Source organism: Rhizobium aureum (genome assembly GCF_030182495.1).
In the GTDB taxonomy this organism is placed as follows: Bacteria; Pseudomonadota; Alphaproteobacteria; order Rhizobiales; family Rhizobiaceae; genus Rhizobium; species Rhizobium tropici_C.
Genome location: NZ_JAQJCI010000004.1, coordinates 502,166 through 558,827 on the forward strand (window position 1 = coordinate 502,166; position 56,662 = coordinate 558,827).

Here is a 56,662-nt window from a genome sequence, read left to right on the forward strand (position 1 = left end):
CCGGAAAGCTTGCCTTTTTCCTCGACGGGAACGTGACGGAAGCGGCGCATGGTCATCAGTTCCATCAACTCGTCGGTCGTGGTGTCTTCCTTGCAGCGATGCACTTTCGCCGTCATCATCGAGGCGATCGGCTTTTCAAGGCATTCATGGCCATGCTTGGCAACGGCATTGACGACATCCCGCTCGGTGAAGATGCCGGAAATCTTGCCGCCCGGCCCGACGACCACGATGGCGCCGATGCGATTCTCATTGAGAATCTTCGCGGCCTCGGCAACGGTCGTATTGCCGCCGGTCGTAACGACGTCGCGACCCTTGGCTTCCAGTATGGCCTTTACGGAAACTGACATTCGATCCTCCCATCTCGAAAGCATGATCAACACTTGAAGGTCCGATATGTTCCGAAATTACCCCGGAGCTCAAACCGGCGCCCTGCCCGTCGGTCGGGTCGATCTCCTCATTTCGCGACCGACGGATCGTAATGGTGCGCCTGTGTCAGTAAGAAAGCAACAGCTCATTCATCGAGTGGTAAAGCTTCCTGGGGCGCCTCGCGCGGCTGCCGGTCGAACAGCGCAAAAAGCAGGAATCCGAACAGGAAACCGCCAATATGGGCATCCCATGCCACCGGCTGCGAGCTGTCGCCGGCAAGCGTGATTCCGAAGGCGACGAGGGCGTTACCGGCAATCCACATGACGATATAGGCAACGACGGTACGGCTTCGAAGCGAGCCGAGAATGGAGAGGCGCGGATTGAGATGCGCCTCCCGCATGGAGGTCCGTCGACCGTCCATGGCGGGAAAAGCGAAGCGGCAAGCCGCCCCCATGAGCGCCGAGACGACTCCGGATGCCCCTATCAGAAGCGTCTGATCACCCCAATAGAGTGCGGCATGCATGAAGGCGGACGCCGCAGACGAAAAAATCCAGAAAATGACGTAACGCGAGGTTCCGATGCGCCGCGCCACGGGAGCTGCAAAAACCATCAGCCACAGACTATTGAAGACGATGTGCTCGACCCCGCCATGCAGCAGCGAATAGGTGACTGGCGTCCAGAGCCATTCCAGGCCTTGCTGCGACAGGGGAAAGGCGTAGCGCACCGGAATGAAGCTGAAGGTGAAATAAATCCAGTTCAGCGTATCGTCCGACCACCACGGCAGGTTCATGATCGCGAAAACGATGATCAGGATGACCAGGCTTGCCAGAATGACGGGAGGCAGATTGAAAGCAGGAGCGCGTTGACGCGGCCGCGGATCTTCCGGCTCTTGGCGCGGCAGCTGTTCATCATCCATGTCTTGCTCGGCTTTCTATGAAGGTCATCGACACATAGCGCAGCGAAAATCAAAAAAAAAGCCGCCCAACAAAGGCGGGCGGCGTATCGGGCACTTCTTCCGGAATTGACCTTGAGGCCGGCCCGGGACCCGTGAAGTTCGTGCTGAAGGTCACTTCGTGAAGTGATGAGCAATTCCTTTCATTTGCTACCGCGAAAGGCAATCGAAACCATTCGTTAACCCTAACGACCCGGTCTTGGCATGGAATTCGCAACGCCGGAGTTGGAGGCAATGAATGCCTGGGCAATTGAATTGAAATGGGACACGGACGCGAGATGCGCCAGAAGACGAGCATCGACATATTTACTTATTGGGAACAGATACGCGGCAGCGCGGATGCCCCCTTGCGCAATTTGATACAGCCCTCGGCGGTCAGCCATATTCTTCCGGAACTGTTCATCATGGAAAACACCGTGGACGACAATCCGCGTTTCCGGCTTGCGGGTACGGCGATCTGCAATCTCATGGGCCGCGAGATTCGCGGCGAAGACTTCGCGGCGCTATGGGCCGGCAGCCAGCAGGACGATCCGGTGCGCATTGCCGCCGGCGTGATGAGACATGTCATTCCAGCCGCTATCCATGCCACCGGCTATTGCATCAGCGGCCGCAGCATGACCTTCGAAATGATATTGATGCCGGTACGGTCATCCAGCGATATTTGCGACAGGCTGCTGGGGTGTCTGACGCCCACCGTTCATTCGACATGGCTCGGCAATGAGCGTCTGGAATTTCTGGCGCTTGATCGCAGCCGCCTGCTCTATGAGCGCCCGGCACGGCTCGTGGCCTCTCCTCCCCATCCCGATCCGACGGATCTTCTGCCGCTTCAGGGAAGCGCAAGCCTTGGAGATTGGATGCGTCGAAAGCTCAATCAAGCAAAGAATAGCCGCGATCGTGCCGGAATTGATCCGGGACGGGACAGAATCGGCCGTCGCCCTTGAGTTATACCTTGGAAAAGACAACCTTACTTTAAGGAGTCGCGGCTAATAGTTGAGAGAGACGCAATAGGATTCAAGACGCTTCCATGCACTCGTTCCAACCGGCCCAAGCGACGCGGCCCAACCAGTTGGCAGGCAACGCCGTCCGCGGTGAGCAACGGACCTTCCAGCGGGTTCCGATCAACATGCAGGGCCGCCTGATGCTGGCCAACTACGAGGAATTCGAGTGCCTGGTGACGGAAATGTCGCCGGGCGATCTCTATGTCACCTGCGCGGGACGTCCGCGCGCCGACGAGCGGGTCATCGCCTACATCGACCATCTTGGCCGCGTCGAAGGCAATGTCGTCGCGGTTGACGGCCGTGGTTTCAGCATGTCGATCAACGCCACCGAGCGGAAGCGCGAGAAGCTTGCCGCTCAACTGACCTGGCTTGCCAACAAGCATGAGCTTGGCCTGCCGGAAGACCGCCGTCACGACCGCCTGACGCCGCGTGATGCGCGCAGCGCACTTACCCTCGATGACGGCACGCAATATGTCTGCCGTATCATGGACCTCTCGCTTTCGGGCGCAGCCGTCGACGTCGAGATACGTCCGGCAATCGGAACGCCGGTTCGTCTCGGCAACATGCGTGGCCGCGTGGTGCGTCATTTCATGGAGGGCGTGGCGATCGAGTTCCTCTCCCTGCAGTCGCGGGAAACCTTGCGCGAATTTCTCTGATACCGTCATCTTCCTGTCACGCCGCGTCGCGAAACAGCGACGCCTGTCCTTCCTCGATCGCGTGGCGGCAAGATGCTCTACCCGGACACAACTCCCTTCGATGAAGGCCTGCTTGACGTCGGCGACGGTCAGCGGATTCATTGGAAGCTATCGGGCAATCCCGAAGGTGTTCCCGTGCTCATCCTGCACGGCGGCCCGGGATCCGGCAGTTCCGCCGGAACGAGACGCTATTTCGACCCGCAATACTACCGGATCATTCAGTTCGACCAACGCGGCTGCGGCGGCAGTCTCCCGCATGCATCGGAACCGGCGATCGATCTCTCGGCCAACACCACATGGCATTCCGTTGCCGATATCGAGCAGTTGCGGTCGAAGCTCGGTGTGGAGCGCTGGATCGTCTTCGGCAATTCCTGGGGCTGCACGCTGGCGCTGATCTATGCTGAAACCCATCCGCATCGGGTCGAAGCCTTGCTGCTTGTTGGAATAACGATGACGAGGCAGTCCGAAATAGATTGGCTTTATCGCGGACTTGGCCGTTTCTTTCCGCAGGAATGGGCGCGCTTTCGGGCTGCGGTGCCAGAAGAGGATCGCGACGGCGATCTGGTGGCCGCCTACTATACCCTTCTATACGATCCGGATCCCGCAATCTATGTAAAGGCCGCCAGGGACTGGCATGAATGGGAGGCAGCCTCGATCCTGGTCGATCCCCGTGTGACCCTGTCGCCGCGCTGGTCCGATCCGCGCTATCTGACTGCGCGAGCGCGGATCATCACTCACTATTTCCACCATCTGGCGTGGCTTGAGGACCGCCAGATCCTGCGCGATATCCGTCGGCTTGCCGGCATCCCCTGTACGATGATTCAGGGACGGCTGGATCTGGAGGCGCCTCTCGTTACTGCCTGGGAATTGTCGCAGGCCTGGCCGGAAGCGAATCTCGTGATCGTCGCGAATGCTGCCCACTCGCCTGCAGTCGCCGAAATGGCCACTGCGATCACTCGCGCAGCCGATGGGCTTCGCCGCGATACCAAGCGATGAAAATCAGAAATATTTTTAAGCCGGCTTTCTCAAAATGGGACACGTCCGACCACAAACGGCGGTTTTCACCGCCGCGAGAGAGCGTCTGCGCGATTGCCATGTTTCGTTGTGGCACGCTTTCCGCCGAAAATGGTCGCCCGACGTTAAGAAATCCGTTTCGGGAAGTCCTTTCAGCGCAGCACGATGCGGGATTTCGCCTCCCCTATCCAATACCGAAATCACTCAAATTTTAATCGAATTTTCCGCGAAGTTGAATCAAGTTTTTTGCGTGTTTTATGAAAGTTTGATCCAGATTTGAATAAACTAAGTCCTTAATTTAACTGCGTAATTTTGCGCCGGATAAAAACATGCGTGTCATTCTGATCCCAATAAAAACAGGGACAGGGACATGAACTTTCAATTTGCAATTCGCGGCTGCGCCGCATTGATATTCGCCACTCTTGGCTTCTTCGGTCTCGCTCAGGCCGCGCCCGCCAACATGACGATCACCGGCGATGCGGCTCCGCCGATCGGCCACTATGAGTTCTGCAAGGAGAATCCGCGGGAATGCGTCTATGCCGGTGGCGATGCTGGTCCGATCATCCTCAACCAGGACAACTGGAAGACGATCCTGAAGGTCAACTACACCGTCAACACGACGATCAAGCCAGTGACCGATATGGAACTCTACGGTGTCGAAGAGAAATGGGCGATCCCGACGACTGCCGGCGACTGCGAGGATTTCGCACTGCTGAAGCGCAAGCAGCTGATCGATGCCGGCTTCTCGCCCTCGGATCTGTTGATGACCGTGGTCCTGCAGCCGAATGGCGAAGGTCACGCCGTTCTGACGGTTCGCACCGATCGCGGCGATTTCGTGCTCGACAACATGCGCAACAAGGTGAAGCTCTGGTCCGAGACCGAATACACCTTTCTCAAGCGTCAATCCGCTGATGATCCGGCCCGTTGGGTCAAGATACAGGATGGCCGAGCTGTCGCAGTCGGCAGCTTGAAGTAGGCCTTCCGCACGCGATCGTCGGCGCCAATGGTCAAAGTCTGAGGCCCGGTCTCGTCCCCTGAATTCTGTCCAGACCGGTGCCTCTGAGCCGTTCCCACTGTCCCGGGGAACGGCTCTTTCTTATTGAGCGGCGCTCCTCGGAATGAACGCGGATAAATCCTGCGAATTTAGCCGCATCGTTAGCATGGCTGACGACCTATAATTAACCGCCGATTAACCATCATGGCGCCAATCATCGTTTCCAACGAGACTCAGCCAGTCAGTCGCCGCCCGATTTGGTCACAGGCGACGGCGGCCGGAGCGGAAGGAAACGAAGGCAACAGCATGGCTCCTCCTCTGTCATCCGTGTCAATGATTGAAGAAAGGCCGCTGGTTTCAAGCGGTTTCGTCTATCGGCTCACGGCCGGTGTTGCCGTCCTGGCTGCTCTTACCGTTGCCATCTCCGTCGGTGGTCACTGGCTTGGTGAGAAAATATCCTTGGCCGGACATACGACCGATGCCAAGCCCATCTCGGTTACGATCGGCGACGATACCCTGCATTTGGCTGCGAACACGATCCGCTTCCCGAGCGAGCGCGTGGATGGCACCTCCGAGCGCGTCGACCTTTATCTGACCTGGCCGCAAATGCAGGGTTATAGCGAAGCGGATCGGCTGCGCTTCGATGATATCTCCCAGTCGTCGTCGCTGATCTTCCTGCAGGTCAGCCAGAGCACGATGTCTCGTGACATGTCGGGCAGGCTGGAGCCGATCTATTCGCAATTGATGGATGGTACCGCCTATGCCGGTCCCTTCGGTCTCATCGCACATCGGCTGCGCGCGGATGCCGGCTATAATGGCGAAGTGCTTCTGACCGCGCCGCGTCCCGGTGATACCGATTATGTCGTGCGCTGCCTCCTTCCCGCCTCCCCGGCGCTGGCAACGAGCGGAGACTGCCAGCGGGATGTCAAGCTGGGCAAGGATTTGAGCGTTCTTTATCGCTTTTCCAGCAATCAGCTTGGGGATTGGCGCGCCATGGACGCCGCCGTCCAGAATTTCATCAGAGCACGCCTTGTCGATAAGGCCGACCCCACGACAACAGCCGCAGCCGGCCGCTAAAATGGCGCAAAAACTTGAAACCAACTGTTCATCATAAACCGATTGGTAACGCTAAGCTCCTACTGTCGAACGCAACGGGCGTTCATGGAGGCGGCGACCGGATCATCGAGAATGTAAATGCAAGCAGAGAGTAATTTAGTGTCCAGATCAATTCTTTCCGTTTCGTCGTCTCAAACCGGTAAGATTCTGGCGAGAGCGCTTCTTGGCTTTTCGATCGTGACGGCCACGGTCACCGTGACAGTCGAGGCGAATGCCGCCGGCACGAAATATGCCGGCATCGTCATTGATGCGAATACCGGCAATGTTCTTTACAGCGAAAACGCCGATACGCTCCACTATCCCGCTTCCTTGACTAAGATGATGACCGTCTACCTGACCTTCGAGGCGCTGGAGGCCGGACGCATCACTCTCGATACTCCCGTTGTCTTTTCCAGGAATGCCGCCGCCCAGGCGCCGACGAAGCTTGGGATTGGTCCGGGCCGTTCGGTGACCGTTCGCGAGGCCATCCTCGGCATCGTCACCAAATCCGCCAATGACGCCGCCATGGCGCTTGGCGAAATGCTCGGCGGTTCGGAGGAAGGCTTTGCGCGGCTGATGAACGACAAAGCGCGCGCTCTTGGCATGACACGTACGACCTACCGCAATCCGAACGGCCTGCCCAATACCGCGCAGATGACGACAGCGCGTGATCAGGCCCGCCTTGGCGTGGCTCTGCGCGAACATTTTCCACAATATTACGGCTTCTTCTCCGAAACGAGCTTCCGTCTCGGCAACCGTGTCATTAACGGCCACAACCGTTTGATCGGCTCCGTGCGGGGTGTCGACGGTATCAAGACCGGCTACACCCGTGCGGCTGGCTATAATCTTGCAACCTCGGTGAAGATCGATGGGCGCTCTATCGTGGGCGTCGTCCTGGGTGGCGCCTCGACGCCGGCGCGCGACAATCAGATGCGCAAGCTGATCGCTGAATACCTGCCTCTCGCATCGACGAAACATATTCCTTCGAACGTTATCGCGCAGGCGCCGACCGCGGCTCCCAATGTTCAGGCTGCCAGCGCGCGCATGGCTGACATCAGCCGTGCGAAAATCAAGAACGACGAGACGGCCGAAATCACCGACGCGCATCCCTCCAGCGCGGCCGCCTTCGCAGCGGTGACGCCTCAATCCAGCAACCCGTTGCTATCGGCGAAACCCGTTCAGCGCCCCGCTTCCGAGGAAGTCGTTTCCGTGGCCGCCTCGGACGACGGCGATGAGGACGAAATCGACACCGTGACGACTGCATCGACGACCAAGGCCGATACGAAGCTGGTTAAGCTGCAGCGGGCCGAGAAGTCCGAGAAAGTCGCAAAGACAGCCAAAGCCGAGCGCGAGCCGACTGGCTGGGTCGTTCAGATCGGCGTTTCCTCGAGCAAGAGCGGCGCAAGCGAGCTACTCGATACGGCGAAGAGCAAAGGTGGCAAGGCGCTTCGCGCGGCCAAGCCTTACGCCGTCGCCTTCGATGGTGGCTATCGCGCCCGCTTCGGCGGTTTCGAAGATCAGAGTGCGGCGCTCAATGCCTGTAAAGCGCTCAAGCGTGCCGGCGTGAAGTGCTGGGCAAGCATGGAATAGGAGTGCGGACGCGATTTTCGCGCCGCATGATTTGCAGATTGGCCGGGCTTTGTGTCTCGCCCGGCTTTCCGGTCCCGAATGTCAAAACGGGCCGGCCCTGAGTTGGTAACGTGTACGGGGTTTTGAAATGGCAATGAACGAGAACTTTCCCGGTTTCTCGCTCGATAGCGGGGGCAAGATGAAACAGAAGAGCTTTGCTCTTCATCCGCTGCATGAAGCGGCGATGCGACTGGCGGACCTCGGTCTCAGCCGCTCGCGCTCGCGCAACAAGACGAAAGATCTGATCGGCATCCTGCTCTGCCACGGCGCGCGCGCCTGGCGCTATTCGCAGCCGGAAGCGCATATTCATCTGCACATCACCGCGCCAACGGGTCGTGCGCCGATCATGATGCGGCTGCGCTAAGCAGCCGCCTGGCCTACAGCAATCCGAGTTCAGAGAGCTCCCGCCGAAGATCGGCGGGCAGTTCAGCCGCAGCCCCGAGACTGTCTAGATCGCGCGGGACGTCCTCTTGCGGCAGATAACGCCAGCCCTGAAACGGACGCCGAGGCTGGCCGGTGGTTTCGATGACGCTCGGATCGAGGATGAGCCGGCAGCGATGAATGCCGTCCGCGTCGGTGAAGGTCTCGATCCCGAGAAGCTTCTGTCTTGCCTGCACCTGTCCCTTGATCACCCAATAGAGCGAGCCGCCATCCAGCAGTTCCTCGATCCGTTTCGGCACCATGCGTGTCGTATGGGTCGTATGCGGCTCCAGGCCGGCGGCAATGGCGTTCATCGCCCGCTCGGATACCCACTCGCGCAAATCCTCGATCGAATCCGCGCCGACGCACAATTTGATGAGATGCAAAGCCATGGTGCCGTTGAAGTCCTTTTGGTCGGCAGCGTCAAGCTTTTAGATGCAGGCGTCCACACTCAGCATTCCACGACATTCACAGCAAGGCCTCCGGTCGAGGTTTCTTTGTATTTTTCGCTCATGTCGTAGCCGGTCTGGCGCATGGTCTCGATGCAGGCGTCAAGCGGCACGAAATGCTGGCCGTCGCCTTTGATCGCGAGCGAGGCAGCCGTGACCGCCTTGACCGCGCCGAGGGCGTTCCGCTCGATGCAGGGCACCTGTACCAGTCCGGCGATCGGATCGCAGGTCATGCCGAGGTGATGCTCCAGCGCGATCTCGGCTGCATTCTCGATCTGCTCCGGCGTTGCTCCCATGACGGCGGCAAGTCCCGCAGCAGCCATGGCCGCCGCCGAGCCCACCTCGCCCTGACAGCCGACCTCGGCGCCGGAAATCGAGGCATTATGCTTGATGATGCCGCCGACGGCGGCTGCGGTCAGCAGGTAATTGCGAATGCCTTCCTGATCCCAGTCCTCGTGGAAATGCTGATAGTAGCGGATGGTTGCCGGGATGACGCCGGCCGCACCGTTGGTCGGCGCCGTCACCACGCGTCCGCCGGCCGCATTCTCTTCGTTGACCGCCATGGCGTAGACGCTCAGCCAGTCATTGGCGAGCAGCGGGTTGATGCGGTTGCTGCGCCATTCTTCCTGCAGCTTGTCATGAATGGCGCGCGCACGGCGGCGCACCTTCAGGCCGCCGGGCATGATGCCGTCGACCTTGAGGCCGCGATCGATACAGCTGCTCATGGCCGCCCATATGCGGTCGAGACCGGCATCCAGCTCCTCGGCGCTCATGCGCGTCTCTTCGTTGGCGCGCTTCATCTGCGCGATCGAGAGGCCGGAGCGCTCGGACATTTCGAGCATCTGCTTGGCGGTGGCAAAGGGGAAGGGAATGCGCTCGCCCGCGGCGGGTGGCTTCTTCTTGTCTGCGCGCATCTGTTCCAGTTCAGTGTCCGTGACGACGAAGCCGCCGCCTACGGAGTAGTAAATGCGCTTGAGGAGAAGGCGGTCGTCCTTGTCGAAGGCAGAGAAGCTCATGCCGTTGGCATGACCGGGAAGCGGCACCTTCTTGTCGAAGATCAGATCGGTCTTGGGCTGGAATTCATAAGCTGGGTGGCCCGGCGGCGTGATGCGCCCGCTGCGCTCGACCTCGTCGATGATGCCATCCATATGATCGGGATCGACACTGTCAGGTTTCTCGCCCATGAGGCCGAGAATGACTGCCCTGCCCGTGCCATGGCCGATACCCGTATGGGCTAGCGAACCATGCAGGCTCACCTTGATCGAGGCGATATGCACATTCGAGGACGGGCGGGGCCATTCGTTCGAAAGCACGAGGTCGAGGAAGCGATTCGCGGCCGACATCGGTCCCATCGTATGCGAGCTGGACGGTCCCACACCGATCTTGAACACATCGAAAACTGAAAGAAACATGGACCTTTTGTGCCTCCAGGCAAATCGTTTTCCGTCAAAGCTACGCTATCGGGGCAAGCTTGCACGGCGATTGGCCGACATCGGATTTCATGGCAGCGACATTACATATAGGCATTCGGGGAAGCAAACAGAAGGCCATTGCGCACCGCTCGGGCTGCGCTACAGTCGACATCGGATTGATCTGGAGAATCTGCCTTTATGACGACTGCCGACTATGTCGCCCTCGCCCTGTTCATCTTTCTCTGGGTCGCGCTGAACTGGATCACCAGCAGCGCCAGCTTCTTCAATCGCACCAGCCTGACATTAGCGATGAACGAGCGCCGACGCGATTGGATCTATAATTCATTGCGCCGTGATCTGAAAATGATCGACACCCAGATTCTCTCGGGCCTGCAAAACGGCACGGGCTTCTTTGCCTCCACCTCGATTTTTGCGATCGGCAGCTGCTTTGCACTGCTCGGCGCCACCGAAAAGATCAATGCCTTCTTTTCGGATATGCCGTTCATACTCAATGGTGGCAGGGCAGCCTTTGAAATCAAGGTAGCCGGACTTGGCTGCCTCTTCGGCTATGCCTTCTTCAAATTCGGCTGGGCCTATCGTCTGTTCAACTATTGCACCATTCTTTTCGGCTCCCTGCCGATGCGCGAGGATGCCATCCTCGATCCACTGGCTGCCGAACGCGCAGCCGAGCGCGTGGTGCGCATGAACATCATTGCCGCGCGCAACTTTAATGCCGGCCTGCGGGCAATCTTTCTCTCCATCGGCTATCTCGGCTGGTTCCTCAGCCCCTATGTCTTCATGGGCACAACCATTTTCATCATCATCGTGCTGATTCGCCGGCAGTTTTTTTCCGATGCCCGTCTGGCCATCATGGATATCGATATGCCATGACAAAGCCGCGCCGGGTCGAACCGGTGCGCAACATCTAAATTCATGCCCGGAAGGACTTCTCAATGGCCGCCATTGCCGAGAGCGCGGACACCCCTCGCAAGACGCCTCGCATCGGCATTCTGGATACGGCGCGCGGCCTCGCCCTTCTGGCCATGGCAAGCTATCATTGCACTTGGGATTTCGAGTTCTTCGGCTATCTCGATTCCGGCACGGCTGAAACGGGCTGGCTGAAGCTTTATGCCCGCGCCATCGCCAGCACCTTCCTCTTTCTGGCGGGCTTCAGCCTTGTGCTTGCCAATACGCCGGAGATTCGCTGGCGCTCCTATTGGCGACGGATGGGCATGATTGTCGCTGCAGCCGCGGCGATTTCGCTCGTCACCTTCATCGGCATGCGTGACGAATGGATATTCTTTGGCATCCTGCACAGCATCGCGGCGGCAAGTCTCGTCGGCCTGCTGTTCCTGCGGCTGCCGGCCTTCGCCACCCTTCTCATCGCGGCTCTACTGACGGTCGGCATCGTCATCGACAATGTCATCGCACCCTTATCGCTGCATTCGAGCTTTTTCGATGCGCCGTGGCTCTGGTGGGTCGGGCTCTCCGAAAATCTTCGGCGCTCGAACGACTATGTGCCGCTCTTTCCATGGCTGACGCCATTCCTGTTCGGTCTCGGCATGGCGCAATTGGCAATATCGTTCGGCTGGCTCGAGCATCTGGCGAAATTCGGCCCCGGCCGCAATCTGATCGCCCGCGCCGGCCGCCACAGCCTCATCTTCTATCTGGTCCACCAGCCCGTCCTGTTCAGCCTCGTCTATCTCCTGTCACTGGTCGTGCCGGCGCCGCCACAGGATCCGGCTGTCGGCTACATCAGGCAATGCGTCGCCTCTTGCACGCGGTCAGGCACGGAAACCATGTGCCGCAGCTTCTGCCAATGCACGCTCGACAAGTTGCAGGCCCAGGATCTCTTCAAGCCATTGCAATCCGGAGCGATCAAAGCAGATAGCGATGAACGCGTAAGCCGAATCGCGATACAATGCACGGATGAAGCGCAATGACAGGGTTATTCCATGAATGCCTATCGTTCGAAGTCGCTGAATTTTCCGTGGCCGCCGCTGCTCTATAGCCTTGCCGTCATTGCAGCGCTTTGCCTTCAACGGTGGTATCCGTTGCCCTTGCCCTTCATCTGGGCGCTCATCTCATGGGTCGTCGGCGCCCTTCTCACTGCCTTTGCGGTGACGCTGAATGTCTGGGCCGTCAAGACGCTGGTGGAAAGACGAACCACTGTCCTGACGCAACGGTGCAGCGCGCATCTCGTCACCACAGGCCCATTTCGCTTCACCCGCAACCCGACCTATCTCGGTTATACCTTGCTGACGACGGGGCTGGGCATGATGATCGGTAATTTATGGTTTGTGGCGATGGCGGCCGTGGCAGCCGCTTTGACGACATTGCTCGTTATCCGCTGCGAAGAGATGCATCTCCTCTCGCGCTTCGGCTGCGAATTCGAATTTTACTGCAAACGCACGCGTCGCTGGCTATAGGGCGCTTGGCGGTGAGCCCGCGCTCAAGTCCCGACGCCGATTTCGGCAAGGCGTCCGAGACAGGCTTCCTCGACATTGTCGAGTTCGCTCAGCGTATCATCGATATCCTTGCGCTTCTGGCGCAGTTCGTCGCGCTTTTCATCGACACGTTTCATCAGCAGCTTCAGCTGACCGATCTCGCCCGGCGGTTCCTTGTAGACCTGAATGATCTCGCGGATTTCGGCGATGGTGAAACCGATGCGGCGGCCGCGGAGGATTTCGGCAATGAGGCGCCGGTCGGCGGGCCGGAACAGGCGCGTGCGCCCCTTGCGCTCGGGATGAATAAGGCCCTCGTCCTCATAGAACCTCAAGGTTCGAGTCGAAACCCCGAATTCCCGTGTAAGCTCTGTTATGCTATAATATCCGTCGACCAAGAATCCGCCCCTATCTGCTGGCCATCATAATATTGACTTTTACGTAATAGTCAATTTTCACTGGTTTATCGCGTCTAAACCTGCCCCAAATGCAGCATAATACGTCAACTCTCAAAGCCAGGGAGGACAAAATGCCGGCTAAAATCGATAACCGCGAGGTACAGAATTAGCGGGCCTCCCCACAGACTTCGGCCCGACTCGGTATGCGGCAGTTCGAAAAGCCTCAACGTGACGATCGCGTCCTCGCGCCAGCAAACTGCGTACCGCTCGGAAGGCTCAAGCTTGTTCCACCCTCTCTTACAACTGCTTAAAATCGCTGTAAAACAATGCGATAATGGAGCAAGTTCCTAAAGACTGTGGAACTGGCGGAACGGTGGCACTGCCGCCATCTTCCCTTTATCCTGATCGTCTATCCATGTCTTTCCATCCGAGAGAGTATCGTGCCCACCCGCTCCATCATCCGTTTTCCCGATCCGCTGCTGCGGACCGCCTGCACCCCGGTGACCGTCTTCGACGATAATCTGCGGATGCTCGTCGAAGACCTGCTGGATACGATGCGCGCCGCTCCCGGCGTCGGCATCACCGGCCCGCATATCGGAGTCCTCAGCCGAGTCGTGGTGATAGAACTCAGCCGTGAGGATGGCGTGCGCACCTATATCAATCCGGAGATTCTTTGGTTCTCGGAAGAGACCATGCGACAAACGGAAGGCAGCGTTTCCATGCCGGGAGCGACCGAAGAGGTCGTCAGGCCCAAATCGATCCGCTTCCGCTATCAGGATGTCTCAGGTGAGCTGCATGAAGCGGAAGCGAATGATTTTCTCGCCATCTGCATTCAGCACGAAATCGACCAGTTGGACGGAATCTTCTGGCTTCAACGACTTTCCAAGCTCAAGCGCGATCGCCTCGTGAAGAAATGGGAAAAAACGCAGAACTGAAGGTGCAAAACGAAACGGGCGCCAAGACCGCGCCCGTTCCGCAATTGGCTGGATCCGCAATCAGCCCTTGAGCTTGGAGTTGCAGAGGCTGTAATAGCCGCCGCCCTTCTGGATCCACTTCAGGCCGCCGAGCGAATTGCTGGCCTTGGCTGCGTTATATGCGTCAACGCAGGTATGGAAGCGGCCTTTGCCTGGCGTCTCGGTGGCATATTTGGCGTCAACCTTTGCCGGGAAGGTTACGCCGGCCGGAGCAGCCGTCGTCGGCTTTGCCGGTTCGCTTGCCGGCGGCTTCGTCGCATCGGGCTCGCTGGCATCGACCTTGGCTGCTGCGGTTGTCTTCGCTGTCTTGGACGGCGTGGTAGCTGCCGGTGCGGTGGTTGCCGGTGCCGTCGTGGTGGCGCTGGCATCGGCACTGCACTGCGTCGCACGGAAGTCATTCCACTTTTGGCCGTTCAAGGTACCAGCGCTCTTGGCCGCCTGGTACTTGGCGCTGCACTCTTTCATGGTTAGCGCAGAAGCCGAAGAAGCGAGGCCCATCGAACCTACAACTGCAAGCGACGCAAAAGACATCAACAGGATGGCACGACTAGTCATTGGCATTTCCTCCGCTCTATGACGAATGTCGAAACTATTAATCGTATCGTCCCTATCGATTGTCAATCGACGCGCGATTTCCGGGGCGACGAGAAGCACCATATGCGGACGAACATGAACGCAAACTGTACAAAAATAGCCATCAAAAAGAGAGACTTGGCAGGACCGGCAATCGCGGATGGTCTTAGATGAGCGTACCGGCTTCATCCGGAAGTGGATAAGGCGACGATGTCGATATGGCATCATAGCGCCCGTTAACTCACGGGATAACAATGTGCTCGGGCTGCAATTGCATTGGGCGTGAAATTGCTGGCCCGCGACGGCCGATACCCGCTATAGATGGATGCAATTGCTGACGCGATACACTTATCGCGAGATCCGGGCCTTGAAGTGCGGGCATATCGCCCTAATCTTTTCCTGGCAGTTCCCCTCTCTATGCCCTGGATGCTCTCCCTTCCAGGGCATTTTTCTTGGCAGGCGTGCCATGCGGCGAGCTCCGTCAGGCAAAATGATTTAAGTAAAATGATTCGCCTTGGCTCCGGATTGAGCGTAGGTTGCGCTATCGTCGGCTACCGAACCCGTAGGCGCCGGCGGCTGAGAGTTGCTGATGCGGCACTCTCGCCTGCAGAGGTCAAGGAGTTCTCGCATGACCTCGCATGACAATCGAGACAATATACTCAGCGATCAGCAACTGCATGATCTTCTCAAGGCGCAAGATGAGATGGATCATCCGGAGAAGGCGAAGCTTGGCACGCCGGATGAGTTTGTCGTGTCTGCCGAAGAAAGTGCCCAGGAGTCTTGCTTGTGAGGGCGGCGGGCGATCGGGCAGGATGTTGATCCTGCCCCGCTTCAGCGTTGAAATCGGAATAATGTCTTGGGTCGCGAGAAGGCGCGTGGGAAAGCGATCTTACGTTTCGTTGACCGTCTGCCCGAAGACCTGCTCGAAGGCATCGCGAAGGCGGATATCGACATCGGTCATCATGACCGGCAGGCCGAGATCGACGAGGCTGGTGACGCCGTGAGCGGAAATCCCGCAGGGAATGATGCCGGTGAAATGGCCGAGATCGGGATCGACGTTCAGCGAAAGGCCGTGAAACGTCACCCATTTGCGCACGCGGATGCCGAGAGCCGCGATCTTGTCTTCCGCCATGGTGCCGTCAGGTAGCACTGGCTTTTCCGGCCGCCGGACCCATACTCCGACCCGATCTTCGCGCCGCTCGCCGCGCACATTCATCGAATCGAGCGTACGAATGATGACCTCTTCAAGCGCACCGACGAAGGCGCGGATATCCTGCCGCCGACACTTCAGGTCCAGCATGACATAGGCCACGCGCTGGCCCGGGCCATGATAGGTATATTCCCCGCCGCGTCCGGTCGCGAATACCGGAAATCGATCCGGCTCGATAAGATCGGCCGCATCGGCGCTCGTGCCCGCGGTATAGAGCGGCGGATGCTCCACCAGCCAGACAAGTTCAGCTGCCCGCCCTTCGGCAATGGCGGCGACTTCCGCCTCCATCGCGGCGACGGCCTCTTCATAAGGTACGAGACCATCGCTGATCCGCCAGCGAACGGGCGGCGTACCGTGGACAGGGAACATCTGGTGAGAAAGTTCGGTGCGAAGCATATGGCAGTCCTTTGCGTGCCGCCGGCCGCCCGTGTGGAAATCCACCGCTGCCTGCGAGTTGTCCACATATGGCGCCAATCGAGCGGAAATTCAAACATCTAAGGCGTTTCCATCGCATCGGGACGAGCGCGATCGGAGGAGCTGTGAAGGAATTTAAAAAAACTGACATATCGCTCTTGTGCCCCCCGAATGCTTTTGCTACATGCAGCCGCGCCGGAGCAATCCGGCCTACCACGATGCGGTCGTGGCGGAATTGGTAGACGCGCAGCGTTGAGGTCGCTGTGGGGCAACCCGTGGAAGTTCGAGTCTTCTCGACCGCACCAAAAGAACCCGGCTTCGGCTGGGTTTTTTGTTTTCAATCCCTATCGGTTATAGATTCGATGTGAACTACAGCGAACTGTCACGGTTCAATGCGCAACATCCTTGCTGAGATTGCGCAGCCGGATCTGGTGATCGAGTCGCTCGAGCTGGCGAGAGGTCGCCTCGATCAGCTTGCCCATTTCCTGATAGGCAGTTCGCAGTCGCGAAAGCTCGTTTCGGATAGCCTCCAGTGCCCGTTGGTCGCTATCCTCTCCGGGACCATCGCCCGCCCCGGTCATCAACCAGGCCGGAGAAACATCGAAAAGAGCCGACATCTTCGCCAGAGCGGAGGGATTTGGTTCGGCGCGATCGGATTCCCAGGCAAGCATCGTCTCTTCGCTGACACCAAGCTGGCTTGCCAATGTTTGGAGGCTGATGCCGGCGGCATCGCGGGCCATGGACAGGCGGCCACCCAGAGTGTCGTCGCCCTCATCCGAAAAAACGGTCGTCTCTTGTTCGGGTTTGAACATCGGTGCGATCCTTTTCTTGGGCGCGCCGGTGAATTTTTGTGCGGCGCATTGATGTTTTAGCCGTTTCCAAAGGCAGAGATAGGTCTAAGGGCGTCATTCCACCATTGCGATCTGTCCCAAATGGAAAAGTGTGACGTTTTGCGATGACTGTTTTCGCTTATTGCCACCAGCGTCCGATCGCGCCTTGATTGCATGTCCCTCCTGTGTTTGATGATCATGCATGACCGTCGCTCTCGCCGCTCCCTCACAACAAAATCCACTCCGAGGCATGACGATCATGGCAAGCGCCATGATCCTGCTGCCGACGATGGATGCGATCGCCAAATACATGGCGAGCTTCGAAGGCATGTCGCCAGGCCAGGTGACTTTCTATCGCTTCTTCTTTCAGGTCGTCTGCATACTGCCGCTGCTGATGACGACAACCGGGCGATCGGCATTCTCGGCAAGGCGACCCTGGATGAATCTGCTGCGTGGCGCGCTGCATGGTGCTGCCAGCCTGCTCTTCTTCGCAGCGGTCAAATACATGCCGCTCGCCGATGTCTTCGCGATCTATTTCGTCGAACCGTTCATGCTGACGGCCCTTTCAGCGCTGTTTCTGGGCGATAGGGTCGGCTGGAGGCGGTGGCTGGCGATCGTCATCGGCTTCGTCGGCGCGATGATCGTCATTCAGCCGAGCTTCGAGATCTTTGGATTAAAGGCATTGCTGCCTGTGGCCTGCGCCTTCCTCTTTGCGCTCTATCTGTTCATGAACCGCGCTGTCGGCGAGGCGGATTCGCCGTTGACGATGCAGGTCATGGCCGGCGTCGGCGGCACGCTGTTCATGTCGGCCACCTTGCTTGCGGGAGCATCCGCCGGCGTCGCAGATTTCGAGCCCTCCCTGCCCGCTTCCACGCTCGGGCTCGTCCTTTTGCTGATTCTGGGCTCGATATCAGGCTACGCGCATATGCTGGTCGTCAGAGCCTTCCGGCTGGCACCGCTCTCGCTGCTTGCCCCTTTTCAATATTTCGAGATCATTTCCGCCACTGTTCTCGGTTACGCGATCTTCGGCGACTTTCCAAATCTTTCCAAATGGATCGGTATATCGATCATTGTCGGCTCCGGCCTGTTCATCATCTGGCGGGAGCGCGTTCAGTCGCGATCGGAAAAAACCGCGTGAGCGCCGATATCTTCGCATGGACCGACGGTGCAATTTATGGCTAAAACACTGACTGAATAGAGTATTTGGGCGGAGATTGCATGTTCAAGAAGATCCTGATCGCCAATCGCGGCGAGATCGCCTGCCGCGTGATCAAGACTGCGCGCCGGATGGGTATCCTGACGGTCGCCGTCTACTCCGATGCGGATCGGGACGCATTGCATGTCGAAATGGCCGACGAGGCTGTCCACATCGGTCCGGCGCCTGCAGCAGAAAGCTATCTCGTCGCCGAGAAGATCATCGCCGCGTGCAAGGAAACCGGCGCCGAAGCCGTTCATCCGGGTTACGGCTTCCTCTCCGAGCGCGCTTCCTTCTGCGCGGCGCTGGAGAAGGAAGGCATCGTTTTCATCGGCCCGAAGCCGAAGGCGATCGAAGCCATGGGCGACAAGATCAAATCGAAGAAATTCGCCAATGCCGCCAAGGTCTCCACCGTTCCGGGCCATCTCGGCATCATCGATGACGCCGATCATGCCGAAAGGATCGCTGGCGAGATCGGCTATCCGGTCATGATCAAGGCATCCGCCGGCGGCGGCGGCAAGGGCATGCGCATCGCCTGGAGCAAGGACGAGGTGCGCGACGGTTTCGAGCGCGCCCGTTCGGAGGCGAAAAGCTCCTTCGGCGACGACCGCGTCTTCATCGAGAAATTCGTGGTCGATCCCAGGCACATTGAGATCCAGGTGTTGGCCGATGCTCACGGAAATGTCGTCTACCTTGGCGAGCGCGAATGCTCCATCCAGCGCCGGAACCAGAAGGTCGTGGAAGAGGCGCCCTCGCCGTTCCTGGACGAAGCAACGCGCAAGGCCATGGGCGAACAGTCTGTGGCGCTGGCCAAGGCTGTCGATTACCAAAGCGCCGGCACGGTCGAGTTCATCGTCGATCGCGACAGGAACTTCTATTTCCTCGAAATGAATACCCGCCTGCAGGTCGAGCATCCGGTGACAGAGCTGGTGACCGGCGTCGATCTCGTCGAGCAGATGATCCGCGTCGCCGCCGGCGAAAAACTGCCGTTCAAGCAATCGGATATCAAGCTTCACGGCTGGGCGATCGAAAGCCGCTTGTATGCGGAGGATCCCTATCGCAACTTCCTGCCCTCGATCGGCCGACTGACACGCTATCGTCCGCCGCGCGAGGGTAAGACGGAGACATCGGTCGTGCGCAACGATACCGGCGTCTTCGAAGGCGCCGAAATCTCCATGTATTACGATCCGATGATCGCCAAGCTCTGCACCTGGGCTCCAACGAGGCTGGAGGCGATCGAAGCGATGGGGGAAGCCCTGGATGGCTTTGTCGTCGATGGCATCGAGCACAATATGCCGTTCCTCTCCGCATTGATGAAACACCCGCGCTGGCGCGAAGGCCGCCTCTCCACGGGCTTCATTGCCGAGGAATATCCCGACGGCTTCGCGCCGGTGACGCCGGATGAGGAGCAAACCGCTTTGCTGTCGGCAACCGCCCTTTCCTGCAGCCTGATCGAATCCAATCGCCGTGAACGCCATGGCGACCGGCTGCGTCCAGCCGCCGCGCCGCTGCGGGAGAGCTGGGTCGTCAAGCTCGGTGCCGATTATCTGCCCGTGGCATTGCTTGAAGGCGTGGTGACCATTCCCTTCGAGATGGACATGCAGATCGGCGCCCAAACCGTAACTGTCGCAACCGACTGGCGTCCCGGCGATTCCGTATGGGCCGGCACCGTCGGCGGCCGCAAGCTGACAGCCCAGATCCGCACCGTGCTCAATGGTCTGCGCATCGATTGGCAGGGTATCTCTGTCCGGACCAGGGTGTTCACGCCGCGTCAGGCCGAACTCGACAAACTTATGCCCGTCAAATTGCCGCCGGATACCTCAAAGCTGCTGCTCTGCCCCATGCCCGGCCTGGTCGTCGCGATTGCCGTCGCCGAGGGACAGGAGGTCAAAGCGGGCGAAACGCTGGCCATCGTGGAAGCGATGAAGATGGAAAATGTGCTGCGCGCCGAACGCGATCTGGTCATCGGCAAGATCAACGCCAAGCCGGGCGAAAGCCTCGCCGTTGACGCGGTGATCATGGAATTCGCCTGATCGAGAAGCTTCGCCATCGCGGCCATATGAAAAAGCTTGCATGGCGATTGCTCGGCCAAAACATGATAATTGCGACGCTAAGTGTCTGATTTTGGCTTGAGCCGCCCCGTGCGCCCATGCCAATGTCGCGCGGACCAAATCATAGCAGGAAGGGATGAGATCATGGACGTAAGAGCAGCGGTCGCGGTTGCGGCAGGCAAGCCGCTTGAGGTGATGACGGTTCAGCTGGAGGGGCCGAGAGCCGGCGAAGTGCTGATCGAGGTCAAGGCGACCGGCATCTGCCACACCGATGATTTCACGCTCTCGGGCGCCGATCCGGAAGGGCTGTTCCCGGCGATCCTCGGCCATGAAGGTGCCGGCATCGTCGTCGATGTCGGTCCGGGGGTAACCTCGGTGAAGAAAGGCGATCACGTCATTCCGCTCTATACGCCCGAATGCCGCGAATGCCCGTCGTGTCTCAGCCGCAAGACCAACCTGTGCACCGCGATCCGTGCGACTCAGGGCCAGGGCCTCATGCCCGACGGCACCTCGCGCTTCTCGATCGGCAAGGACAAGATCCACCACTATATGGGCTGCTCCACCTTCGCCAATTACACCGTGCTGCCGGAGATCGCCGTCGCCAAGGTCAATTCCGACGCCCCCTTCGACAAGATCTGCTATATCGGCTGCGGTGTCACCACAGGCATCGGTGCCGTCGTCAACACCGCCAAGGTGGAGATGGGGGCAACCGCCATCGTCTTCGGTCTCGGCGGCATCGGGCTCAACGTCATCCAGGGCTTGCGGCTTGCCGGCGCCGGCATGATCATCGGCGTCGATCTCAACAATGACAAGAAGGCCTGGGGCGAGCGCTTCGGCATGACGCATTTCGTCAATCCGAAGGAGGTCGGCGACGACATCGTGCCTTATCTCGTCAATATGACGAAGCGCGGGGCCGACCAGATCGGCGGCGCCGACTATACCTTCGACTGCACCGGCAACACCAAGGTGATGCGTCAGGCGCTGGAAGCAAGCCATCGCGGCTGGGGCAAGTCCGTGGTCATCGGCGTTGCCGGCGCCGGCCAGGAGATCTCCACGCGTCCGTTCCAGCTGGTGACGGGCCGCTCGTGGATGGGCACGGCCTTCGGCGGGGCACGCGGCCGCACCGATGTGCCGAAGATCGTCGACTGGTACATGGAAGGCAAGATCGAGATCGATCCGATGATCACCCACACCATGCCGCTCGAAGACATCAACAAGGGTTTCGAGCTCATGCATTCGGGTGAAAGCATCCGCAGCGTCGTGCTCTACTGAGGCACAAAGCCACTCGACTGGGCGTATGCGGCGCATGAGAAAAGCGCCGCATAGAGTTGAAAAGATTTGATATCATGATTTATGTCGACGCCGACGCGTGCCCGGTCAAGCCGGAGATCCTGAAGGTTGCCGAACGCCACGGCATGGAGGTGACCTTTGTCGCCAATTCGGGATTGCGGCCATCGCGGGACCCGATGGTGCACAACGTCATCGTCTCCAATGCCTTCGATGCCGCCGACAACTGGATCGCGGAGCGTGCCGGTGCCGGCGATATCGTCGTCACGGCGGATGTACCGCTTGCTGGTCGCTGCGTCGCGACCGGAGCGCTCGTGACGGGACCGACCGGTCGCATCTTCGACAAGACCAATATCGGCATGGCAACGGCGATGCGCGACCTTGGCGCGCATCTTCGCGAAACCGGTGAGAGCAAGGGCTACAACGCCGCCTTCTCTCCGCGCGACCGCTCCGCCTTCCTCGAAACCTTCGACCGGCTCTGCCGGCGTGCTAGAGCATGATCCCAAAAAGTGCGCAGCGGTTTTTGGACAAGATCATGCAAAATCAAAAACATTTGAGCGCGATGGCGATTCGAAGAAAAGCCATCACGCTCTAAAACTCACCAGACGCCTGGAGGCCAGCCGTGAATATCATTTCCCAGAACACCGCTTTCGGCGGCATGCAAGGCGTTTTTTCGCATGAGTCCGAAGCCTGCAAATGCGAGATGACCTTCGCCGTTTTCGTGCCGCCACAGGCAATCAAGGAGCCTCGCCCGGTTCTCTGGTATCTCTCCGGCCTCACCTGCACCCATGCCAATGTCATGGAAAAGGGAGAATATCGCCGCATGGCCGCCGAGCTCGGCCTCATCATCGTCTGCCCGGACACCAGCCCGCGCGGCAATGACGTGCCTGATGAACTGACCAATTGGCAGATGGGCAAAGGTGCGGGCTTCTATCTCGATGCGACCGAGATGCCCTGGGCCGAAAACTATCAGATGTACACCTACATCACCGAAGAACTGCCCGCCCTCATCGCCAAGCAATTCCGGGCCGACATGAGCCGCCAGGGCATCTTCGGCCATTCCATGGGTGGCCACGGCGCCATGACGATCGCCCTGAAGAACCCGGAGCGCTTCAAGAGCTGCTCGGCTTTCGCTCCGATCGTCCAGCCGTCGACGGCCGATTGGTCCGCACCTGCGCTGGAGAAATATTTGGGGAGCGACAAGGCCGGATGGCGCCGCTATGACGCCTGCGCCCTCGTCGAAGACGGCGCTCGCTTCCCCGAATTTCTGATCGATCAGGGCAAGGCCGACAGCTTCCTCGAAAATGGCCTGCGCCCCTGGCTGTTCGAGGAGGCAATCAAGAAAACCGGCATCGGCCTGACGCTGCGCATGCATGAGCGCTACGATCATTCCTATTACTTCATCTCGACCTTTATGGATGATCACCTGAAGTGGCATGCCGAACGCCTGACGAGATGATGTGGCATGGCTGCCATGCGGTTCATGCCTTGAAAAGCGCCTTCGGCAAAGGCATATACGCATTGCGCAGACGACTGCGGCGGCCGGGAAGATGACCGGCCGTAGACCCCCGCGGGGACGGCCTCGCTCTTAACAAGGAGCGTAAAATGGCTTGGTTCCTGCTTCTCCTCGCAGGCTTGTTCGAAATCGGCTGGGCGGTCGGGCTCAAATATACCGACGGATTCACCCGACCGATGCCGACGGTCCTCACCGTCGCATCCATGATCATCAGCATCGTGCTGCTTGGATTGGCGGTGAAAACCCTGCCGATGGGCACGGCTTATGCGGTCTGGACCGGTATCGGCACCGTCGGCACAGTTCTGCTCGGCATATGGCTACTCGGCGATCCCGCGACATCCGTCCGACTGCTCTGCATCGGCCTGATCGTGGCCGGCATTGCAGGCTTGAAGCTTGCTGCCTGAGATATCGTTATCGGCGCTGGCGATTGTCCAGCGCCCATTTCCCAGGGCCTGCAAATACCAGAAACAGGAAGATGAAGCAGAACAGCACCGCGCCATCGCCGTCATTGTTGGCCGGAAAGAAATTGATCTGCATATGCACCATGAAATAGGCGATCGCCATTTCACCGCTGAGGAGAAAGGCGACTGGTCGAGTGAATAGGCCGAGCAGAATGAGGATGCCGCCCACGAACTCGATGATCGCCGCAACGAAAAACAGCGTCGTGATGGCGTAAGGCGCCGGCGGAAAGCCGAAGAGCTTCTGCGTGCCATGTTCGATGAACAACAGGGCAGCCACGATTCGCAGGATTGCGAGAGCTGTAGGCTGGTAGGGCGACAAGCGCTCAGAAAGTGACATGAAGATCTCCGTTCAAAGGGGAATGCGAAGGAGATCCTGTCGAAAGTGCTCTCGCTCCGCTGACAACGGAATTAACACGCGAGAGCCATATTTATTCGCCAGGCCCGGCGATAGCCAGGCCTGGCGAATAGCGGATTACTTCTTGTTGTTATCCAGCGCCAGCAGGCCCGGGCCTGCAAAGATCAGGAACAGGAAGACGAAGCAGTAGAGGATCGCTGCATCCCCGCCGTTGTTGGCCGGAAAGAAATTCTTCGGATAATGCGCCATGAAATAGGCGACCGCCATATTGCCGCAGAGAATGAACGCGACCGGACGGGTAAAGAAGCCGACGATCGTCGCCAATCCGCCAACGATTTCGATGATGCCCTGAACCAGAAGCAGGGTCGGCAGCGGGCTTGGAAATTGGCCGCCGGTCGGAAAGCCAACGAGCTTCTGCAGACCATGTTCGATGAACAACAGGCCAGTCATGACACGCAGCACGGTAAGAGCATAGGGCTGATATTGATTCAGCCGATCGGAAAGCGCCATTTTGAACTCCAGTTTCAATTCCCTGCAGGAAGCAATAGAGCGACCTGCTCAGAACGTGAAAACACGGCTTCTGACGCCCAATCAATTTTCCGTGTGAAATCCGTGACTTGTTGTCACAATCTCACAAAGGGATGTTGTCATGTTTCTTCCAGGGATTGGTCAGGTCCTTGTTGCGCAGCATTCTAAGACCCTGTGCCAGCCGCCGCCGCGTCGAACGCGGCATGATCACCTCGTCGATATAGCCCCGTTCGGCCGCGACGAAAGGCGACAGGAAGCGATCCTCATACATCTTCGTATGCGCCGCGATCTTTTCCGGATCGGCAATATCCTTGCGGAAGATGATTTCGACGGCGCCCTTGGCGCCCATAACGGCGATCTGCGCCGTCGGCCAGGCATAATTGAGGTCGCCGCGCAGATGCTTCGAAGCCATCACGTCATAGGCACCGCCGAAGGCCTTGCGGGTAATGACGGTCAGCTTCGGCACGGTCGCTTCTGCATAGGCGAAGAGCAGCTTGGCGCCATGCTTGATCAGCCCGCCATATTCCTGTGCCGTTCCCGGCAGGAAGCCGGGCACATCGACAAAGGTAACGATCGGAATATTGAAGCAGTCGCAGAAGCGTACGAAACGCGCTGCTTTTCGCGATGCGTCGCTGTCGAGAACGCCGGCAAGCACCATCGGCTGATTGGCGACGAAGCCGACCGTGGCACCCTCGATGCGGCCGAAACCGCAGACGATGTTCTTGGCGAAGCTTTCCTGTATCTCGAAGAAATCGGCCTCGTCCGCCACCTTCAGGATCAGTTCCTTGATGTCGTAGGGCTTGTTGGCATTGGCCGGGATCAGCGTGTCGAGCGAGTTGTCCGGCTCCGTCACGGACTGATAGCACTCGATCTCGGGCACACCAGCCGTATTCGATTGCGGCAGGAAATCGATGAGCCGGCGCACTTGCAGCAGCGTATCGACATCATTGTCGTAGGCCGCATCTGCGATCGAGGATTTCGTCGTGTGCACCGAGGCGCCACCAAGCTGCTCGGAGGTAACGGTCTCGTTGGTGACGGTCTTCACCACATCCGGCCCGGTGACGAACATGTAGGAGGTGTCGCGAACCATGAAGATGAAATCCGTCATGGCGGGGGAATAAACGTCGCCGCCGGCGCATGGCCCCATGATGACGGAGATCTGCGGAATGACGCCGGAGGCCAGCACATTGCGCTGGAACACCTCGGCGTAGCCGCCGAGCGCGGCAACACCCTCCTGGATGCGGGCGCCGCCGGCATCGTAGATGCCGATGATCGGCGCCCGGTTCTTCAGCGCCATATCCTGCACCTTGGTGATCTTTTCCGCATGCGCTTCCGAAAGAGATCCACCGAAGACCGTGAAATCTTTGGCAAAAATGAAAACGGTACGCCCGTTGACGGTGCCCCATCCCGTCACGACGCCGTCGCCGGCGATCTTGCTCTTGTCCATGCCGAAATCGGTCGAGCGATGTTCGACGAACATGTCGAATTCCTCGAAGGAGCCCTCATCGAGAAAAATATCGATGCGCTCGCGCGCCGTCAGCTTGCCGCGCGCGTGCTGGGCGTCGATGCGCACCTGCCCGCCTCCGAGCCTCGCAACCTCGCGACGACGTTCCAGTTCCTGCAGGATTTCCTTCATGCGGCTCTCTCTCCTTCACCGCTTGGGATTAGCACGGCGCAAACACCGTTTGAAGCTGCCGGGTCAATCCGCCAGCCGCGGCGTGGTCAGGGAAAAGATGGAACGGACGCGCGCCGCGATATCTTCCGCCATCAGCTCATCCGCCGTGGCGGGATCGGGGGCTGTGGTTTTAGTCTCGAAAGATGCCATGGCGACCACTGCGCCGCCATCTAGCGCCGCCGCGTCGATGTTGACCTTGACGCTGTTGCGGTCGCGGTTGAAGCCGCGCGCCCTGCGGACATCGGTCAGCCGCACGGTGATTGCGACCTGTGGCAAGGGTTGACTGTAGGTCGTTGCAGCGATCGCCGCATTCACACGATCATTGACGGCGGTGACCAGCGCCGGCGATACCGGCGGCAGAGCCTGATCGGCGACGACGCTCGCACTGCGCACGGCATAGGTTGGAGGTGGAGGGTCGACGGACCAGCTAGAGCAGGCTGCCAGTACCAAACATCCTACGAGCGCCGAAACGGCACCCGACCTCAACCACGACATGATATCCGTCCAGACCTACGAACTTTTAAGATACGAAGATCGATATAAAGGACTGGAAATCAACAATGTTCAACTGCGAAGCGCTGAAAAAACATCGGTCGCGGCCTGAAATTCCTCAAAACGTTGTGCACGACGGAGCTCGGCCTCCTCGTCGCTGCCCCAATGCTCGATCGTCCAGTCCTCATCCAGATGGGCAAGCGACCAGACGTCGGTAAGCGGCAGGAAACCTTCGGCAAAGGCCAGCGCCAGGATCGCAGAACCGGTAAGCGTCGTAATCGTGTGGAGGCTGGCAAGTTCCATCGGTGTGTCGTACTTACGCAAGGCAGCCGAGAAGGCAGCGATGGCTTCACCGGGCTGTTCCTGGTGCATGACGCCTTCAGCCAGGATGAAGCGGGCGCCGAGGTCGCGCGCTGCCCATTCGACTACCGGGTTCCAGCGCTCCGACTGCCGCTCGACGAGGCGCTCCGGAGCGTCGGCGCGGTAGCAGAGCAGATCGCTGCCGGAGAAGCGGACGATTTCGTCGAATACCGCCCGGCTCTCCGTCGCAACGCCATCAATGGCGGTATTGACGAGGCGCGTCACAGGCATGGTCGCGGGATCGATGACATCAACCTGATGCGCCCATTCGACGGCCACCAGTCTGGCAAGCGCTTCCGTCGGCAGAGCCAGGGAATGCCGCGCCGGCGTCTTCACCACCTTGCCGTCGAGGGCAATGGCGTGGCCGCCCTCGTCCGCGCTGATCGTCACGTCCTTGTAGAAGCGTTTTGGCAAGGGCTTCTTCATCTGGATCTGCGCGCGGCGGATCGGATCGGGATGGCTGAGACCTTCGGAAAGATCGTTCAACAGGTCGCGCATGGCGTCACCTCAGAGAATATGGCTCAACAGATCGTTCGGATGGTGGGCGATGGCATCGGCGCCGGCCGCCAGCAACTCCTCGACGGAAGCATAGCCCCAGGCCACGCCGATGGCGGTCGCGCCCGCCGCCTTCGCCATCTGCATGTCGTAGATGGCGTCGCCGATCACGATCGTATCATGCGGATCCATGCCAGTTTCGTCGCAGCATTCCGTCACCATCGCCGGATGCGGCTTCGACGGGCAATCGTCCGCAGTGCGGGAGACGATAAAATAGGGCGTGAAATCGTTGACCTCAAGGATATGGGTCAAGCCGCGGCGGGATTTACCCGTCACCGCGCCGATCAGCAGTTCATCGCGGGCCGCAAGCGTCTCGATCAGTGGCTTGATGCCGTCGAAGAGCGGCGTCTGCATGTCCGCCTCATCCCGTACATCGGGAAAGATCGACTTGTAATGCGTCGTCATGGCAATCGCTTCGTCGTCGACATGCGGCTTGCCCTGCAGACGGGCAATGGCAATATCCAGCGTCAGGCCGATGATCGATTTGGTCGCCGAAACATCGGGGCGCTTATAGCCAAAGGCGACAAAGGTTCGCGCCATGACTTCGTGGATCAGCCGCGCGCTGTCGACCAGAGTGCCGTCGCAATCGAAAAGGACCAGCCTCATTCGTCGTCCGGCTCCTCTGCCGATTCCATATCGAAGCCGAGAAGGTTCCAGGTCTGCACCATGTGCGGTGGCAAAGGCGCGGTGACGCGCAGGCGTCCGCCGCTCGGATGCGGGATATCGATATGGCGCGCATGCAGATGCAGGCGCTTCTGCACACCACCGGGAAAATCCCAGTTCGGATCGTCATCGAAATATTTGGGGTCGCCGATGATCGGATGCCCCATATGCAGCGCATGGACACGCAACTGGTGAGTACGGCCCGTATAGGGCTCCATTTCCAGCCAGGCGAGGCTCTGCGCCGCGGTCTCGATCACGCGATAGTAGGAGATGGCGTGATCGGCGCCCTCCTCTCCATGCTTGGCGATGCGCATGCGGTCGCCATCCGGCGTCGCTTCCTTCACCAGCCAGGTGGAAATCTTGTCCTCGTGCTTGCGCGGCACACCCTTGACCAGCGACCAATAGGTCTTCTTGGTATCGCGCTCGCGGAAGGCTGCCGTAAGCTTCTGCGCGGCACCGCGGGTGCGGGCAACGACGAGTACGCCCGATGTGTCGCGGTCGAGACGGTGCACCAGGCGTGGCTTCTCGCCCTTCTTGCTCGTCCATGCCTCGAGCATCTTGTCGATATGACGGGTCAGACCGGAGCCGCCCTGCACCGCAAGGCCGGCCGGCTTGTTCAGCACATAGACCTTGTCGTCTTCATGCAGCAGCATGCGCGCAAGAAGCTCGGCATCACCGGAGTGTTTGAGGTCATTGCCAGCGATCGGACCGTTCTTCAGTCCCTTTGCATCAACATCGAGCGGCGGCACGCGCACCATCTGCCCCGGCTGCACGCGGGCATCCGTCTTGACTCGGCCACCATCGACGCGCACCTGTCCGGAACGCATCAGCTTCTGCAATTGTCCGAAGCCGAGCCCCGGAAAATGCACCTTGAACCAGCGGTCGAGGCGCATGCCGGCCTCGTCAGGCTCGACCTTAATATGCTCAATCCCGGCCATTCTTCTTCTTTCAAGTACCTCGGCATGTCCCGGAAAAGCGGCAAGGCGCATTGGGCGGGTCATGCAAATTCAAACAACGGGACGCTCAGCCCCGCGGCCGGAGATTTCCTAGCCTTTTGACGTGGCTTTAGAGCATTTCGAGGAAAAGTGGAAACCCGGAATTATACGGCAGGATAATTTTCTGGCTCAATTTCCCTTGGCCGAGACGACGGGCAGATTGATGTCGACCATGCCCGCCTTGTCGAACATCAGCATCACGGGCACCGTGCCGCCTTGCTTGAAGGGCGCCTTCACCTGCTTGAACATCATGTGCATCGTATTGGGTGCAAGCGTCACCGTCGCGCCGGCGGGAATGGCGATGCCGCCTTTTATCTCGCGCATCTTCATGATCTCGCCTTCCATCTTCATCTCATGCAACTCCACCTTGCCGGCGGATGATGAGGTCACGGAGGTGAGCTTGTCGTCGGTCTTGCCGGTATTGTGAATTGTAATATAGCCACCGCCGACCGGTTGGCCGGGAAGCATGGCGCGAACATAGCCGCCGCTGATGTCGAGGTCGCCCAGCTTGGCGGTTGCGGAGGCGGAAGGGGCCGCACCCGCATCCATGTGCATTCCGGGCATGGATTTCATCGCACCGCTGTCCTGCGCCATCGCTCCGCTAAGGGATAGCGAAAACGCCCCTATCGAAATCAGCAATGCGGCGGCGTGGTTGCGGTTCATTGTCATCTCCTGCCCGGTTCCTCAATCGACCGGAAGGGATAGCCTCTCCGATGGCAGTTGCAAAGGCCCGTAATCACTAGGGAACGCAGGATTGATCCGCGCGACAAAAATTTGTTCAGCGGCGACATTTGCCCCTTGCCATCTTGGGCCGGGACCGGATAATGGCTCTCAACCCTGTTGGGAGAATCCGGTGCAAGCCGGTGCCGAAGGAGCAACCGCCCCGGAAACTCTCAGGCCAAAGGACCAGCAAGGGGCAGACGGAACTCTGGAGAGAAGCGCGCAAGCGTTCGCCGAAGGGATAACAATCTCAGGCAAACAGACAGAGGGGGCTCAACGCAAGGCGCAGTCGCGCCGAAAGTGTGAGCTCTGCGCTTCGAGATAAGCGCAAAACCCGGAGGCGTCATTTGGACGAGACCGCTGCCCTCAAAACAACACCCCTTCACGCCCTCCATTTGTCGCTTGGTGCCCGCATGGTGCCGTTCGCGGGCTACGATATGCCGGTGCAATATGCGCCGGGCGTGCTGAAGGAACATCTTTGGACTCGATCTTCCGCCGGCCTGTTCGACGTGTCGCATATGGGTCAGGTGACAATCCGCGCCCACTCCGGCAAATATGAGGATGCAGCGCTTGCGCTGGAAAGCCTGGTGCCGGTCGATATTCTCGGCCTCGCCGAAAATCGCCAGCGCTATGGCTTCTTCACCGACGACAAGGGCGGCATCCTCGACGATCTGATGATCACCCATATGGACGACTATCTTTTCGTCGTCGTCAACGCTGCCTGTAAAGAGCAAGATTTCAAGCATCTTCAAGATCATATCGGCGATAGCTGCGAAGTTACATTACTCGATCGCGCCCTCATCGCCCTGCAGGGACCACGCGCCGTCGACGTGCTTGCCGAGCTTTGGGCCGACATCGCCTATATGAAGTTCATGGATGTGCGCCATTGTCGCCTCCACGACGTCTCCTGCCTCGTATCGCGCTCCGGCTATAGCGGCGAAGACGGTTTCGAAATCTCCGTTCCCGCCGATAAGGCCGAGGATATCGCCAAGCGGCTGCTGGAGCATCCGGACGTCCAGCCGATCGGCCTTGGCGCCCGTGATTCACTGCGCCTTGAGGCTGGTCTCTGCCTCTACGGCAACGACATCGACCAGACGACGACGCCGATCGAAGGCGCGCTGGAATGGGCGGTCCAGAAGGCTCGCAAGACCGGCGGCGCCCGCACCGGCGGCTTTCCTGGCGCAACCCGCATCCTCGGCGAACTCGATCACGGCACATCGCGCCGCCGCGTCGGCCTGAAACCGGAGGGCAAGGCGCCGGTGCGCGGCCACGCCAAACTCTATGCCGATGCCGAAGGCAAGAGCGAGATCGGCGAAGTCACCTCGGGCGGTTTCGGTCCGAGCGTCGAAGCTCCGGTTGCCATGGGTTACCTACCGACCGAATTCACCGCTCCCGGCACCACCGTCTACGCTGAAGTCCGCGGCAAATATCTGCCCGTCGTCGTCAGCACCCTGCCTTTCATCAAACCAACCTATAAACGTTGAACGTCTTTTCCAGAGAGGATTATCCATGCTGAAATTCACCGAAGAACATGAGTGGCTGAAGGTCGAAGGCGATGTCGCAATCGTGGGCATTACGGCCCATGCCGCTGAACAGCTAGGCGATCTCGTTTTCGTTGAATTGCCCGAGGTCGGCGCCAGTTTCTCGAAGGGAGCCGACGCGGCAACCGTCGAATCCGTTAAGGCGGCTTCCGAAGTCTATTGTCCGCTCGACGGAGAGATCACCGAAATCAACGAAGCCATTACTGCCGATCCGGCCCTCGTCAACTCCGATCCGATGGGTGCCGGCTGGTTCTTCAAGCTGAAGCTGAAGAACGTCGGTGATCTCGATGGTCTTCTTGATGAATCCGGTTACAAGGAGCTGATCGGATAATGACGACGCCGACTGAGTTCACCTTCACAGATTACCAGCCATACGATTTCGCCAATCGCCGTCATATCGGCCCATCTCCGTCGGAGATGGCCGATATGCTCAAGGTGATCGGCTATAAGAGCCTTGACGGCCTGATCGACGCGACGCTACCGCCGGTAATCCGCCAGAAGGCGCCGCTCGCCTGGGGCGCTCCGATGACGGAGCGCGAGGCGCTCGACCGCCTGCGTGAGACCGCCAACAAGAACAAGGTTCTCGTTTCGCTCATCGGCCAGGGCTATTACGGCACGATCACGCCGCCGGTCATCCAGCGCAACATCCTGGAAAATCCGGCCTGGTACACGGCCTATACACCCTATCAGCCCGAGATCAGCCAGGGCCGCCTAGAGGCTCTGCTGAACTACCAGACGATGATCAGCGATCTCACCGGTCTCGATGTCGCCAATGCGTCTCTGCTCGATGAAGCGACGGCTGCGGCCGAAGGCATGGCGATGGCCGAGCGCGTCGCCAAGTCGAAGGCAAAGGCCTTCTTCGTCGATGCCGGCTGTCATCCCCAGACCATTGCGCTGATCAGGACCCGCGCCGAGCCGCTCGGCTGGACCGTCATCGTCGGCAATCCCTTCACCGATCTCGATCCGGTCGATGTCTTCGGTGCGATCTTCCAGTATCCAGGCACGCACGGTCACATCAACGATTTCAGCGGCTTGATCGCCCGCCTGCACCAGACCGGTGCAATCGCCATCATGGCGACGGATCTCCTGGCATTGACCCTGCTGAAATCCCCGGGTGAAATGGGTGCGGATATCGCTATCGGTTCCTCGCAGCGCTTCGGCGTTCCGGTTGGCTATGGCGGCCCGCATGCCGCGTTTATGGCCGTCAAGGACGACTACAAGCGCTCCATGCCGGGCCGTCTCGTCGGGGTTTCCATCGATGCACGCGGCAATCGCGCCTATCGCCTGTCGCTGCAGACCCGCGAACAGCATATCCGCCGCGAAAAGGCGACGTCCAACATCTGCACCGCCCAGGTGCTGCTCGCCGTGATGGCCTCCATGTATGCAGTCTTCCACGGTCCTCAGGGCTTGAAGGCCATCGCGCAACAGGTCCACCAGAAGGCCGTGCTGATGGCCAAGGGCCTGGAAAAGCTTGGCTATACCGTCGAGCCGGAGACCTTTTTCGATACGATCACCGTCGAGGTCGGTCACATGCAGGCTCTCGTCCTGCGCGCAGCCGTCGCCGAAGGCGTCAACCTGCGCAAGGTCGGCGAAACCAAGATCGGCATCAGCCTTGACGAGCGTACGCGCCCGGCGACGGTCGAAGCCGTCTGGCGCGCTTTCGGTGGCGATTTCCGCATCGCAGATTTCGAGCCGTCCTATCGCCTGCCGAAGACGCTGCTGCGCACCAGCGAATACCTCTCGCATCCGATCTTCCACATGAACCGTGCCGAAAGCGAGATGACGCGCTACATCCGCCGTCTTTCGGACCGCGATCTGGCGCTCGACCGCTCGATGATTCCGCTCGGCTCCTGCACCATGAAGCTGAACGCGACGGCGGAAATGCTGCCGATCACCTGGCCGGAATTCTCGGATATCCATCCGTTCGTCCCGGCCGATCAGGCACTTGGCTACCGCGAAATGATCGACGATCTGACGGACAAGCTCTGCGCGGTGACCGGTTACGACGCTTTCTCCATGCAGCCGAATTCCGGCGCGCAGGGCGAATATGCGGGCCTGCTGACCATCCGCAACTATCACATTGCCAATGGTCAGGGTCACCGCGACATCTGCCTCATTCCGACCTCCGCCCACGGCACCAACCCCGCCTCGGCACAGATGGCTGGCATGAAGGTCGTGGTCGTCAAGGTCAGCGATGACGGCGACATCGACATGGCCGATTTCCGCGCCAAGACCGAGCAATATGCCGACAACCTCTCCTGCTGCATGATCACCTATCCTTCGACGCATGGCGTCTTCGAGGAGACGGTGAAGGAGATCTGCGATCTCGTGCACAAGCATGGCGGTCAGGTCTATCTCGATGGCGCCAACATGAACGCTATGGTCGGCCTCTCACGTCCCGGCGATATCGGTTCTGATGTCAGCCACCTGAACCTGCATAAGACCTTCTGCATCCCGCACGGCGGCGGCGGTCCCGGCATGGGCCCGATCGGCGTCAAGGCCCATCTGGCGCCTCACCTGCCCGGCCATCCGGAAACGGACGGCCGCAGCGGTGCGGTCTCGGCAGCAGCCTTCGGTTCGGCCTCGATCCTGCCGATCTCCTGGAGCTATTGCCTGATGATGGGCGGCGAAGGCCTGACGCAGGCAACGAAGGTGGCGATCCTCAACGCCAACTACATCGCTGCCCGTCTCAAGGGTGCCTATGACGTGCTCTACAAGTCCAAGGACGGACGCGTGGCGCATGAATGCATCATCGACACCCGCCCGCTGGCCGCAAGCGCCGGTGTGACGGTCGACGATGTCGCCAAGCGCCTCATCGATTGCGGCTTCCATGCCCCTACCATGAGCTGGCCGGTTGCCGGCACGCTGATGATCGAGCCGACCGAATCGGAAACCAAGGCTGAGCTCGATCGCTTCTGCGAGGCGATGCTGGCAATCCGCGAGGAAGCCCGCGCCATCGAAGACGGCCGGATGGACAAGACCAACAATCCACTGAAGAACGCACCGCACACGGTGGAAGACCTGGTCGGCGAGTGGGATCGCCCCTATTCGCGCGAACAGGCCTGCTTCCCGCCCGGTGCCTTCCGCGTCGACAAATACTGGTCGCCGGTCAATCGCATCGACAATGTCTATGGCGATCGCAACCTGATCTGCACCTGCCCGCCGCTGGAATCCTACGCCGAGGCCGCAGAATAGTATTTTTACAAAAAAGCGAAGCGGTTCAGTCGCTTCGCTGGAAACAGACATAAATCTATTGCGAAACTTGTCTATGAAAACGCCGCGTGTCCGAAAGGATGCGCGGCGTTTTTGATGACGTCACAGTGGGGTCTTGGAAATCAGATTTATGCCGGAACGATTCGACGTGGACAATCCCGACAGCTACATCGCCGCCGCCTTCGAAACCGACGATCCGGCCTCGATCGCCAAGGCGTTGGGTGAAGTGGCGCGCACGCGCAACATGAGCAAGCTTGCCAAGGATGTCGGCATGAACCGCTCGGCACTCTATCGCGCGCTCAGTGGCGACGGGAATCCGGAATTCGCAACGATCCTGAAGGTCGTCAGGGCACTCGGCCTTAAATTGACGCCGGTACCGGCCGCAAACTACGAATATCGACAACGCTCATGAGCTGAATTTCGACCCGTCGCGGAAATCATCTATTTTTCGTCGTTTGGAAGCCGCCAGGTGAGGGCCGATGTCCTCCCCTAATGAGGCATTCTTGCCATTAACGTCAAAATTGTATTGACTACCAGTGTTATTCGCCAACTGTCCTATGGATGGGAATATAGGAAATCAGGTGCTCAGAAATTACCTCCTTCATCTCGTTCCGGCTTTTTGTATCCCTGCAGGCTTATACCTTTTAGACAATAGCCTTCCATTGACTAATCTTTTTAAGGTTGGCTTGCTATTTCCGGCCCTACTGCTTGCGCTGAAGAGGTTACAGTTTTATTTCCCACCAGAAAACATAAAGGACCGCTCAATCGGCGGGACAGTTGAATACTCCATCCTGAATGGAATGGTCTACGCTACCTTCATGGTTGAATTTACAGGTCTCACACAGCCGTGGCTACAGCCAACAATCGTCGCGACATTGCGCACATTCATGATTGGCACCGCAGCCGTGACCGTATCCACTATAATTGTAAATCTAAACCAGCAGAAAAAGTTGCGTGATCTGAGCCGCGATGCATGACATTGGGCAGGATTTCGCCCGCAGTAGCTGCGAAACCGAACCCTGCCGCAAAAATACTGGATGGCGCTGATAAATTCATCACAGACTGCATGTTCACCGGAACGGCGATGTCAAAGCACGAAACGCATTGCGGGTGAATTATGGAGGAGCCAGCGTTAAGCGGGTTGCGCTGCCTGTCGCTGAGCCGCAAGGGCCGCAAGATCGGCGGGCTTCAGCTCGACGGATTCGCCGCAGCCGCAAGCCGATGTCTGATTGGGATTGGTGAAGATGAAGCCGGAACGCAGCGTCGTGGTCTCGAAGCCCATTTCCGTGCCGAGCAAATAGAGGACGGCCGACGGCTCGACCCAGACCTTTGCGCCATCGCGCTCGATCAGGTCGTCTTTGGGGTTCGGCTCGGTCACCAGGTCGATGGTATATTCCATGCCGGCACACCCGCCCTTTTTGATGCCGACGCGAACGCCCTTGGCATCGGGGCCGGAATTGCCGACGATCGCCTTGACGCGGGCTGCTGCCGCATCCGTCATGCTCATGATTGCGAAGCCCATGGGCTCATTCTCCTCTGGCATCGGCCCGAAAAGTGGTCCGGTTTTCGGACCAGCCGATGCCTACTTAAATGCAACCGGGGTCAAGATCCGGCGCTTCGAGTCTTAATGTAAAGCCGGCGGCTTAAAGCTTCAATACCAGCCGACGGCCACCTGTGCCTCTTCCGACATGCGATCCGGCGTCCATGGCGGGTCGAAGGTCATGCTGACGTCGACACCGGAAACACCTTCCACGGCGCCGACGGCATTTTCGACCCAGCCCGGCATTTCGCCGGCGACCGGGCAACCCGGTGCTGTCAGCGTCATGACGATCTTCACCATGCGGTCGTCTTCGATATCGATCTTGTAGACCAGACCAAGCTCGAAGATATCGGCGGGAATTTCCGGATCATAAACCGTCTTCAACGCGGAGATGATGTCGTCGCTGAGGCGCGCCAGCTCATCTGCGGGAATGCTGGAATGCACGATCCCTTCGCGTGCGTCGATCTTCTGTTCGCTTTCGTCGAGTGACATCGCTTGCCTCCTCAGGCAAAGAATTTCCGTGCATATTCCAGTGCGTCGGCCAGAGCATCCACCTCCGCGCGCGTATTGTACATGCCGAACGATGCACGGCATGTGGAGGTGACGCCGAAGCGTTTCAAGAGCGGTTGGGCGCAATGCGTGCCGGCACGAACGGCAACACCCTGCCGGTCGATCACCATCGAAACGTCGTGGGAGTGAATTCCCGCCAGCTCGAAGGAGAAGATGCCGCCCTTGCCTGGCGCCGTACCGATGACACGCAGCGAATTGATATCCCGCAGCCGTTCCGCCGCATAGGTGGCCAGATCGGCTTCGTGGCGCGCAATCGCTTCCCGGCCTATGCTGTCCATGTAATCGAGCGCATAACCAAGGCCGATCGCCTGCACGATCGGCGGCGTTCCCGCTTCGAAGCGATGCGGCGGATCGTTGTAGGTGACGTTTTCCTCGGTGACATCGAAAATCATCTCGCCGCCGCCCTGGAACGGCCGCATCTCGGCAAGCCGCTCCTTCTTGCCGTAGAGAACGCCGATACCCGAGGGGCCGTAAAGCTTGTGACCGGTCATGACATACCAGTCGCAATCGATATCCTGCACATCGACAGGCATATGCACAGCACCCTGCGAGCCGTCGATCAGAACCGGAATGCCACGCTCATGCGCAATGCGGCAGACTTCCTTCACGGGAACGACGGTTCCGAGCGCGTTCGACATATGGGTGATGGCGACGAGCTTGGTGCGCTCCGTCAGGCTCTTCTCGAAATCCTCGATATGGAACGCGCCCTCGTCGTCGACTGGCACCCACACGAGTTTGGCACCCTGCCGTTCCCGGATGAAATGCCAGGGAACGATGTTGGAGTGATGCTCCATGATGGAGACGACGATCTCGTCACCCTCGCCGATCTTCGGCATGCCCCAACCGTAGGCGATCGTGTTGATCGCCTCGGTCGAGTTCTTGGTAAAGACGATATCGTCGACCGACGGCGCATTCAGGAAGCGGCGCACCTTTTCGCGAGCCGCTTCATAGGCTTCCGTGGCAGCGTTGGACAGGAAATGCAGGCCGCGATGCACATTCGCATATTCGTTGGAATAGGCGTGAGAGATGGCATCGATGACGACCTGCGGCTTCTGCGCGGAAGCGCCATTGTCGAGATAGACGAGCGGCTTGCCATGCACCGTCTTCGCCAGGATCGGAAAATCCCGGCGAATGGCTTCGACGTCATAGGCTGTTGCCGGCACGATCTTGTCCACGAGCTTTGCCTCCAATCAGGCGTGCTTTTCCAGCCAGGCTGAGATAACGCCTTCCAGCGCCTCGACCAGGGCTTCGTCTTCCAGTTCCTCGACGATCTCGGCCACGAAGGCATTGACCAGCATGGCCCGCGCCTTGTTCCGCGGAATGCCGCGAGCCATCAGGTAGTAGAGATGGTTCTCGTCGATGTCGGCAACCGTTGCACCATGGCCGCACTGGACGTCGTCGGCGAAGATTTCGAGCTCCGGCTTGACGGAGAATTCAGCGTCGTCCGACATCAGCAACGTGTTGCATGCCATGCGTGCGTCGGTCTTCTGTGCATCGGGCGCAACCCGGATCATGCCCTGGAACACGCCGCGAGCGCGGTCGAACACCACGTTACGGACGATCTCGGTCGACGCAGTATGCGGAACGTCATGGCCAAGCACCAGCGTCACGTCCGTATGGGTGTCGCCGCCCAGCAGGTTGATGCCGCGCAGCGTCAGATCGGAACCCTCGCCCGTCACCTTCACATGCAGCTCCTGCCGCACCAGCTTGCCGCCGGCATTGATGACGAAGAGCTTCAGCTTCGCATCGGCGCCGAGATCGACGCGGATCTGACCGAGATGCGTATCCTCGGATCCCTGCTCCTGCAGGATGATCCAGATCACTTCCGCACCCTTACCGATCTTGATTTCACTCACCGACGAGACGAGAGCGGCAGCACCTTCGACAGCCTGGTGGCGTTCGATGACCGTCGCCTTCACGCCGGCCCCGAAGGAAACCGGCAAGCGGCTGTGGATCTGCCCGCCGGCGTGTACGAACTGCACCTCCAGCGGCGCTTCGAGTTCGGTGCCATCGGGAACGTCGATGACATAGCCATCGCGCACGAAGCTCGCATTGATGCGCCCGATGGCGTCATCCTTGCCGAGTGCTTCGAGCCCGGCGGCTGCCGTGCCATTGATCAGGCTGTCGGCGTAGCGTCCGACCGCCAGATTCTTGACGGAAGCCTTTTCGTTCGCCTTGCCCTGGAGGACCGCAAGAACCGGAGATCCCTCGACCGTCGGCGGCAGCGCCTCCACAAGACCCTTGCCGATGTCGCTGGGAACCAGGCGCAGCAGGTTCTTGAAATCGGTATAGTGCCAGGCTTCGACGCGGCGCGTCGGCAGGCCTGCCGTCTTCAGCTCGTCCAGCAGGCGGTCGCGGACGGCGAAAACCTCGCCATCACCAGGCAGATCGCCCATCTGGTCGTTATACGCCTCGATCAGCGCCGTTTCGGCTGATGTCAGGCGGTTCGTCGTCTGAATGTTCATCGACGTGTCCTTTCCGCCTCGATCAGGCTGCAGCTCCGATGATGTCGGCATAGCCGTTGGCTTCGAGCTCATGCGCCAGCGTCTTGTCGCCGGACTTGATCACCTGGCCCTTGTAGAGGACGTGGACGGTGTCCGGAACGATATAGTCGAGCAGGCGCTGGTAGTGGGTGATGACGATCACGGCGCGATCCGGGGAACGCAGCGCGTTGACGCCGTCGGCGACGATCTTCAGCGCGTCGATGTCGAGGCCGGAATCGGTTTCGTCGAGCACGCAAAGCTGCGGCTCCAGGAGCGCCATCTGCAGGATTTCGGCGCGCTTCTTTTCACCGCCGGAAAAGCCGACGTTCAGCGGGCGCTTCAGCATGTCCATGTTGATCTGCAGCTTGGCAGCGGCATCCTTGACGCGACGCAGGAAATCCGGCGTCGTCAGCTCGTCTTCGCCACGCGCCTTGCGCTGTTCGTTGAGCGCCACCTTCAGGAACTGCATGGTGGCAACGCCGGGGATTTCGACCGGATACTGGAACGCCAGGAAGATGCCCTTGGCGGCGCGCTCGGCGGCGTCGAGCTCCAGAATGCTCTCGCCGTTATAGAGGATGTCGCCCTCGGTGACTTCATAGTCCTCACGGCCGGCGAGAATGTAGGAGAGCGTCGACTTGCCGGAGCCGTTCGGGCCCATGATGGCAGCGACTTCGCCGGCCTTTACGGTCAGGTTCAGGCCACGGATGATCTCGGTGCCGTCTTCGGCGATACGGGCGTGCAGGTTCTTGATTTCAAGCATTTTAGTATCCTATCGCAGGAATGAGTGTGCGGCGCGCGTGGCGCGCCAAAGCTAGTTCTGGTTCGTGTGCGTCAGCCGACGCTGCCTTCGAGCGAGATGCCGATCAGCTTCTGCGCTTCGACGGCGAATTCCATCGGCAGCTCCTGCAGCACTTCCTTGACGAAGCCGTTGACGATCAGCGCAATCGCCGCTTCCTCCGGAATGCCGCGCTGCAGGCAGTAGAACAGCTGGTCTTCGGAAATCTTCGAGGTCGTGGCTTCATGCTCGAACTGCGCGGACGAATTCTTCGCCTCGATGTACGGCACCGTATGCGCGCCGCACTTGTCGCCGATCAAAAGCGAGTCGCACTGCGTGAAGTTGCGGGCGTTGGTCGCGCGGCGATGCGCCGAGACCTGGCCGCGATAGGTATTCTGCGAGACACCGGCCGCGATACCCTTCGAGATGATGCGGCTCGACGTGTTCTTGCCGAGATGGATCATCTTGGTGCCACTGTCGACCTGCTGATGGCCGTTCGAAACCGCGATGGAATAGAACTCACCACGGCTGTCATCGCCGCGCAGGATGCAGGACGGATACTTCCAGGTGATGGCAGAGCCGGTCTCGACCTGTGTCCAGGAAATCTTGGAGCGGTGGCCGCGGCAATCGCCACGCTTGGTGACGAAGTTGTAGATGCCGCCCTTGCCGTGCTTGTCGCCCGGATACCAGTTCTGGACGGTCGAATACTTGATCTCGGCGTCATCGAGCGCAACCAGCTCGACGACAGCGGCGTGCAGCTGGTTTTCATCGCGCTGCGGCGCCGTGCAGCCTTCCAGATAGGAGACATAGGCACCTTCTTCGGCGATGATCAGCGTGCGCTCGAACTGGCCGGTATTCTTTTCGTTGATGCGGAAGTAGGTCGACAGTTCCATCGGGCAACGAACGCCCTTCGGCACGAAGACGAACGAACCGTCGGTGAAGACGGCCGAATTCAACGTCGCATAGAAATTGTCCGTCGTCGGCACCACGGAGCCGAGGTACTTGCGCACCAGCTCGGGATATTCGCGGATGGCTTCCGAGATCGACATGAAGATCACGCCGGCCTTCTTCAGCTCTTCCTTGAAGGTCGTGACGACCGAAACGGAATCGAACACCGCGTCGACGGCGATCTTCGGCTTCTCGACGCCGGCGAGAATTTCCTGCTCGCGCAGCGGAATGCCGAGCTTCTCGTAGGTCTTCAGAAGCTCCGGATCAACGTCGTCGAGCGACTTCGGACCGGCGAATTTCTTCGGCGCGGCATAATAGTGAATATCGTTGAAGTCGATCTTCGGATAGTCGACGCGCGCCCATGTGGGCTCTTCAAGCGTCAGCCAGCGGCGATAGGCCTCGAGGCGCCATTCCAGCATCCAATCCGGCTCCTGCTTCTTGGCGGAGATGAAGCGGATAATGTCTTCGGAGAGGCCCTTGGGAGCCTTTTCCACCTCGATCGTGGTCTCAAAACCATACTTATACTGGTCCACGTCAATCAGGCGAACCTGATCGACCGTTTCCTGGACTGCAGGCATTTCGTTCTCCAATCTCGCCGGATCCAAGGTCCGGCAGCTTGTCAACGTTGCGGCAGACTTATGTCTACCCCCTATGTAGTCGGCCAAAAGGGACTTTTCACCCCGATTGGCAAGCGGAAATTTCGGTTTCCGCAAAATTGTGGCCGTCAGGCCGCCGCACCCGCCAGCTTGCGCCTTGCCGCGATGCGGGAAAACGCGGCGATTGCGCGATCAATCTCCGCTTCGGTCGTGGTTGGACCCAGCGAAATGCGCAACGCTCCAAGCTTGGGATCGCATCCCATCGCCACGAGCACATGGCTCTCGCCGACCTTGCCGGACGAGCAGGCGGACCCGGCAGAAATCGCCACCCCTTCCAGGTCGAAAGCGATCTGGCCGGTTTCGGATTTCAGTCCCGGCAGCGTGAAAAAGCTGGTGTTCGGAACGCGCGCACCCTGCTCGCCATGAATAATGACATCCGGTGCGCTCTGCCGCATGCCTTCTTCCAGCCGGTCGCGTAGTCTGGCAATTGCGACATTCCGTTCTTCTAGCCTGTCGAACGCGGCAGCGGCAGCCGCACCGAAGCCAATGATGGCAAGCGTGTTTTCCGTACCCGAGCGATGGCCCTTTTCCTGGCCGCCGCCATGGATCAACGGTTTCGGCATCAGCACCTCGCCACGCGAGACGAGCGCGCCGGCACCCTTGGGACCGCCAATCTTGTGCGAGGAGACGATCAGGAAATCCGCACCGATCGCATCGATATCGAGCGGAACGCGGCCGGCGGCCTGAACTGCGTCGACCACGAAGAGCCCGCCCGCCGCCTGAACAAGCTTCGCGGCTTCAATCACAGGCTGGAGAATACCGGTCTCGTTATTGGCAAACATGATGGCGACCATCGGTAAGCCGGCCGTTTTGTCATGCGCCGACAGCAACGCTTCCAGTGCGGCAAGATCGACCGTGCCTTCCGGCGTTACCGGTATTTCGCTGACATTATCTCTGGCAAACCGCCCGCCTTCGCGCACGGCCGGATGTTCGACGGCCGATATATAAAGATGGCTGACGGCAAGCGGCGTCCGGCCCATGCGAAATTCCGGCGTCAACACCATATTGGCCGCCTCGGTGGCGCCGCTGGTGAAAACGATGTGCGCGGGTTCCGCGCCCGTCAGGCTTGCCACTTGCCTCCGGGCGGCCTCGACAGCGGCCCGCGCTGCCCTACCTTCGCCGTGAACGGAATTGGGGTTGCCTTGAATATCCATTGCACGCAACATCGCATCGCGCGCCGCCGGATGAAGCGGCGCGGTAGCATTCCAGTCGAGATAGAGGCGTGTTGCCGCCATAATCTTCTTCCTGCGCGACTTTGCTTTACTGCGGCCGGCTCATTTTCCTTGAAATTTCAGCCGGGCATGCCTTATGACACGTTCCACAAACCGTTGCACAGACAACAGGCGGAACACCGCATCAAGTTTCGAATTGTTCTAAACTGCGTTCTAGAAAAGATGAGCGCATTCGTCAAGTCAACTTGCTGCGTGCCGTTGGATTTGGACGCAGAAAAAGAAGAGCCGGAGTATCAATGCCCGAAGTAATTTTCAACGGCCCCGCAGGCCGCCTTGAAGGCCGCTATCAGCCCTCCAAGGAAAAAAGCGCCCCGATCGCCATTATTCTCCATCCGCATCCCCAGTTCGGCGGCACGATGAATAATCAGGTGGTCTACCAGCTCTTCTATATGTTCCAGAAGCGCGGTTTCACCACACTCCGCTTCAATTTCCGCGGCATCGGCCGCAGCCAGGGTGAATTCGATCACGGCGCCGGCGAGCTTTCCGATGCGGCATCGGCACTCGACTGGGTCCAGAGCCTCCATCCCGATTCGAAGAGCTGCTGGGTTGCCGGCTATTCCTTCGGCGCCTGGATCGGCATGCAGCTGCTGATGCGCCGCCCCGAGATCGAAGGTTTCATGTCGATCGCGCCGCAGCCGAATATATACGATTTCTCCTTCCTTGCTCCCTGCCCGTCATCCGGCCTGATCATCAACGGCGATGCGGACAAGGTTGCTCCGGAAAAGGATGTCAACGGCCTTGTCGAGAAGCTGAAGACGCAGAAGGGCATCCTGATCACGCACAAGGTCGTGCCGGGCGCCAACCACTTCTTCAACGGCCAGGTCGAAACGCTGCTCAGCGAATGCGAGGATTATCTCGACCGCCGCCTGAATGGCGAACTGGTGCCGGAACCGGCCGCCAAACGCATTCGCTAAGAAGCGGTACCCGTCTCAGAGCGTTTCCGCGTTTCTTTGAAACACGGAAACGCTCAATTTTACCGTTTACGCATTCCGGTCGAAAATCGTTGCAAACTTTTCCCGGAACTCCTCCTAGCGCGACATCCTGAAGCAAAGGCCTGAAGTGCCGCTGACAACGATCGGCGCTTCGTACTGCATTCCGATTTTCTGGAGAACTCGCTGCGAAGCAGCGTTTTCCGGATGCGTGAATGCGATGAACCGATCGGTAAAGCCGCGGCGGAAAAACCACTGCGCGAGCGCGCCGGCGATTTCGGTGGCATAGCCATTGCCCCACGCGTCCTGCCGAAGCGAATAGCCGAGTTCGAACTCGCCTCGCCCTCTCTCCTGGAAGCGCGAAAATCCGGCACGGCCGATAAAGCGTCCATCCTCGCGCCGCAGCAGCTTGTATTTGGTCGTGCCATCTCGCGCATGTTCATCGAACCAGCTTTTCAGCCGTTCCTCGGCCTTCTCCAGCGTCCAAGGAGCCGCACCCGAGAGATAGCGCGTCGTGTCGATCGTCGAATGCAATTGCCGAATCACTTCGGCATCACCCTTGTCCCACATCGTCAGAACGAGGCGCGGGGTTTCGAGTATGATGGTGTCACTCATCTGCCTGCCTATTTTCGTGATGGATCTGCAGCCTGCTGGGTGTATGGCAGCGCCGATTGACGACCGGCCGGTCAGTGCTAACCGCTCGGGCCGATTTCAACAAGCCGATCAAGTGACAATATCGCGTGCGAAGGCCCGCCGAAGCGAGCCTTGAAATTATCGCTTGATATCATCGGTCAGTGACATGCCGGCAGGCCAGGAGCGCCGCACTTCTTCTTTTCCGGAGACTTCTGCGGCGGAAGCGGTCTTTTAACCTGTTGCACGACCTTCGCCTGCGGTTGGGGCCTCGGCTGAGCCTGCGGCTTCGGCGCTGGCGCCCTCGCCTGCGCCACGACATGCGGCAAGGGTCTGGGCTGCGCAGGAGTCGGATTGGCTCGCCTGGGCGGGGCGGCGGCCACATGAGGTTGACTGCTGATCCGAGGTTGGTTGTTGGAGATGGCCTTGGGCTTCGCCGGAGTTCGGGCGGCAACAGCGGGAGCGTGGGCACTGGGCTTCGGTGCAACTGCAACCGTTTTCGGTTTGCCACTCGGCGCTGTTTGCTGTGCCGGGGTCTTGGCAATCTGGTTTTGCTCCTTGGCACCGGGAAGTGCATGAGCATTGGCGTTCGGTGCAGCCTGAGGCTGTTGAGCCTGTTTCGTCTGCGCTCCGCCCGGATTGGCCAGCTTGCCCGTGGTTGGCAAAGGCTGACCATTTGCGCCGGGAAGCGCGTGTACATTGATATTTGTGCCTTGCTGAGCAGGTTGCGTGGCGACAGCCGGATTATGCGATGCATTCGGTGCGACTTGTGGCGATTGCCCCTGCTTCGTCTGAGCGGCTCCCGGCAGTGCATGAGCTGCAGCATTTCCGGCTTGCGGCTGGGCCGAAGGTGCGGCCGCCGGAGCCGTTCCGGGCGCCGCCTTGACCGCTGCGGCCGGATTCTGCTTTTGCAGAATCGCCGCCTTCTTCTGCACTGATGGCGGCAGGGCGACATGCAGCGCCACGGCGCCTGCTCCGGCAATGACGGCTGCGCCGCCAAGCTTCTGGCCCGTCGTCAGCCCGGGTGCTGCAGGCGCAGCGCCATTTTCATTGACGACAGTATTGTTATTGATGACCGTCGTGTTGTTCACGACCGTATTGTGGATGTTGTTGAAGATGATGTTGTTTTCGGGCGGTGCGATATCGCGCGGCGGTTCGACCCATCGAGGGACCGGAACGAAGACTGGCGCCGGCAATACATAGAGATTGACCGAAGGCTGCGGCGGTGCCAGCACGACGAAATCCTGTGGCGGCGGCGCGAGGAAAACGAGGGGCGGCGGCGGTGCATAGCCGAAGTCGGCATCATCGAAATAAAGCACTGGCCGCTCGACATAGACCACCTCCGGCGGCGGTGGTGGCGGCACGTCATATTCGATGACGGTGAAGGACGGCGGCGGCTCAAGCGCTGCCTCGAAATGTTCGAGACTGCGGCGGGCATCCCACACATGGGGACCGCGCGGATAACGCCTGAGATAGGACCAATAGGCCTCCGGCGTATCGGCAATCCAGGTCTCGCGCCAGGTGATAGCCTCGCGGCGGGCAGCGACAATGGCGCGCACGCGCCTTGCCATGGAGTCGTTGGGATAGGCTGCCAGAAAATCCTCATAGCCCTGTAGCGTGTCGCGATCGAGCGCGGCGAAATAGGCATCCCGCTCGTCGAAATCGCGGATCGCCTTCGTGCGGATTGCCGCGTTATCGTAGCTCACCACCTGGGTGGCCGGCGCATCGGGACCGCGATCGAAGAAGGTAAGGGCATTTCTGAATTTGGAGGCATCCCAGGAGATCTGCGCGCCCTTGGTCAGATCGCTGACGCGCAGGCGCGTGCGATCGAATACGTCGTCAAGGGGCAGACCGCCGACGCGGATCATCTCCGCCAGCGCATGCGCGTAGGAACCATAGGGACCGGCCTCCTGCGGCGCCACCGTGCCGGGCGCTGCATTGAAGGCGATCAGCTGGTTGGCGTCTGGATCGACCAAGGCCAGACCGCCGGCCAGCGGCTGGCTGGACTGCACGAATGGATTGGCCCTCGCCGCATCCAGCACGACGATGCTGCCGCGATTGTTGATCGCGGCCAGCGACTTCGTGAAGTCGCTCACGCGGATCGCCTGAACGGGGACATCCGTAGCATTGGTGATCTGTGCATCGACAGGAACGAAATAATTGTCGCCCTCATATTGCACACCATAGCCCGCCAGATACACGAAGACGACGGTGTTGGGGCCTGATGCGTTGGCTTTCGTCAGAAAGTCGCGCATGGCGTCGCGCAGCCCGTTCTGGTCGAGGTCGCGCGCGCCGATCACATCGAAGCCCGCGGCCTGCAGCGTCTGCGCGATCAGGCCGGCATCATTGGCCGGCGTCGGAAGCGCGCCAGCCTTGTAGACGGCATTACCCACGACGAAGGCTATTCTCTTTTCGGGAGAACCCTGCGCTTCGGCCGGACTCGTAGCAGCGATACCGGCCAAAACCAACATCATGGCAAGAAATGCCCAGATCGTCCTTTGAGATGACAATCCCATCATCGAGAGCAGAGGTGACATACCGGCTTCTTTCGCGAAACATGTGACGCACACGGGATGAATGGGAAATGGCTAGGATTGGATTTGGGCGGATACGCGGCATATTCCCGGCGGCATGGCGGCGATGTCGCGGTCTATTCACGTTCAGACGCGCTCGGTTACAAATCCCGCCTCAATCGAAACTTGCCACCCGCGACACCAAAATGATGACGTGCCGGCAAATCGGTGCTAAACGCGCCTCCGCAATATTCAACAACAGCGACTTCGCCGCATCCTTCATCGATGCGGCTTCGAGAGACCAAGATCATGGCTGAGTTCAAATCCGATTTCCTGCGCACCCTGCACGAGCGCGGCTTCATTCATCAGATTTCCGATGAAGCCGGCCTCGATGACCTTTTCGCCAAGGAAACCGTGACGGCCTATATCGGCTTCGATCCGACTGCATCAAGCTTGCATGCGGGTTCGCTGATCCAGATCATGATGCTGCACTGGCTGCAGGCGACCGGCCATCGACCCATTTCGCTGATGGGCGGCGGTACCGGCATGGTCGGTGATCCCTCGTTCAAGGACGAAGCCCGCCAGCTGATGACGATCGACACGATCGAGAGCAACATCGCCTCGATCAAGCGCTGCTTCTCGAACTACCTCACCTATGGTGAAGGCCCGAAGGACGCGTTGATGATCAATAACGCCGAATGGCTGCGCTCGCTCAACTACCTGGAATTCCTGCGCGATGTTGGCCGCCACTTCTCGGTCAACCGCATGCTGTCCTTCGACAGCGTCAAGACGCGCCTGGATCGCGAGCAGTCGCTGTCGTTCCTCGAATTCAACTACATGATCCTGCAGGCCTACGACTTCGTCGAGTTGGCCAAGCGTTACGATTGCCGCCTGCAGATGGGCGGTTCGGACCAGTGGGGCAATATCGTCAACGGCATCGACCTCGGTCACCGCATGGGGACGAAACAGCTCTTCGCCTTGACCTCGCCGCTGCTGACGACGGCGTCCGGCGCCAAGATGGGCAAGTCCGCCACCGGCGCGGTCTGGCTGAATGCCGACCTGCTTTCGGCCTACGACTTCTGGCAGTACTGGCGCAACACCGAGGATGCCGATGTCTCGCGCTTCCTGAAGCTCTACACGACGCTGCCGATGGATGAGATCGCACGGCTTTCGGCCCTGGCCGGCTCCGAGATCAATGAAGTCAAGAAGATCCTCGCGACTGAAGTGACCGCGATCCTGCATGGCCGCGCGGCAGCCGAACAGGCCGCCGAAACGGCCCGCAAGACCTTCGAGGAAGGCGGCCTGTCCGAAAACCTGCCATCGATCGACGTTCCGGCGTCCGAACTCGAAGCCGGCATCGGGCTTCTCTCGCTGATCGTGCGCGCCGGCCTTGCCGCTTCCAACGGCGAGGCTCGCCGTCATGTTCAGGGCGGCGCGGTTCGTATCAACGATGAAGCCATCAGCGACGAACGCAAGATCATTGGCAGCGGCGAAGTGACGGCCGACGGCGTCATCAAGCTGTCGCTCGGCAAGAAGAAGCACATCCTGATCCGCCCGGCTGCCTAAACCGCGGAACAGTCTGAGAATGAATAAAGCCGGCGTCCCCTCGCCGGCTTTATGGTTTCTGCATGAAAGAAAGCCGCGGTCGCCCTGCAGCACATTCGTCAATATTCAAATATCTGCCTGAAGACACCCGGCGCGATGATCGACAACGGGTTGATCTGGAGGTTCGATTTTTCCAGCGTGCCGGTCAGCCTGAAGGTGATGCCGATGAGGCCACGGTCGCTGCCGTTGCCGAGGATGAAGCCGACGATCGGAACCTCTGCGAACAGCCGGTTCAGGCCGTAGGCAGGCATGAAGGTTCCGGTCATGTCCATCTTGCCGCTGGCATCCTTCAGCGTTCCCTGGAACGTCGCGCCGAGCTGCACGCCGCGCACCACGCCGTTTTCGACCGATAGCGTGCCGTCACGCATGACAAGCCGCGCAAAGCCCCGCTCGAAGCTCTGCGAACGCGTATCGATATTCTGCTTCACCGCCGCATTCAGGCTCTTTCCGTTCTTGCCGCTCGGGGTCGAGACGATGGTGGACAGCTTCTTTTCATCGATGATCGCGAAGTTGCGGATATCGAGCGAACCATCCCAATCATCTCGGCCGGTCGACCGCAGCGATAGGTTGAGGAGCCCCCCCTGCAGGTGCTTGTAGAGATCGGTGAAGCGCGCGACTGCGCCGGCGTCGCCGCTCGTGATGCGAATCACACCATTATTGCCTTTGCTCATCTGGGTGACGAGCGCCTCGCCGCTACGCGTCACGCCGGAAAAATCCGCTGCCGTCGTCTTGCCGCCGGCGATCGAGTAGACGCCCTTGACGTTGCCCACGGTCTCGTCGTTGAAACCGATGACCTTGTCGATATTGGCGCGAACGGTCGCGCTCGCCGAAGCATCGCTATCCGAATTTTGCTGGCCACCTGAGGTCGACGACTTCAGACGCGCCAGGATCGGACGTATGTCGGCGGAGTTGCCCGATATGGCGACATCGTAACTGCCGCTTTTGCTCCGCTTCAGGGAAAGCGCAAAATCGTCGAGCGCGGAAAGCTTGACGCTGTCGAAACTCGCGGATGTCAGAGTCCCCTTGCTGATCAGCAGATCGCCGCTGACGCCGAAGCCGTCGCCCTTGAGCGTGAAATTCTTGAGCGTCGTCTGATTGTCGGGGCCGGATGCCTCGAACTGCGCGACCGCTCCAATACCGCTGCCCTTCGACCAGCCGACCCAGGGCACCGTCAGTGCCGCCTTGCCGAGATCGACCTTGACGCCCTGGCGATCCTCGTCGAGGCGCGTCAACTCCACCTTGACGGGTCCATCGATTATATCGCGAAGGCCGGGCAGAACTGCATTGCGCTGCGCATCCGTCAGCGTGGCCGTAATCACACGCGTTCGCTTTACCGGCGATTTGCTGTCGGTCGGCTCGACCATGTCGATCTCTGCGGGAATGCCATCGATCTGGGCTTCGGCCTGCAGATGAACCGATTGCGGATCGGCTGAAATCTCACCCGTCAGATTGTCGATCTTGCGATTGTTCATCGGCTTCAGCAGATCGACATTGTCAAGCTCGAGCTTCGCCTGCCAGTCCGGCGGAGGCGGCTGCTGATCCCTGATCAATCCGATCCTGGCATCGACCTTGGCGACGATCTTGCCGTTGAAATCCTCCGGCTTGAACTCGGTCCGCTGCAGCACCTCGAGCGGCTTATAGGTCAGGAGCTCGCCTATGGCGTCACCGGAGCCCGATATCGTCAGGTCGAGATCGGCCATCAACGGCTTGTCGTATGTCGCCGGGATCGAGAAGCTGCTGTCGTTTAGAGTGATCGTCCGACCAGTGGCGAAATAGGAGGTTGCCGTCGCGATATTGACGGCCATGTTCGGCCCGGTCAAATCGAAATGGGCCTTGGTGTCTCGCAACGGCGGGATGTCACCCGGGACGTTCATGCGCGCGCCGGCGATGTCGAAGGCGATATGCAGCTCGTTCTTGCCGAGCTGCAGCTTGCCGTTTTGTGAAGCTTCCCTCAGCCTTCCGGCAGGAATAAAGACGGATATGACGGCATTGGTCACCGAGCCACCAAAGAGATTGGCCTCGACCCACGTCCTTGGTTTCGAGGCCATCCAGAAAGGCCAAAGCTGCTTGACGACGGTCGTATCCAGTTTGTCGGCACGGCCGCCGAAGCTGATTTCCGGCGAGCTGTCACCGAGCTTCACGTGCAGGGAACCGAACAGCGCGCCTTGCGGTGTCGATATACCGAGGTTTTCGAGCTGGAGTTCCTTGGTCTCGGAAAGAAAGTGCCCGGTGGCGCGACCATCGAAGCTGACCGGTTTTTCCCCGGAGATCGATGATGCGGCAACGCCATCCTTAATGACGAAATCGATGCCGAAACCCTTGCCCGCATTGGCATTGACACGATCGAGATCGATGACCGCACCGGAGAACGGCACCATGGTGCCGACGAATTGCACCTTCGAAGGCGCAATCTCCAGCGTCTGATGATCGAAATTATAAGCGAGGTTGATGTTGCCCTGTGTCAGGTCCTGGACGTCGCGGTCCATATAGAGGGTGCCGGGCTGCACGTCGATCGAGGCTTCCAGCTTCGGATCGATGCCGGCATCGCCCTTGACGGCGGACAGTGTCACATCGGCGAAACTGATGACGCCCTGCCGCGGCGCGCCGTTCGCATCATAGGCCATGGTCAATGGCTTGAGATCGAGATTGGAGATCTTCGCCGTCAGCGAAGAACTGTGGCCGGGCTGCTGCTGCGTCGCCTTCACATCCAGTGTCGCCACCGACCCGTTGACGGCAACCTCGCCAAAGAGATGCAACGCGTTCGGCTCGGCGCGTTCGAAGGTAAGATTGTCGACCACGAGAGAGATCGGATCGCCTTCCTGGCGCGCCAGCTTCATCGAGAATCCGGAAATGCGCACAGAATTCGTGCCGCCGCGCTGCACGAAATGCTCCAGGAAATCGAGATTGTCGAAGGCAGCGTTCAGCGCCTGCGGCAGCGCATCGACCCGCAGCTTCGTCAGATCGACGGGATCCCCTTGGGGCAGAAGCGACGTATCGAGCGCGATGCCCTCCGCCGCCACGCTTGCAACTTCCACCCGGCCATCAAGCAAAGCCAGCGGATCGAGCTCCATGTTGACGGCAGACATGGTCGACAGATGCTTGCCGCTTTCCTGATCGACGACGTTCACGTCATGGGCTTCGAGCGTCAGCCGCAGGCCGGATGTAAATCGGATCACGGTTGCGCCGACTTCGGCCTTGTAGCGAGGACCAATGGCATGATCGAGCGCCGTCTGCGCCTTCTGCGACAGCGGCGCGTCGAAAATACCGCCCTCAATGGTCGCGACGACGGCTCCAAGGATGATGGCGAGAAATGCAAAGAAAACCAGTGTGATACGGCAAACATGCCAGATATGCGAGCGACGACGGCGAACGCGCTCCGGCACGTGCACGATCAGCGGATCTTCGGCCTGGGCGGACGGCAGATTGTCGAGCGGCACGAGATCCTTTTTGCGGAATGTTATCTTTTCGCCTCGGATCACTCCTGCGCGTGCCTTTCGCTCTCTACAATTTTGTTGGTGACGCTGCGTCCCATTGGACGGCACACGTGGGCAGTATATATGGCTTCCCTCAAGTGTCATCTAAAAAACCGGCAAAAGAAAGGTTTTCCCGTGGCGGAAGTTTTTCCAGTTCAACTCGGCATCGGCGACAAGGCACCGGCTTTCGATCTCCCGCGCGATGGCGGCGGCAGAATTCGTCTTGCCGATTTTAACGGGAAACCGCTGGTGGTCTATTTCTACCCCAAGGACGACACCACCGCCTGCACGACGGAATCAATTTCCTTCACGGCGCTCGCGGCCGATTTCGCCAAGGCGGGCGTTGCCCTCCTCGGCGTGTCTCCAGACCCGGTCAAGAGCCACGACAAATTCGTCAAGAAGCACGCGCTCTCCGTGCCGCTCGCCTCAGACGAGGAAAAGACCATGGCGACGGCCTACGGCGTCTGGCGGGAGAAGAGCATGTATGGCCGCACCTATATGGGCGTCGTACGCTCCACCTTCCTCATCGGTGCCGATGGTCGCATCGCCAGAATATGGGACAAGGTCAAGGTGGCGGGGCACGCCGAGGCCGTTCTTGCCGCCGCCACGGAACTCTGACGGCATGACCGATACCACCGAGATGATCACATCGCTTCGCGGCGGTGCCATCGCCGCCATCCGTTCGGCCGATCTCGATCGTAAGACCGAACTTGCCCAGGAATCGGCGCGACGCTGGTTTGCCCGGACCCTGTCGCTGCGTTCGCCGCTCGATCCGCCGCTCGCCGATCGCCCCGGCCGCCCCGACAAGCCGGATCTGGTGCCGCCAAAACACATGGAGAAGCGTTCCCTGCATACGCTCAAGGGCCGCATCGCACTCCTGCACGCCATCGCCCATATCGAGCTGAACGCCGTCGACCTGGCACTGGATATCGTCGCACGCTTCGCGACGGGGCCGGTTCCGAATTCGTTCTTCGACGGCTGGATGCAAGTTGCCTTCGAGGAAGCCAAGCATTTCCGCATGGTGCGGGCGCGGCTACGCGAACTGGGTGCCGATTATGGCGATCTTCCAGCCCATGACGGCCTGTGGCAGGCAGCTCATGCGACCCGCACCGATCTGACCGCCCGCCTCGCCGTCGTGCCGTTGATTCTCGAAGCCAGGGGGTTGGACGTGACGCCGGCGCTGCAGGCGAAGATGCGCGAAACCGGCGACCTGGAGAGCGCTGCCATCCTTGACGTCATCTATAATGATGAAAAAGGCCACGTCGCCGTCGGTGCCAAATGGTTCCGATTCCTGTGCGCACGGGAGAAGCGTGATCCAGCCCGAACCTTCCAGGAATTGGTGCGCGCCAACTTCCGCGGCTCCCTCAAAGCGCCATTCAATGACATTGCAAGGGCGGAAGCGGGACTGACTCCCTCCTTCTATCGCTCGTTAACCTCTACGAACAGCGCATAATCCACTCACATTAAAGGCTTTTTCCGGTATCTAACGATGCGCCGGAAAGTATTCATTAACCATAATGCCGTGTACTTCCAGACAATGCCACAAGGCATCGATTGGGAGATTCTCGGTGACAGCAAAGCCTCAGCATCGGGTTTTCGGCAAGCAACGGCGACACCACACCATTATTCTCGCCAGCGGCGATACGGTGCGCCATATGACCGTGCGTCCATGGATGGCCGCCATTGCCGTCTGCCTAGTCGGGATATTTTCAATCGGCTATCTGCTTGCGACCTCTTATCTCGTGCTGCGCGACGATCTGATCGGCGCGACGATGGCCCGCCAGGCGCGCATGCAATATGACTATGAAGACCGCATCGCCGCACTGCGCGCCCAGGTCGACCGCGTCACGTCCCGCCAGCTCCTCGACCAGCAGGTCGTGGAAGAAAAGGTCGACAAGCTGATCGAACAGCAGCAGCAGTTGTCGTCCCGCAACGGCAAACTCGGCACCTTGCTCGACAGGGCCGAAAGCTCCGGCCTGACCGACAAGAGCCAGCATCCGGAGGCAAATGCCACCGTTCCCGGCAACGAGCATGCCCGACTGACCGCGCCGAAGGCGATCGAGACACTTCTTCTGGGGGACAAGCCGGCCGATGCGACGCCCGATAACTCCACCCTCGCATATGTCCCCGCGCCGGAAACGGTCGCCGATCGCGCCGATCGTGTCTTCTCGAAAGTAACGTTGTCGCTGAAGCATGTCGAACAGGATCAACTGATCCGTATCCGTAACCTCACGGCCGATGCCTCCGAGACAGCGAGCGAAATCCAGGCGATCATGCACAATGTCGGAATCAAGGTTCCGAACGAGGTCGTGGCCGCGAAGGGCGAGGATGCGGACAACGGCGTGGGCGGGCCTTACGTGCCGCCCGAAAATGTAGATCAGTTCGAGCGGTCGATGGCGAACCTCGATACGGCATTGACGCATCTGGAAACCGTGCGAGGCACGGCCGAAAGCCTGCCCTTCCGAAATCCGGCAGCGGGCAAGCTCGTCACCAGTCCCTTCGGCAATCGCAAGGATCCATTCTTCGGCACGCTGGCGCTCCACACCGGCACGGATTTCCATTTCAGCCCCGGCGAAAAGATCAAGGCCACCGCCCCCGGCAAGGTGGTTTCGGCAGGCTGGACCGGCGGCTACGGCAACATGGTGGAGATCGACCACGGCGACGGCATCTCCACGCGCTATGGCCATATGGAGCAGGTGCTCGTCAAGGTCGGCGACAAGGTCGGTGCAGGCGCCGTCGTGGGTCTTGCCGGCAGCACCGGACGTTCGACGGGAACCCATCTGCATTATGAAGTTCGCGAGAACGGGCATCCGGTAGACCCGATGTATTTCATCAATGCCGGCACGAAACTCGCAAGTTACATTAGCGGCCTGGGCGCAATTTAGCTGCCGGAATTGTGACAAACGCGCAACAAAGATGGCACTAATCCAAAAATTGCGTTATGAATGAACTTCAGGTCCGTTGAAGCGCCTGCTTTCCTTGACTTCACGGGTATTTGGTTCTATGTCGCGCTGCGTTGCGGCACGTTCCTGCGTGTCGACTCACAGTGTTCGACTGAACCAGGACGGAATTAGATTTCCCTTTGACAACATTTGCTGACCTTGGCCTGAGCCAAAAAGTCCTTTCCGCGGTGACTGACGCGGGCTACACCACACCGACTCCGATCCAGGCCGGTGCCATCCCGTTTGCGCTTCAGCGCCGCGACATTTGCGGCATTGCCCAGACCGGAACCGGCAAGACGGCCTCTTTCGTGCTGCCGATGCTGACGCTGCTCGAGAAGGGCCGCGCTCGTGCCCGCATGCCGCGCACGCTGATCCTCGAGCCGACCCGCGAGTTGGCGGCCCAGGTCGCCGAAAACTTCGAGAAGTACGGCAAGAACCATCGCCTCAATATCGCACTGCTGATCGGCGGCGTCTCCTTCGAAGAGCAGGATCGCAAGCTTGAGCGTGGCGCCGATGTGCTGATCTGCACTCCTGGCCGCCTGCTCGACCATTTCGAACGCGGCAAGCTTCTGATGAGCGGCGTCGAAATCTTCGTCATCGACGAAGCCGACCGCATGCTCGACATGGGCTTCATTCCGGATATCGAGCGCATCGCCAAGCTCATTCCCTTCACGCGCCAGACGCTGTTTTTCTCGGCCACGATGCCAGCGGAAATCCAGAAGCTGGCCGATCGCTTCCTGCAGAATCCGGAACGCGTCGAAGTCGCCAAGCCGGCATCGACGGCCAAGACCGTGACGCAGCGTTTCGTTGCCTCGCATGGCAAGGACTACGAGAAGCGCGCCACGCTGCGCGACCTCATTCGCGCCCAGACGGATCTCAAGAACGCGATCATCTTCTGCAATCGCAAGAAGGACGTCTCCGACCTCTTCCGTTCGCTGGACCGCCATGGTTTCTCGGCCGGCGCACTGCACGGTGACATGGACCAGCGCTCGCGCATGACCATGCTGCAGAATTTCAAAGACGGAAACCTGCAGCTGCTCGTCGCCTCCGACGTTGCTGCTCGCGGTCTCGACATCCCCGATGTCAGCCACGTCTTCAATTTCGATGTTCCGATCCATTCGGAAGACTATGTTCACCGCATCGGCCGCACCGGTCGCGCCGGCCGTTCCGGCGCCGCTTTCACCATCGTGACGAAGCGCGACACCAAGCACGTCGACGCCATCGAGAAGCTGATCGGTGAAGATGTTCAGTGGCTGAACGGCGATCTTTCGGCTCTGCCACCCGCAGACGAGAGCAGCGACGACAACCGTTCGTCCCGCCGTCGCGACCAGAAGGGTAAGGGCCGCGACCGGGATCGTAGCCGTGGAGGCCGCAATGCCTCGAGTCATAAATCTGATATCGACGTCGAGGATAATGACGTCGTAGCGATCGAAGCAGCACCAGCAAAGGCCGAAAGCGTGAAGAACGAGCGCAAGTCTGAGAACAACAATAACAGGTCCCATAACGGTTCTCGCAACAGCCACCGGCCCTTCCCTGCTGCCAATGACGATCATCGCGAGCGCCGCAACCGCTATCGCGATCAGGATGACGGCCCGACGCCGGTCGGCTTCGGCGACGATATCCCGGCTTTCATGCTCATCGTGGCAAACGCCAAGGGCTGATAATCTTCACCTGCCGCCGATCCGAACCACTGCGCCGGAAAGTCGCGGCAAATCTCGGAAGTCCGGCATGGGCAAGCCTGGCATCGATTTCCCAGGACTAGGAACCGGTCTCGCAATCTTGCGGGACGGCAAGCTTTTGCTATATCGGCGCCTCAAGGCACCGGAAGCCGGATGCTGGAGCATCGTCGGCGGCAAGGTCGATCACATGGAGCCGGCCGCCAAGGCAGCCAT

At 59.6% G+C, this 56,662-nt stretch carries 56 protein-coding genes, 1 tRNA gene and 1 riboswitch (2 of these 58 cut by a window edge); of the genes, 31 read left to right on the forward strand and 26 right to left on the reverse strand.

Going from position 1 to position 56,662, the window contains the following annotated elements; translation table 11 throughout:
- Together PH552_RS13780 and PH552_RS13785 are read right to left on the reverse strand one after the other, a co-directional pair.
- Nucleotides 1–347 carry the 5' portion of a CBS domain-containing protein gene (locus tag PH552_RS13780; RefSeq protein ID WP_112343114.1) on the reverse strand. The gene continues 88 nt to the left of window position 1, outside the view, so 347 of the gene's 435 nt are visible here — the first part of the coding sequence; it begins with the start codon at nt 345–347; its stop codon lies beyond the left edge, outside the window.
- Between the two features lie 164 nt (nt 348–511).
- Nucleotides 512–1,282 carry a rhomboid family intramembrane serine protease gene (locus PH552_RS13785; RefSeq protein ID WP_112343115.1) on the reverse strand — a complete coding sequence of 257 codons (771 nt, stop codon included), beginning with the start codon at nt 1,280–1,282 and terminating at the stop codon, nt 512–514.
- A gap of 314 nt (nt 1,283–1,596) precedes the next feature.
- On the opposite strand from PH552_RS13785, the gene PH552_RS13790 reads away from it, so the two are divergent.
- The 7 genes from PH552_RS13790 to PH552_RS13820 all read left to right on the forward strand — a co-directional run bounded on the left by PH552_RS13790 (nt 1,597) and on the right by PH552_RS13820 (nt 8,107).
- On the forward strand, nt 1,597–2,259 hold the full coding sequence (locus PH552_RS13790) for a PAS domain-containing protein (protein ID WP_245430396.1): 663 nt from the start codon (nt 1,597–1,599) through the stop codon (nt 2,257–2,259).
- 83 nt (nt 2,260–2,342) lie between these two features.
- A complete protein-coding gene (locus PH552_RS13795) occupies nt 2,343–2,972 on the forward strand; it encodes a PilZ domain-containing protein (RefSeq protein ID WP_112343117.1) in 630 nt (209 codons plus the stop codon).
- 72 nt (nt 2,973–3,044) lie between these two features.
- On the forward strand, nt 3,045–4,007 hold the full coding sequence (gene pip, locus PH552_RS13800; protein WP_112343118.1) for a prolyl aminopeptidase: 963 nt from the start codon (nt 3,045–3,047) through the stop codon (nt 4,005–4,007).
- A 388-nt stretch (nt 4,008–4,395) separates the two neighbouring features.
- The gene (locus PH552_RS13805; protein WP_112343119.1) at nt 4,396–5,001 is read left to right on the forward strand and encodes a transglutaminase-like cysteine peptidase; all 606 of its coding nucleotides are present in this window, start codon (nt 4,396–4,398) and stop codon (nt 4,999–5,001) included.
- Between the two features lie 351 nt (nt 5,002–5,352).
- On the forward strand, nt 5,353–6,096 hold the full coding sequence (locus PH552_RS13810; protein ID WP_246698471.1) for a hypothetical protein: 744 nt from the start codon (nt 5,353–5,355) through the stop codon (nt 6,094–6,096).
- Nucleotides 6,097–6,213: 117 nt separating this feature from the next.
- Complete coding sequence (locus PH552_RS13815) at nt 6,214–7,704, forward strand: D-alanyl-D-alanine carboxypeptidase (RefSeq protein ID WP_112343120.1); 1,491 nt, start codon at nt 6,214–6,216, stop codon at nt 7,702–7,704.
- A 127-nt stretch (nt 7,705–7,831) separates the two neighbouring features.
- Nucleotides 7,832–8,107, forward strand: coding sequence for a hypothetical protein (locus PH552_RS13820; RefSeq protein WP_075856917.1), 276 nt, complete (start codon nt 7,832–7,834; stop codon nt 8,105–8,107).
- 13 nt (nt 8,108–8,120) lie between these two features.
- Here PH552_RS13820 and PH552_RS13825 read toward each other — a convergent pair whose 3' ends face one another.
- Both PH552_RS13825 and PH552_RS13830 read right to left on the reverse strand, forming a co-directional pair.
- A complete protein-coding gene (locus tag PH552_RS13825) occupies nt 8,121–8,555 on the reverse strand; it encodes a DUF1489 family protein (RefSeq protein WP_112343121.1) in 435 nt (144 codons plus the stop codon).
- A 59-nt stretch (nt 8,556–8,614) separates the two neighbouring features.
- Complete coding sequence (locus PH552_RS13830) at nt 8,615–10,024, reverse strand: L-serine ammonia-lyase (RefSeq protein ID WP_112343122.1); 1,410 nt, start codon at nt 10,022–10,024, stop codon at nt 8,615–8,617.
- Between the two features lie 198 nt (nt 10,025–10,222).
- On the opposite strand from PH552_RS13830, the gene PH552_RS13835 reads away from it, so the two are divergent.
- The 3 genes from PH552_RS13835 (at nt 10,223) to PH552_RS13845 (ending at nt 12,453) form a co-directional block, all read left to right on the forward strand.
- A complete protein-coding gene (locus PH552_RS13835; RefSeq protein WP_112343123.1) occupies nt 10,223–10,915 on the forward strand; it encodes a DUF599 domain-containing protein in 693 nt (230 codons plus the stop codon).
- Between the two features lie 62 nt (nt 10,916–10,977).
- Nucleotides 10,978–11,967: a heparan-alpha-glucosaminide N-acetyltransferase gene (locus PH552_RS13840; RefSeq protein ID WP_112343124.1), complete on the forward strand. Its 990-nt coding sequence runs from the start codon at nt 10,978–10,980 to the stop codon at nt 11,965–11,967.
- A gap of 12 nt (nt 11,968–11,979) precedes the next feature.
- Entirely contained in the window at nt 11,980–12,453 is a 474-nt protein-coding gene (locus PH552_RS13845) for a methyltransferase family protein (RefSeq protein WP_112343125.1), read from the forward strand.
- Nucleotides 12,454–12,476: 23 nt separating this feature from the next.
- Here PH552_RS13845 and PH552_RS13850 read toward each other — a convergent pair whose 3' ends face one another.
- Nucleotides 12,477–12,866, reverse strand: coding sequence for a MerR family transcriptional regulator (locus PH552_RS13850; RefSeq protein ID WP_112343126.1), 390 nt, complete (start codon nt 12,864–12,866; stop codon nt 12,477–12,479).
- A gap of 440 nt (nt 12,867–13,306) precedes the next feature.
- Between PH552_RS13850 and PH552_RS13855 the strand changes: the two genes are divergently transcribed.
- Nucleotides 13,307–13,801, forward strand: a complete 495-nt coding sequence (locus PH552_RS13855; protein ID WP_113249969.1) for a peptide deformylase — start codon at nt 13,307–13,309, stop codon at nt 13,799–13,801.
- A gap of 60 nt (nt 13,802–13,861) precedes the next feature.
- On the opposite strand, the gene PH552_RS13860 is transcribed toward PH552_RS13855, so the two are convergent.
- Nucleotides 13,862–14,395 carry a hypothetical protein gene (locus tag PH552_RS13860; protein WP_112343127.1) on the reverse strand — a complete coding sequence of 178 codons (534 nt, stop codon included), beginning with the start codon at nt 14,393–14,395 and terminating at the stop codon, nt 13,862–13,864.
- Between the two features lie 646 nt (nt 14,396–15,041).
- Between PH552_RS13860 and PH552_RS13865 the strand changes: the two genes are divergently transcribed.
- Nucleotides 15,042–15,203 carry a hypothetical protein gene (locus PH552_RS13865; RefSeq protein WP_162736972.1) on the forward strand — a complete coding sequence of 54 codons (162 nt, stop codon included), beginning with the start codon at nt 15,042–15,044 and terminating at the stop codon, nt 15,201–15,203.
- Nucleotides 15,204–15,302: 99 nt separating this feature from the next.
- Here PH552_RS13865 and lipB read toward each other — a convergent pair whose 3' ends face one another.
- Complete coding sequence (gene lipB / locus PH552_RS13870) at nt 15,303–16,019, reverse strand: lipoyl(octanoyl) transferase LipB (RefSeq protein WP_112343180.1); 717 nt, start codon at nt 16,017–16,019, stop codon at nt 15,303–15,305.
- A gap of 238 nt (nt 16,020–16,257) precedes the next feature.
- On the opposite strand from lipB, the gene PH552_RS13875 reads away from it, so the two are divergent.
- A tRNA-Leu gene (locus PH552_RS13875) sits at nt 16,258–16,342 on the forward strand.
- Between the two features lie 84 nt (nt 16,343–16,426).
- On the opposite strand, the gene PH552_RS13880 is transcribed toward PH552_RS13875, so the two are convergent.
- Nucleotides 16,427–16,849 carry a helix-turn-helix domain-containing protein gene (locus PH552_RS13880; RefSeq protein ID WP_112343128.1) on the reverse strand — a complete coding sequence of 141 codons (423 nt, stop codon included), beginning with the start codon at nt 16,847–16,849 and terminating at the stop codon, nt 16,427–16,429.
- Nucleotides 16,850–17,069: 220 nt separating this feature from the next.
- On the opposite strand from PH552_RS13880, the gene PH552_RS13885 reads away from it, so the two are divergent.
- From PH552_RS13885 to sugE, 6 genes are all read left to right on the forward strand, one after another.
- A complete protein-coding gene (locus PH552_RS13885; protein ID WP_112343129.1) occupies nt 17,070–18,005 on the forward strand; it encodes a DMT family transporter in 936 nt (311 codons plus the stop codon).
- Nucleotides 18,006–18,085: 80 nt separating this feature from the next.
- Nucleotides 18,086–20,095 carry an acetyl-CoA carboxylase biotin carboxylase subunit gene (locus PH552_RS13890; RefSeq protein WP_112343130.1) on the forward strand — a complete coding sequence of 670 codons (2,010 nt, stop codon included), beginning with the start codon at nt 18,086–18,088 and terminating at the stop codon, nt 20,093–20,095.
- A 162-nt stretch (nt 20,096–20,257) separates the two neighbouring features.
- Complete coding sequence (locus tag PH552_RS13895) at nt 20,258–21,385, forward strand: S-(hydroxymethyl)glutathione dehydrogenase/class III alcohol dehydrogenase (protein WP_112343131.1); 1,128 nt, start codon at nt 20,258–20,260, stop codon at nt 21,383–21,385.
- Between the two features lie 74 nt (nt 21,386–21,459).
- Nucleotides 21,460–21,900 (forward strand): YaiI/YqxD family protein, encoded by a 441-nt coding sequence (locus PH552_RS13900; protein WP_112343132.1) that lies wholly within the window; start codon nt 21,460–21,462, stop codon nt 21,898–21,900.
- Between the two features lie 122 nt (nt 21,901–22,022).
- Nucleotides 22,023–22,859: an S-formylglutathione hydrolase gene (fghA, locus tag PH552_RS13905; protein ID WP_112343133.1), complete on the forward strand. Its 837-nt coding sequence runs from the start codon at nt 22,023–22,025 to the stop codon at nt 22,857–22,859.
- A gap of 146 nt (nt 22,860–23,005) precedes the next feature.
- Nucleotides 23,006–23,320, forward strand: coding sequence for a quaternary ammonium compound efflux SMR transporter SugE (sugE, locus tag PH552_RS13910; RefSeq protein ID WP_112343134.1), 315 nt, complete (start codon nt 23,006–23,008; stop codon nt 23,318–23,320).
- A gap of 7 nt (nt 23,321–23,327) precedes the next feature.
- Here sugE and PH552_RS13915 read toward each other — a convergent pair whose 3' ends face one another.
- The 8 genes from PH552_RS13915 to PH552_RS13950 form a co-directional block, all read right to left on the reverse strand.
- The gene (locus PH552_RS13915; RefSeq protein WP_112343135.1) at nt 23,328–23,714 is read right to left on the reverse strand and encodes a DoxX family protein; all 387 of its coding nucleotides are present in this window, start codon (nt 23,712–23,714) and stop codon (nt 23,328–23,330) included.
- A 135-nt stretch (nt 23,715–23,849) separates the two neighbouring features.
- Nucleotides 23,850–24,242 carry a DoxX family protein gene (locus tag PH552_RS13920; protein WP_112343136.1) on the reverse strand — a complete coding sequence of 131 codons (393 nt, stop codon included), beginning with the start codon at nt 24,240–24,242 and terminating at the stop codon, nt 23,850–23,852.
- 121 nt (nt 24,243–24,363) lie between these two features.
- Nucleotides 24,364–25,896, reverse strand: a complete 1,533-nt coding sequence (locus PH552_RS13925; protein WP_112343137.1) for an acyl-CoA carboxylase subunit beta — start codon at nt 25,894–25,896, stop codon at nt 24,364–24,366.
- 63 nt (nt 25,897–25,959) lie between these two features.
- Nucleotides 25,960–26,430: a hypothetical protein gene (locus PH552_RS13930; protein ID WP_112343138.1), complete on the reverse strand. Its 471-nt coding sequence runs from the start codon at nt 26,428–26,430 to the stop codon at nt 25,960–25,962.
- Nucleotides 26,431–26,499: 69 nt separating this feature from the next.
- A complete protein-coding gene (locus PH552_RS13935; RefSeq protein ID WP_112343139.1) occupies nt 26,500–27,285 on the reverse strand; it encodes an ATP12 family chaperone protein in 786 nt (261 codons plus the stop codon).
- 9 nt (nt 27,286–27,294) lie between these two features.
- The gene (locus PH552_RS13940) at nt 27,295–27,948 is read right to left on the reverse strand and encodes an HAD-IA family hydrolase (RefSeq protein WP_112343140.1); all 654 of its coding nucleotides are present in this window, start codon (nt 27,946–27,948) and stop codon (nt 27,295–27,297) included.
- Entirely contained in the window at nt 27,945–28,943 is a 999-nt protein-coding gene (locus tag PH552_RS13945) for an RluA family pseudouridine synthase (protein ID WP_113251575.1), read from the reverse strand. Before PH552_RS13945 ends, PH552_RS13940 begins: the two co-directional genes overlap by 4 nt.
- A 186-nt stretch (nt 28,944–29,129) precedes the next feature.
- A complete protein-coding gene (locus tag PH552_RS13950) occupies nt 29,130–29,663 on the reverse strand; it encodes a copper chaperone PCu(A)C (protein ID WP_112343142.1) in 534 nt (177 codons plus the stop codon).
- Nucleotides 29,664–29,831: 168 nt separating this feature from the next.
- A riboswitch (glycine riboswitch) is annotated at nt 29,832–29,919 on the forward strand.
- 148 nt (nt 29,920–30,067) lie between these two features.
- Here PH552_RS13950 and gcvT point away from each other — a divergent pair.
- From gcvT to PH552_RS13975, 5 genes are all read left to right on the forward strand, one after another.
- Nucleotides 30,068–31,204 carry a glycine cleavage system aminomethyltransferase GcvT gene (gene gcvT, locus PH552_RS13955; protein ID WP_112343143.1) on the forward strand — a complete coding sequence of 379 codons (1,137 nt, stop codon included), beginning with the start codon at nt 30,068–30,070 and terminating at the stop codon, nt 31,202–31,204.
- A 25-nt stretch (nt 31,205–31,229) separates the two neighbouring features.
- Nucleotides 31,230–31,592 (forward strand): glycine cleavage system protein GcvH, encoded by a 363-nt coding sequence (gene gcvH, locus PH552_RS13960; protein WP_112334775.1) that lies wholly within the window; start codon nt 31,230–31,232, stop codon nt 31,590–31,592.
- On the forward strand, nt 31,592–34,456 hold the full coding sequence (gcvP, locus tag PH552_RS13965) for an aminomethyl-transferring glycine dehydrogenase (RefSeq protein ID WP_113251574.1): 2,865 nt from the start codon (nt 31,592–31,594) through the stop codon (nt 34,454–34,456). Before gcvH ends, gcvP begins: the two co-directional genes overlap by 1 nt.
- 148 nt (nt 34,457–34,604) lie before the next feature.
- Complete coding sequence (locus PH552_RS13970) at nt 34,605–34,886, forward strand: addiction module antidote protein (protein ID WP_112343145.1); 282 nt, start codon at nt 34,605–34,607, stop codon at nt 34,884–34,886.
- A 169-nt stretch (nt 34,887–35,055) separates the two neighbouring features.
- Nucleotides 35,056–35,451 (forward strand): hypothetical protein, encoded by a 396-nt coding sequence (locus PH552_RS13975; RefSeq protein ID WP_162737072.1) that lies wholly within the window; start codon nt 35,056–35,058, stop codon nt 35,449–35,451.
- 155 nt (nt 35,452–35,606) lie between these two features.
- On the opposite strand, the gene sufA is transcribed toward PH552_RS13975, so the two are convergent.
- The 7 genes from sufA to PH552_RS14010 form a co-directional block, all read right to left on the reverse strand.
- Nucleotides 35,607–35,996 (reverse strand): Fe-S cluster assembly scaffold SufA, encoded by a 390-nt coding sequence (sufA, locus tag PH552_RS13980; protein WP_112343146.1) that lies wholly within the window; start codon nt 35,994–35,996, stop codon nt 35,607–35,609.
- Nucleotides 35,997–36,125: 129 nt separating this feature from the next.
- On the reverse strand, nt 36,126–36,506 hold the full coding sequence (locus PH552_RS13985; RefSeq protein ID WP_069612273.1) for an SUF system Fe-S cluster assembly protein: 381 nt from the start codon (nt 36,504–36,506) through the stop codon (nt 36,126–36,128).
- Nucleotides 36,507–36,517: 11 nt separating this feature from the next.
- Nucleotides 36,518–37,759: a cysteine desulfurase gene (locus PH552_RS13990; RefSeq protein WP_112343181.1), complete on the reverse strand. Its 1,242-nt coding sequence runs from the start codon at nt 37,757–37,759 to the stop codon at nt 36,518–36,520.
- A gap of 15 nt (nt 37,760–37,774) precedes the next feature.
- Complete coding sequence (gene sufD, locus PH552_RS13995; RefSeq protein ID WP_112343147.1) at nt 37,775–39,049, reverse strand: Fe-S cluster assembly protein SufD; 1,275 nt, start codon at nt 39,047–39,049, stop codon at nt 37,775–37,777.
- A 22-nt stretch (nt 39,050–39,071) separates the two neighbouring features.
- Nucleotides 39,072–39,827 (reverse strand): Fe-S cluster assembly ATPase SufC, encoded by a 756-nt coding sequence (gene sufC / locus PH552_RS14000; RefSeq protein WP_092716448.1) that lies wholly within the window; start codon nt 39,825–39,827, stop codon nt 39,072–39,074.
- A gap of 71 nt (nt 39,828–39,898) precedes the next feature.
- The gene (gene sufB / locus PH552_RS14005) at nt 39,899–41,368 is read right to left on the reverse strand and encodes a Fe-S cluster assembly protein SufB (RefSeq protein WP_112343148.1); all 1,470 of its coding nucleotides are present in this window, start codon (nt 41,366–41,368) and stop codon (nt 39,899–39,901) included.
- A gap of 146 nt (nt 41,369–41,514) precedes the next feature.
- Complete coding sequence (locus PH552_RS14010; protein WP_112343149.1) at nt 41,515–42,681, reverse strand: cysteine desulfurase family protein; 1,167 nt, start codon at nt 42,679–42,681, stop codon at nt 41,515–41,517.
- Nucleotides 42,682–42,914: 233 nt separating this feature from the next.
- Here PH552_RS14010 and PH552_RS14015 point away from each other — a divergent pair, with 233 nt between their 5' ends.
- Nucleotides 42,915–43,592, forward strand: a complete 678-nt coding sequence (locus PH552_RS14015; RefSeq protein ID WP_112343151.1) for an alpha/beta hydrolase — start codon at nt 42,915–42,917, stop codon at nt 43,590–43,592.
- Between the two features lie 114 nt (nt 43,593–43,706).
- Here the strand turns inward: PH552_RS14015 and PH552_RS14020 are convergent, their stop codons facing one another.
- Nucleotides 43,707–44,222, reverse strand: a complete 516-nt coding sequence (locus tag PH552_RS14020; RefSeq protein WP_112343152.1) for a GNAT family N-acetyltransferase — start codon at nt 44,220–44,222, stop codon at nt 43,707–43,709.
- A 176-nt stretch (nt 44,223–44,398) separates the two neighbouring features.
- Nucleotides 44,399–46,774 carry a caspase family protein gene (locus tag PH552_RS14025; RefSeq protein ID WP_112343153.1) on the reverse strand — a complete coding sequence of 792 codons (2,376 nt, stop codon included), beginning with the start codon at nt 46,772–46,774 and terminating at the stop codon, nt 44,399–44,401.
- Nucleotides 46,775–47,059: 285 nt separating this feature from the next.
- Here PH552_RS14025 and tyrS point away from each other — a divergent pair, with 285 nt between their 5' ends.
- Nucleotides 47,060–48,316: a tyrosine--tRNA ligase gene (tyrS, locus tag PH552_RS14030; protein WP_112343154.1), complete on the forward strand. Its 1,257-nt coding sequence runs from the start codon at nt 47,060–47,062 to the stop codon at nt 48,314–48,316.
- 98 nt (nt 48,317–48,414) lie between these two features.
- Here the strand turns inward: tyrS and PH552_RS14035 are convergent, their stop codons facing one another.
- On the reverse strand, nt 48,415–51,834 hold the full coding sequence (locus PH552_RS14035) for a YhdP family protein (protein WP_112343155.1): 3,420 nt from the start codon (nt 51,832–51,834) through the stop codon (nt 48,415–48,417).
- A 129-nt stretch (nt 51,835–51,963) separates the two neighbouring features.
- Between PH552_RS14035 and PH552_RS14040 the strand changes: the two genes are divergently transcribed.
- The 5 genes from PH552_RS14040 to PH552_RS14060 form a co-directional block, all read left to right on the forward strand.
- Nucleotides 51,964–52,446 (forward strand): peroxiredoxin, encoded by a 483-nt coding sequence (locus PH552_RS14040; RefSeq protein WP_112343156.1) that lies wholly within the window; start codon nt 51,964–51,966, stop codon nt 52,444–52,446.
- A 4-nt stretch (nt 52,447–52,450) separates the two neighbouring features.
- Nucleotides 52,451–53,281: a ferritin-like domain-containing protein gene (locus PH552_RS14045; protein ID WP_112343157.1), complete on the forward strand. Its 831-nt coding sequence runs from the start codon at nt 52,451–52,453 to the stop codon at nt 53,279–53,281.
- Nucleotides 53,282–53,396: 115 nt separating this feature from the next.
- Complete coding sequence (locus tag PH552_RS14050; protein ID WP_112343158.1) at nt 53,397–54,713, forward strand: M23 family metallopeptidase; 1,317 nt, start codon at nt 53,397–53,399, stop codon at nt 54,711–54,713.
- A gap of 197 nt (nt 54,714–54,910) precedes the next feature.
- Nucleotides 54,911–56,431 (forward strand): DEAD/DEAH box helicase, encoded by a 1,521-nt coding sequence (locus PH552_RS14055; protein WP_112343159.1) that lies wholly within the window; start codon nt 54,911–54,913, stop codon nt 56,429–56,431.
- A 67-nt stretch (nt 56,432–56,498) separates the two neighbouring features.
- Nucleotides 56,499–56,662, forward strand: the 5' end (the start) of a protein-coding gene (locus PH552_RS14060) for an NUDIX domain-containing protein (RefSeq protein WP_112343160.1). Its footprint extends 259 nt past the window's final position; only the first 164 of its 423 coding nucleotides appear in the window; its start codon is at nt 56,499–56,501; its stop codon lies off the right edge, out of view.

Excerpts from the sequence above, each read along its gene's own strand:
- sufA (WP_112343146.1), bottom strand. The coding sequence starts at position 35,996 with ATGGGCTTCGCAATCATGAGCATGACGGATGCGGCAGCAGCCCGCGTC.
- PH552_RS13885 (WP_112343129.1), top strand. The coding sequence starts at position 17,070 with ATGACCGTCGCTCTCGCCGCTCCCTCACAACAAAATCCACTCCGAGGC.
- PH552_RS13895 (WP_112343131.1), top strand. The coding sequence starts at position 20,258 with ATGGACGTAAGAGCAGCGGTCGCGGTTGCGGCAGGCAAGCCGCTTGAG.
- PH552_RS13790 (WP_245430396.1), top strand. The coding sequence starts at position 1,597 with ATGCGCCAGAAGACGAGCATCGACATATTTACTTATTGGGAACAGATA.
- sufD (WP_112343147.1), bottom strand. The coding sequence starts at position 39,049 with ATGAACATTCAGACGACGAACCGCCTGACATCAGCCGAAACGGCGCTG.
- PH552_RS13795 (WP_112343117.1), top strand. The coding sequence starts at position 2,343 with ATGCACTCGTTCCAACCGGCCCAAGCGACGCGGCCCAACCAGTTGGCA.
- PH552_RS13985 (WP_069612273.1), bottom strand. The coding sequence starts at position 36,506 with ATGTCACTCGACGAAAGCGAACAGAAGATCGACGCACGCGAAGGGATC.
- PH552_RS13805 (WP_112343119.1), top strand. The coding sequence starts at position 4,396 with ATGAACTTTCAATTTGCAATTCGCGGCTGCGCCGCATTGATATTCGCC.
- PH552_RS13920 (WP_112343136.1), bottom strand. The coding sequence starts at position 24,242 with ATGGCGCTTTCCGATCGGCTGAATCAATATCAGCCCTATGCTCTTACC.
- PH552_RS13820 (WP_075856917.1), top strand. The coding sequence starts at position 7,832 with ATGGCAATGAACGAGAACTTTCCCGGTTTCTCGCTCGATAGCGGGGGC.
- PH552_RS13815 (WP_112343120.1), top strand. The coding sequence starts at position 6,214 with ATGCAAGCAGAGAGTAATTTAGTGTCCAGATCAATTCTTTCCGTTTCG.
- PH552_RS14010 (WP_112343149.1), bottom strand. The coding sequence starts at position 42,681 with ATGGCGGCAACACGCCTCTATCTCGACTGGAATGCTACCGCGCCGCTT.
- gcvH (WP_112334775.1), top strand. The coding sequence starts at position 31,230 with ATGCTGAAATTCACCGAAGAACATGAGTGGCTGAAGGTCGAAGGCGAT.
- lipB (WP_112343180.1), bottom strand. The coding sequence starts at position 16,019 with ATGCTTCGCACCGAACTTTCTCACCAGATGTTCCCTGTCCACGGTACG.
- PH552_RS13845 (WP_112343125.1), top strand. The coding sequence starts at position 11,980 with ATGAATGCCTATCGTTCGAAGTCGCTGAATTTTCCGTGGCCGCCGCTG.
- PH552_RS14045 (WP_112343157.1), top strand. The coding sequence starts at position 52,451 with ATGACCGATACCACCGAGATGATCACATCGCTTCGCGGCGGTGCCATC.
- PH552_RS13860 (WP_112343127.1), bottom strand. The coding sequence starts at position 14,395 with ATGACTAGTCGTGCCATCCTGTTGATGTCTTTTGCGTCGCTTGCAGTT.
- PH552_RS13930 (WP_112343138.1), bottom strand. The coding sequence starts at position 26,430 with ATGTCGTGGTTGAGGTCGGGTGCCGTTTCGGCGCTCGTAGGATGTTTG.
- PH552_RS13865 (WP_162736972.1), top strand. The coding sequence starts at position 15,042 with ATGACCTCGCATGACAATCGAGACAATATACTCAGCGATCAGCAACTG.
- PH552_RS13945 (WP_113251575.1), bottom strand. The coding sequence starts at position 28,943 with ATGGCCGGGATTGAGCATATTAAGGTCGAGCCTGACGAGGCCGGCATG.
- sufC (WP_092716448.1), bottom strand. The coding sequence starts at position 39,827 with ATGCTTGAAATCAAGAACCTGCACGCCCGTATCGCCGAAGACGGCACC.
- PH552_RS13940 (WP_112343140.1), bottom strand. The coding sequence starts at position 27,948 with ATGAGGCTGGTCCTTTTCGATTGCGACGGCACTCTGGTCGACAGCGCG.
- PH552_RS14015 (WP_112343151.1), top strand. The coding sequence starts at position 42,915 with ATGCCCGAAGTAATTTTCAACGGCCCCGCAGGCCGCCTTGAAGGCCGC.
- sufB (WP_112343148.1), bottom strand. The coding sequence starts at position 41,368 with ATGCCTGCAGTCCAGGAAACGGTCGATCAGGTTCGCCTGATTGACGTG.
- PH552_RS13915 (WP_112343135.1), bottom strand. The coding sequence starts at position 23,714 with ATGTCACTTTCTGAGCGCTTGTCGCCCTACCAGCCTACAGCTCTCGCA.
- PH552_RS13950 (WP_112343142.1), bottom strand. The coding sequence starts at position 29,663 with ATGAACCGCAACCACGCCGCCGCATTGCTGATTTCGATAGGGGCGTTT.
- PH552_RS13785 (WP_112343115.1), bottom strand. The coding sequence starts at position 1,282 with ATGGATGATGAACAGCTGCCGCGCCAAGAGCCGGAAGATCCGCGGCCG.
- PH552_RS13825 (WP_112343121.1), bottom strand. The coding sequence starts at position 8,555 with ATGGCTTTGCATCTCATCAAATTGTGCGTCGGCGCGGATTCGATCGAG.
- sugE (WP_112343134.1), top strand. The coding sequence starts at position 23,006 with ATGGCTTGGTTCCTGCTTCTCCTCGCAGGCTTGTTCGAAATCGGCTGG.
- tyrS (WP_112343154.1), top strand. The coding sequence starts at position 47,060 with ATGGCTGAGTTCAAATCCGATTTCCTGCGCACCCTGCACGAGCGCGGC.
- pip (WP_112343118.1), top strand. The coding sequence starts at position 3,045 with ATGCTCTACCCGGACACAACTCCCTTCGATGAAGGCCTGCTTGACGTC.
- gcvP (WP_113251574.1), top strand. The coding sequence starts at position 31,592 with ATGACGACGCCGACTGAGTTCACCTTCACAGATTACCAGCCATACGAT.
- PH552_RS13935 (WP_112343139.1), bottom strand. The coding sequence starts at position 27,285 with ATGCGCGACCTGTTGAACGATCTTTCCGAAGGTCTCAGCCATCCCGAT.
- PH552_RS13900 (WP_112343132.1), top strand. The coding sequence starts at position 21,460 with ATGATTTATGTCGACGCCGACGCGTGCCCGGTCAAGCCGGAGATCCTG.
- PH552_RS13840 (WP_112343124.1), top strand. The coding sequence starts at position 10,978 with ATGGCCGCCATTGCCGAGAGCGCGGACACCCCTCGCAAGACGCCTCGC.
- PH552_RS13880 (WP_112343128.1), bottom strand. The coding sequence starts at position 16,849 with ATGTTCAAACCCGAACAAGAGACGACCGTTTTTTCGGATGAGGGCGAC.
- PH552_RS13830 (WP_112343122.1), bottom strand. The coding sequence starts at position 10,024 with ATGTTTCTTTCAGTTTTCGATGTGTTCAAGATCGGTGTGGGACCGTCC.
- PH552_RS13970 (WP_112343145.1), top strand. The coding sequence starts at position 34,605 with ATGCCGGAACGATTCGACGTGGACAATCCCGACAGCTACATCGCCGCC.
- PH552_RS13810 (WP_246698471.1), top strand. The coding sequence starts at position 5,353 with ATGATTGAAGAAAGGCCGCTGGTTTCAAGCGGTTTCGTCTATCGGCTC.
- PH552_RS13890 (WP_112343130.1), top strand. The coding sequence starts at position 18,086 with ATGTTCAAGAAGATCCTGATCGCCAATCGCGGCGAGATCGCCTGCCGC.
- PH552_RS14025 (WP_112343153.1), bottom strand. The coding sequence starts at position 46,774 with ATGTCACCTCTGCTCTCGATGATGGGATTGTCATCTCAAAGGACGATC.
- PH552_RS14020 (WP_112343152.1), bottom strand. The coding sequence starts at position 44,222 with ATGAGTGACACCATCATACTCGAAACCCCGCGCCTCGTTCTGACGATG.
- PH552_RS13925 (WP_112343137.1), bottom strand. The coding sequence starts at position 25,896 with ATGAAGGAAATCCTGCAGGAACTGGAACGTCGTCGCGAGGTTGCGAGG.
- PH552_RS13835 (WP_112343123.1), top strand. The coding sequence starts at position 10,223 with ATGACGACTGCCGACTATGTCGCCCTCGCCCTGTTCATCTTTCTCTGG.